Source organism: Streptococcus milleri (assembly GCF_900636525.1).
Classification (GTDB): domain Bacteria; phylum Bacillota; class Bacilli; order Lactobacillales; family Streptococcaceae; genus Streptococcus; species Streptococcus hominis.
The window spans coordinates 22,501-80,015 of sequence record NZ_LR134288.1; the positions used below are offsets into that span (position 1 = coordinate 22,501).

Below are 57,515 nucleotides of genomic sequence, written 5' to 3' on the forward strand. Positions count from 1 at the left end.
CGTAGTTCAGTGGTAGAACATCACCTTGCCAAGGTGGGGGTCGCGGGTTCGAACCCCGTCGTTCGCTTGAGGAAGCCGGGGTGGCGGAACTGGCAGACGCACAGGACTTAAAATCCTGCGATTGGAAACAATCGTACCGGTTCGATTCCGGTCCTCGGCATAGGAAAGAGCACCCTTAGCTCAACTGGATAGAGTACCTGACTACGAATCAGGCGGTTAGAGGTTCGACTCCTCTAGGGTGCATAAATAGATTTGACTTTTTTTGTATTTGTGATATAATAAATTTATATTCATAGAAAGAGCACCCTTAGCTCAACTGGATAGAGTACCTGACTACGAATCAGGCGGTTAGAGGTTCGACTCCTCTAGGGTGCATAGAAAAGAAGTCTCTTAGACTTCATTTTTTCTATCCATACGGGAAGTAGCTCAGCTTGGTAGAGTACTTGGTTTGGGACCAAGGTGTCGCAGGTTCGAATCCTGTCTTCCCGATGCTATGGCGGTGTAGCTCAGCTGGCTAGAGCGTCCGGTTCATACCCGGGAGGTCGGGGGTTCGATCCCCTTCGCCGCTATAATTGATCTTGTTGGACCTTTAGCTCAGCTGGTTAGAGCTCTCGGCTCATAACCGAGTGGTCGTAGGTTCAAGTCCTACAAGGTCCATTTTGTTATATGTGGAGGATTACCCAAGTCCGGCTGAAGGGAACGGTCTTGAAAACCGTCAGGCGTGTAAAAGCGTGCGTGGGTTCGAATCCCACATCCTCCTTAGTAGGAATAACGCGGGATGGAGCAGCTAGGTAGCTCGTCGGGCTCATAACCCGAAGGTCGTAGGTTCAAATCCTGCTCCCGCAATAGGTAGGCTCGGTAGCTCAGTTGGTAGAGCAATGGATTGAAGCTCCATGTGTCGGCGGTTCGATTCCGTCTCGCGCCATTATTTGATTGATTAAGCGGGTGTAGTTTAGTGGTAAAACTACAGCCTTCCAAGCTGTTGTCGCGAGTTCGATTCTCGTCACCCGCTTTGAACAGAAATGTTCAACCATACCAAGTTTTTAGACTTGGGCGCGTAGCTCAGGTGGTTAGAGCGCACGCCTGATAAGCGTGAGGTCGGTGGTTCGAGTCCACTCGTGCCCATAATAATTTTTGGAGAATTACTCAAGAGGCTGAAGAGGACGGTTTGCTAAATCGTTAGGTCGGGTGACTGGCGCGGGGGTTCGAATCCCCCATTCTCCGTATTTGAGGAGTGTAGCGGTAGCTATCTCCTTTTCTGTTACCTGTTGAATCTGGCGTGTCTATTGTGGGAGTAGAGTGAATCGTATGAAAAAATCCAAATTTATTATTATGACTGCTATTTTGATAATCGTAACTTCTGTACTTTTAGTTACTACTCGTTCTTTAGGTGTAGTGAATGCAACTTCTAATGTTGTTTCTATTTTGGATAATATTGTTTCAAAACCATTTAATTTTTTGGCGGATGTTAAATCGGATTTGACTGATTTATCACGGACATATAAAGAAAACAAGCAATTAAAAAAAGCTTTATTTAAAGCAGAAGAACAATCTGCTGATTCAGCTTCATTAAAAGATGAAAATGCTCAATTAAGACAGCTATTAGAAATGAAAAATCTTTATGAGTCAAAAAAAACGGTTTCATCTGATGTTATTACGCGTATGCCGGTTTCTTGGTTATCTGAATTAACTGTCAACGCTGGTCGTCAAAATGGGATTCAAAATACAATGCTAGCGGTGGCAAATGGTGGCTTGATTGGTAGTGTGAAAGATGTCGCTTCTCATTCTAGCCGAGTAAATCTTTTAACCAATAATAAAAATGTTGATAATATTTCAGTAAAAATTCAAACGGAGACAAGCACAATTTATGGTGTGATTGTTGGCTACAGTAAAGAAAAATCTGCTTTTATTATCAGTCAGTTAAATAGTTCGGATACCATTAAAAAAGGTGAGAAAGTTGTGACCAGTGGTTTAGGAACGTACAACATTCCTAATATTCCGGTTGGAACAGTCCTTTCTGTTACTGAAAAATCGGACTATTTAACAAAAGAAGTCTTCGTAAAACCAAGTGCGGATTTGTCAGATATTCGTGTGGTGACATTAGTAGGAAATTGATATGAAATTTTTTAAAAGCTACATTTTACCCTTTTTGGTTTTATTTGTTGTGATGTTAGTAGATGGTCATCTTTCAAATCTTTTGACTAATTTATTTCCAAATAATATCCACTTACTAAGTCATCTTTTGCTTATCTTTATTTTGTATATTTCGATAAATCTTTCAGAAAATACTAATTTTATCATGTTGCTGTTAATTGGTTTGTTGTATGATGCATATTATTTTCATATTATCGGCATTTCGACACTATTGTTGCCTTTAGCGGGGATTGTTATTAGTAAATATAATTCTGTTTTGATGTCTAATCGAGTTAGTCGTTTTTTAACAGTTGCCATTTTAGTATTTTTCTTTGAGGTGGCTACGTTCGCTTTGGCAAATGTTACCCATCTAATTCAAATGTCTTTTGCAGATTTTATCGTTTATACAATTGCTCCGACAATGGTCTCAAATTTACTATTCTTTTTGTTGCTTCAACCAATTTTGGAGAAGATATATTTATGATAAGATTTTATGATGAATTGGAAATAGAAATGTAATAAAGGCGTAACATACTCAGCGTCTTTTTTTGTTATACTTATAATTGTCTTATTGAATAGGAGTATAATCATTTATGAAGAAAAAATTACTTACATCAATCTTATTAAGTACAATGGTTCTTGCACAGGGAGCGTCTCTTGTAAATGTACATGCAGATTCTACTGATGACAAGATTGCTGCACAAGATAGTAAAATTAATAGTTTGAATGATCAACAAAAATCAGCTCAAGCTCAAGTAGATCAAATTCAAGCTCAAGTTTCATCTATTCAATCTCAACAAGAAAAATTGAAAGCTGAAAACGAAAAACTTCAAGCTGAATCAACAAAATTATCGGCTGAAATCGAAACGTTGTCTAAGAATATTGTAGCGCGTAATGAATCATTGGCTAATCAAGCACGTAGTGCTCAAACGAGCGGTACGGCTACAAGCTATATCAATACAATTGTAAATTCAAAATCAATTACAGAAGCTATTTCACGTGTTTCTGCTATGAGCGAAATCGTTTCAGCAAACAACAAAATGTTGGAACAACAAAAACAAGATAAAAAAGCTATTTCTGAAAAACAAGTAGCCAATAATGAAGCGATAAATACTGTTATCGCAAATCAACAAACACTTGCAAATGATGCAAAAACATTGTCTACTAAGCAAGCTGAACTAAAAGCAGCGCAGTTGAATCTTGCTGCAGAAAAAGCAACTGCTGAAGGTGAAAAGAACTCATTGTTGGCACAAAAAGCAGCAGCACAAAAGGCAGCTGAAGAGGCAGCAGCACAAGAAGCAGCTTATAAAGCACAACAAGCAGCGCAAGAACAAGCTGTAGCTTCTTCTGCTAATACAAGTTTTGCAGCCCAAGTACAAGCTGTAAACAACAATAGTGGTGCAGCAGCTACTCCAACTCAAACAAATGTGACGACTCGTTCTACATCAACTACATCAACTGTTAGTCGTCCTACTTATAGTTCTTCAGCTTCAACTTATCCAGTTGGTCAATGTACATGGGGAGCAAAAACATTAGCTCCGTGGGCTGGTGATTATTGGGGTAATGGAGCTCAATGGGCAGCAAGTGCGGCTGCAGCTGGTTTCCGTACAGGTTCAACACCTCAAGTAGGTGCAATCATTTCATGGAACGATGGTGGTTATGGACACGTTGCTGTTGTAACAGCTGTTCAATCAGCTACAAGTATTCAAGTATCTGAAGCAAACTATGCAGGTAATCAAGCTATTGGAAATTATCGTGGTTGGTTCAATCCAGCTGCTGCAGGACAAGGTTCATTTACTTACATCTATCCAAATTAATGAATAGAAAGATAAAAAGCGCATCTTGCGTTTTTTATTTTTGATTGAAAAATTCACTAAAAAGGGTTACAATATTAAGTGGAGAAATTTGTAACTGATTTACAAAGAAACGAATATATACTGGAGGAAATCATGTCGTTTTCTGATTTAAAGCTCTTTGCTCTTTCGTCTAACCAGGAACTGGCTAAACGTGTTGCTCAAGAGATTGGTATGGAGCTTGGAAAGTCAACCGTGCGTCAATTTTCTGATGGGGAGATTCAGGTAAATATCGAAGAATCTATCCGCGGAAAACATGTTTTTATCTTGCAGTCAACGAGCTCGCCCGTCAATGATAATTTGATGGAAATTTTAATCATGGTGGATGCTTTAAAGCGTGCAAGTGCTGAATCAATCAATGTTGTAATGCCTTATTATGGCTATGCTCGTCAAGACCGAAAGGCACGTGCTCGTGAGCCAATTACTTCAAAATTAGTTGCAAATATGTTGCAAGTGGCTGGTGTTGATCGTTTGCTGACAATTGATTTGCATGCGGCTCAAATTCAAGGATTTTTTGATATTCCAGTAGATCATCTTATGGGGGCTCCTCTCATTGCGGATTATTTTGAACGTCGTGGGATGACAGGTGGCGATTATGTAGTTGTTAGCCCTGACCACGGTGGTGTGACGCGCGCTCGTAAATTAGCTGAATTTTTGAAAACACCGATTGCTATTATTGATAAGCGTCGTAGTGTAGATAAGATGAATACGAGTGAAGTGATGAATATCATCGGTAAAGTAGAAGGCAAAACTTGTATTTTAATTGACGATATGATTGATACAGCTGGGACAATTTGCCATGCTGCTGATGCACTTGCTGATGCAGGTGCGGTAGAAGTTTATGCAAGCTGTACTCATCCAGTACTTTCGGGCCCTGCTATGGATAATATTCAAAAATCAGCGATTAAAAAATTGGTCGTGTTAGATACAATTTATTTGCCGGAAGAACGTTTAATTGATAAAATTGAACAAATTTCAATTGCTCATCTTTTGGCAGAGGCGATTGTACGTATCCATGAAAAACGTCCTCTTTCGCCATTATTTGAAACTTTAACGGCTCTTTAATGTAAGAACATCTAGATAGGAATCACTCTGATAGCTGGAGTGATTCTTTTGCTTCAATCAGATGATAAGTGATGAATTTTCTAAATATTATGATATTTTTGCTATGACTTAGGTTTTATAGTATAATAGTTCTATCAGATTTTGGAGGTAAAATATGGATTTGACGAAACGTTTTAACAAAAATTTAGGTAAAATTGAAGTTTCTTTGATTCGGCAATTTGATCAATCTATTTCGAGCATTCCTGGAGTTCTTCGTTTGACATTGGGAGAGCCCGATTTTACAACTCCAGATCATGTAAAAGAAGCTGCGAAAGCGGCAATTGATGCAAACGAGAGTCATTATACGGGCATGAGTGGGTTGTTAGAATTGCGTCAGGCAGCCAGTCAATTTGTAAACGAAAAATACAATCTTTCTTATGATCCTGAAACAGAAATTTTAGTGACAATTGGGGCAACCGAAGCTTTATCTGCTACGTTGACAGCTATCTTAGAAGAAGGAGACAAGGTACTTTTGCCTGCACCTGCTTATCCAGGATATGAACCAATTGTGAATCTTGTGGGAGCAGAAATTGTCGAGATTGATACCACAGAAAATGACTTTGTTTTAACACCTGATATGTTAGAAAAAGCGATTTTAGAGCAAGGAAATCAGCTTAAAGCAGTGATTTTAAATTATCCAGCTAATCCGACAGGAGTGACTTATTCACGAGAACAAATGACTGCGTTAGCCGATGTATTGAAAAAGTATGATGTCTTTGTTGTTTGTGATGAAGTGTATTCTGAGTTGACTTATACCGATCAGCCACATGTATCTATTGCAGAATTTCTACCAGAGCAAACGATTGTGATTAATGGTTTGTCTAAATCGCATGCGATGACAGGCTGGCGTCTAGGTTTCACCTTTGCCCCAGCTGCTTTTACGGCTCAATTGATTAAAAGCCACCAATATTTGGTGACAGCCGCAAACACAATGACTCAATTTGCAGGAGTGGAGGCATTGACAGCAGGTAAAGATGATGCAGAGCCGATGAAAAGGGAATATATTGAGCGTCGTGATTACATTATCGAAAAGATGACGGAGCTGGGCTTTAAGATTATCAAACCAGATGGTGCGTTTTACATTTTTGCCAAGATTCCAGCTGGCTACAATCAAGATTCTTTTGCTTTTTTGAAGGATTTTGCACAAAAAAAAGCAGTTGCTTTCATTCCTGGTGCTGCTTTTGGTCAGTATGGGGAAGGTTATGTACGTCTTTCTTATGCGGCCGGCATGGATACGATAAAAGAAGCAATGAAGCGGCTTAAGGAATATATGGAGGAGTATGCTGAAATCCATCACAAGTAAAGGTTTGGTTCTCTATAATCGTAATTTCCGAGAAAATGATAAACTGGTCAAAATTTTCACAGAGCAGGCTGGTAAGCGAATGTTTTTCGTGAAACATGCTAGAAATTCTAAGTTGAATCCGGTTGTCCAACCATTGGTAGTGGCCGATTTTTTGATGAAAATAAATGATGACGGTTTGAGTTATATCGATGATTATCAAGAGGTTACGACTTTCCAGCATATCAATCATGATTTGTTTACAATGGCTTATGCGACTTATGTGGTAGCTCTAGCGGACGCTAGTATTCAAGATAATGAAATAGATTTGGCTCTCTTTGCTTTTTTGCAAAAAACGTTAGAATTGATGGAGCAGGGCTTGGATTACGAGGTGCTGACCAATATTTTTGAAATTCAAATTTTGTCACGTTTTGGAATTTCTTTGAATTTCCATGAATGCTGCTTTTGCCACCGAGTAGGGCTACCGTTTGATTTTTCCTTTACTTATAACGGTGTTTTATGTCCGGAGCATTATGGCAAAGATGAGCGACGGAGTCATTTGGATCCCAACATTCCTTACTTATTAGACCAATTTCAAGCGGTTCAATTTAGTGAACTGGAGACCATTTCTTTGAAGCCTGAATTGAAAAGACAATTGCGAAAAGTGATTGATCAAATTTATGAAGAATATGTTGGGATTCATCTAAAGCCCAAAAAATTTATTGATTCTCTGGGAGACTGGGGAGAAATATTAAAGAACAAGGAGTCGAAATGAAAAAAATAGCAATTGATGCCATGGGTGGCGATTATGCTCCACAATCTATCGTAGAGGGAGTCAATCAAGCACTGAACGATTTTTCGGATATTGAAGTCATTCTTTATGGAGATGAAGCAAAAATCAAGCAGTATTTAAAGGCAACTGAGCGGGTTCGTATTGTTCATACAGATGAAAAAATCAATTCAGATGATGAGCCAACTAAAGCAATTCGCAAGAAGAAAAATGCCAGCATGGTGCTAGCGGCAAAAGCAGTAAAGGATGGAGAAGCTGATGCCGTTCTTTCTGCCGGAAATACGGGAGCGCTTCTGGCTGCGGGATTTTTCATTGTTGGTCGTATCAAGAATATTGACCGTCCGGGTTTGATGTCCACATTACCAACGACAGATGGCAAAGGCTTTGATATGTTGGATTTGGGGGCTAATGCGGAAAATACAGCTCATCATTTGCATCAGTATGCTATTTTAGGGTCATTTTATGCTGAAAATGTCCGTGGAATCAACCAACCACGTGTAGGGCTTTTAAACAATGGGACAGAAGCAAGTAAGGGGGATCCCTTGCGGAAAGAAGTGTATGATTTGTTAGCAGCGGACGCCTCGCTAAATTTTATTGGAAATGTGGAAGCGCGTGATTTAATGGATCATGTGGCAGACGTTGTGGTAGCGGATGGCTTTACAGGTAATGCTGTGTTGAAAGCCATGGAGGGAACAGCCATGGGAATTATGAGCCAGCTTAAAAAATCCATTTTGGACGGTGGTTGGAAAGCAAAACTAGGTGCAGTGTTGCTGAAAGATAGTCTAAAGTCTTTGAAGAGTAGTTTAAATTATTCTGATGTAGGCGGTGCTGTTTTATTTGGAGTAAAAGCACCTGTTGTTAAAACACATGGAGCGAGCGATGCAAAAGCAGTTTATAGCACGATTCGCCAAATTCGTACGATGTTGGAAACAGATGTTGTCGGAAAAGCAGTAAACGAATTTTCGGGAGAGGCAAAATGACAGAACAAAAAATTTATGAAAAAATTGTAGAAATTATTCAGGAAAGTCGTGGTGAGGAATTTCAAGTTTCTCAAACCCTCAGTTTGAAAGATGACCTGCAAGCAGATTCTGTTGATTTGATGGAATTTATTCTAACTGTGGAGGATGAATTTGGCATTGAAATTTCAGACGAAGATATAGATGAGTTGAAGAATGTGAGTGATGTTGTCGCTTGTGTGCAGAAAAACTTGAACAGAGCATAAAAACGAACATTTTATTGACTAAATAAAGTAAAATATGAGAAAACAGCTGAAACCCCAGCTGTTTTTTGGTGTTTGCGAATATTGTACGGTATTTTCTTGAAAATCCTTTTTGAATATGATAGACTTAAGTCAGAAAAATGTGAAAGGCGAATATTAAAATGACAGGTGATTTGTTATATTCGGGAAAAGCTAAAGATTTATTTTTGACAGATGATGAAAATCTTATTATTGCACATTACAAAGATCAAGCGACCATGCTTAATGGTGCTCGTAAAGAGACGATTAAAGGTAAAGGCGTTCTTAATAATCAAATCTCATCTTTCATTTTTACGAAATTGAATGAAGCAGGTGTGGCAACTCACTTTGTTAAACAATTGTCAGAAACCGAACAATTGAACAAAAAAGTGGATATCATTCCGCTTGAAGTTGTTTTGCGTAATGTTACTGCAGGTTCATTCTCAAAACGCTTTGGTGTTGAAGAAGGAATTAAATTAGATACTCCAATCGTTGAATTTTACTACAAAAATGATGATTTGGATGACCCATTTATCAATGATGAACACGTAAAATTCCTTGGTATTGCAAGTGATGAAGATATTGCTTATATCAAAGCAGAAACACGTCGTATTAATGACCTTTTGAAAGATTGGTTCAGCCAAATTGGTCTGAATTTGATTGATTTTAAATTGGAATTTGGTAAAGACAAAGATGGCAACATTATTCTTGCGGATGAATTTTCACCAGATAACTGCCGCCTTTGGGATGCTGAAGGTCACCACATGGATAAAGATGTTTTCCGTCGTGATTTAGGTAGTTTGACAGATGTTTACGCAGTTGTCCTTGAAAAACTCAAAGGACTTAACTAAAAGGCTGTGATTTCTTACTAGTAAAAAAATCTAAAAAGGATAAAAAATGAATAAACGAATTTTCGTTGAGAAAAAATCAAATTTTAACATTAAGGCTCAGGCGCTTGTTAAAGAACTCAAACACAATCTTCAATTAACGAGTTTAACCGATTTGCGTATTATTCAAGTGTATGATGTGTTTGGCTTGGCAGATTCGCTTTTTGAGCGTGCTGAAAAGCACATCTTCTCTGAACAGGTAACTGATACTATTTTGGCTGAAAGTGATGTGGTTGCTGAACTTGCTAACTATGCTTTCTTTGCCATCGAATCACTTCCAGGTCAATTTGATCAACGTGCTGCCAGCTCTCAAGAGGCCCTGCTTCTTCTTGGCAGCAGTAATGATGTAACGGTTAATACGGCTCAACTTTATCTTGCTAACAAAGATATTGATACTGCTGAACTTGATGCGGTTAAGAATTATCTTCTTAATCCAGTAGATTCTCGTTTTAAAGATATTACGACAGGAATTGCACCGCAAGTATTTTCAGAGTCGGACAAAACGATTCCAAATCTTGATTTCTTCAAGACTTATACAGCAGCTGAATTTGCTGATTATAAAACTGAGCAAGGTTTGGCAATGGAAGTGGATGACCTTGTCTTCATCCAAGATTATTTCAAATCCATCGGGCGCGTGCCAACGGAAACAGAATTGAAAGTGTTGGATACTTACTGGTCAGACCATTGCCGCCACACAACTTTTGAAACTGAGCTGAAGCATATTGATTTCTCATCGTCTAAATTCCAAAAACAATTGCAAGCAACTTATGATAAATATATTGCTATGCGTGCTGAACTTGGACGTTCTGAAAAGCCACAAACATTGATGGACATGGCGACAATCTTTGGTCGTTATGAGCGTGCGAATGGTCGTTTGGACGATATGGAAGTGTCAGACGAAATTAACGCATGTTCTGTTGAAATTGAAGTGGATGTGAACGGTGTAAAAGAACCTTGGCTTTTGATGTTCAAGAATGAAACACACAATCACCCAACGGAAATTGAACCATTTGGTGGTGCGGCGACCTGTATCGGTGGTGCAATCCGCGACCCATTGTCAGGACGTTCTTATGTTTATCAAGCAATGCGTATTTCAGGTGCTGGTGATATTACAACACCAATTTCAGAAACACGTCTTGGTAAATTGCCACAAAAGGTGATTTCTAAAACAGCTGCGCATGGTTATTCTTCTTATGGTAATCAGATCGGTCTTGCAACAACTTATGTTAAAGAATATTTCCACCCAGGATTCGTCGCTAAACATATGGAACTTGGTGCCGTTGTCGGTGCAGCTCCGAAAAGTAATGTTGTCCGTGAAAAACCAGAAGCAGGCGATGTGGTAATCCTTCTTGGCGGTAAAACAGGTCGTGACGGTGTTGGTGGTGCAACTGGTTCATCTAAAGTTCAAACGGTTGAATCTGTTGAAACAGCTGGTGCAGAAGTACAAAAAGGGAATGCCATTGAAGAACGTAAAATTCAACGTCTTTTCCGTAATGGTAATGTGACTCGCCTCATTAAAAAATCAAACGACTTTGGTGCTGGTGGTGTCTGTGTGGCAATTGGTGAATTAGCTGACGGTCTTGAAATCGACCTTAACAAAGTGCCTTTGAAATACCAAGGACTTAATGGAACTGAAATTGCCATTTCTGAATCACAAGAACGGATGGCTGTTGTGGTTCGTCCGAAAGATATTGAGGCTTTCGTGGCAGAATGTCATAAAGAAAATATTAACGCGGTAGTGGTTGCCACAGTTACTGAAAAACCAAATCTTGTTATGACTTGGAATGGTCAAACAATCGTTGATATTGAACGTCGTTTCCTTGATACAAACGGTGTGCGCGTGGTGGTTGCTGCAAACGTTGTGGATAAGGATGTTGCCCTTCCTGAGGTGCGTACAACATCAGCAGCAACACTTGAAGCAGACACAGTGAAAGTTCTGTCTGATCTTAACCACGCTAGTCAAAAAGGGTTGCAAACTATCTTTGACAGCTCGGTTGGGCGTTCAACAGTTAATCATCCAATCGGCGGTCGTTATCAAATCACACCAACAGAAAGTTCAGTTCAAAAACTTCCTGTTCAAAACGGTGTAACAACAACAGCATCAGTTATGGCACAAGGGTTCAACCCTTATATTGCGGAGTGGTCACCTTATCATGGTGCAGCTTATGCTGTTATCGAAGCAACAGCGCGTTTGGTGGCAACAGGTGCGAATTGGTCTAAAGCACGTTTCTCTTATCAAGAGTATTTCCAACGTATGGACAAACAAGCTGAACGCTTTGGACAACCAGTTTCAGCTCTTCTTGGTTCAATCGAAGCGCAATTGCAACTTGGTTTGCCATCAATCGGTGGTAAAGACTCCATGTCAGGGACTTTTGAAGAATTGACAGTACCGCCAACATTGGTTGCCTTTGGTGTGACAACAGCAGATAGTCGTAATGTTCTTTCGCCAGAATTTAAAGCAGCTGGTGAATACATTTACTACATTCCAGGGCAAGCTATTTCACAAGAGATTGATTTTGATTTGATTAAAGCTAATTTTGCTAAATTTGAAGCGATTCAAAAAGCACACCATGTCACATCAGCTTCAGCTGTTAAATATGGTGGTGTGATTGAAAGCTTGGCACTTGCAGATTTTGGTAACCATATCGGTGCAAAAGTAGAGCTGGTAGAGCTTGCGACTAGCTTGACAGCACAACTTGGCGGTTTTATCTTTACATCTGCTGAAGAAATTGCTGATGTTGTGAAAATCGGTGAAACAAGATCTGACTTTACACTTGCTGTCAACGGTGTCAACCTTGCAGGAGATAAACTTCTTTCAGCCTTTGAAGGCAAACTCGAAGACGTTTACCCAACTGAATTTGAACAAAGTACAAAACTTGAAGATGTTCCGGCAATTGCTTCAGATGCAGTGATTAAAGCAAGTGAAAAAGTTGCTGAACCATTGGTTTACATCCCAGTATTTCCTGGTACAAATTCAGAATATGATTCAGCAAAAGCTTTTGAACAAGCTGGAGCAAAAGTGAATCTGGTACCATTTGTGACACTTGATGAAGCAGCAATTGAAGCATCTGTTGACACAATGGTTGACAACATCTGTAAAGCAAATATTATTTTCTTTGCAGGAGGTTTCTCAGCCGCTGATGAACCAGACGGTTCTGCTAAATTCATTGTCAACATCTTGTTAAACCAAAAAGTCCGCGCAGCGATTGATAGCTTTATTGAAAAAGGCGGGCTGATTATCGGTATCTGTAATGGATTCCAAGCGCTTGTGAAATCAGGCCTGCTTCCATACGGTAACTTTGAAGAAGCGACCGAAACAAGTCCGACACTCTTCTATAATGATGCCAACCAACATGTGGCGAAAATGGTTGAAACACGTATTTCCAATACGAACTCACCTTGGCTTTCCGGTGTCAAAGTTGGTGATATTCATGCAATCCCAGTATCACATGGTGAAGGGAAATTTGTCGTAACAGATGAAGAATTTGCAGAACTCCGCGACAACGGACAAATCTTCAGCCAATACGTGGATTTTGATGGCAAACCAAGCATGGATTCTAAATACAATCCAAACGGCTCTATTAATGCGATTGAAGGGATTACCAGCAAGAACGGTCAAATCATTGGTAAAATGGGACATTCAGAACGTTACGAAGACGGTCTTTTCCAAAATATTCCAGGAAATAAAGACCAACATCTCTTTGCAAGTGCTGTGCGTTACTTTACAGGGGAATAATACTCGTCAAATATCAAAAGAAACTATGATTTCGGATTCTTTTGATAATGATTGAGCATAAAAATGACAGAAAAATAAGAGGAAATGTCAGTGACATACGAAGTTAAATCTCTAAATGAAGAATGTGGTGTTTTTGGGATTTGGGGGCATCCTCAAGCAGCTCAAGTGACTTATTTTGGACTTCACAGTCTTCAACACCGCGGTCAAGAAGGTGCTGGTATCGTCACAAACGATAAGGGCAAACTTCTTCAGCACCGTAATACGGGTCTTCTTTCAGAAGTATTTAAAAATCCTGCTGATTTGGAAAAATTAACAGGAACTGCTGCTATTGGTCACGTTCGCTATGCGACTGCTGGCTCTGCGTCTATTAATAATATTCAACCATTTCTTTACAACTTTACAGACGAGCAATTTGGGCTTTGCCACAATGGTAATTTGACAAATGCAGTATCATTGAAAAAAGAATTGGAAGACCAAGGGGCGATTTTTAATGCCTCATCTGATACTGAAATTCTAATGCATTTGATTCGCCGTAGCCATAATCCTGAATTTATCGGTAAAGTCAAAGAAGCGTTGAACACTGTCAAAGGTGGCTTTGCTTATCTTTTGATGACAGAAGATAAATTGATTGCTGCGCTTGACCCAAATGGTTTTCGTCCCTTGTCAATTGGGCAAATGGCAAATGGTGCTTGGGTAGTATCAAGTGAAACGTGTGCCTTTGAAGTGGTTGGTGCCAAGTGGATTCGAGATGTGAAACCTGGTGAAATGGTTATTATTGATGACAATGGCATTCGGTACGATACCTACACGACGGATACTCAGCTTGCTATCTGTTCAATGGAATACATCTATTTTGCACGACCTGACAGTGATATTTATGGTGTCAATGTTCACACGGCTCGTAAAAATATGGGGAAACGTTTGGCACAGGAATTTCAACATGAAGCTGATATTGTCGTTGGTGTACCGAATTCATCACTTTCAGCAGCGATGGGATTTGCTGAAGAATCAGGTCTCCCAAATGAAATGGGCTTGGTGAAAAATCAGTACACACAACGTACTTTCATTCAACCGACACAAGAGTTGCGTGAGCAAGGTGTTCGCATGAAGCTCTCAGCCGTATCTGGTGTTGTTAAAGGTAAGCGCGTGGTCATGGTTGATGATTCTATCGTGCGTGGAACTACATCACGCCGTATCGTTCGTTTGCTTCGTGAAGCTGGTGCGACAGAAGTTCATGTGGCAATCGGTAGTCCAGAATTGAAATACCCATGTTTCTACGGTATCGATATTCAAAATCGTCGTGAATTGATTTCAGCTAATCATACCAAAGATGAAGTTTGTGAGATTATCGGTGCTGATAGCTTGACTTACTTGTCAATTGACGGTTTGATTGAATCAATCGGTCTTGATACAGATGCGCCTAATGGTGGTTTGTGTGTGGCTTACTTTGACGGTAAGTATCCAACACCACTTTACGATTACGAAGAACCTTACCTCAAAAGCTTAGAAGAAAAAACAAGCTTCTATATTCATGAAGTTAATGAAAATAAATAGAACAGTTTAATAGCTCTGCTATTTCCAAAAAGGAGAAAAATATTATGACAAAAAATGCTTATGCTTCACGTCTTACCACTGACTAAAGGCTAAGGCATTTGTCAGTGGACGCTTTGTCCTATGGGACCAAAGCTAAAGACCTGACTAGTTTTTTTAGTCAAAAAGATGGTTTGACTGAAAAAACGTCGCAATCTCCAAAATGGTTTTTTGACAAAAAAAGAGAAGGAAAATTATTATGACAAAAAATGCTTATGCTCAATCTGGTGTTGATGTTGAAGCGGGTTATGAAGTTGTTGCACGTATCAAAAAACACGTTGCGCGTACTGAACGTGTAGGTGTTATGGGAGCTCTTGGTGGCTTTGGTGGGATGTTCGACCTTACAAAAACTGGCGTGAAAGAACCTGTTTTAATTTCAGGAACTGATGGTGTCGGAACCAAGCTCATGCTGGCTATCAAGTACGATAAACACGATACAATTGGCCAAGACTGTGTAGCCATGTGTGTCAATGACATCATTGCAGCTGGTGCTGAGCCACTTTACTTCCTAGATTACATTGCTACTGGTAAAAATGAACCTGCAAAACTTGAACAAGTCGTTGCAGGTGTTGCGGAAGGTTGTGTTCAATCTGGCGCAGCTCTTATCGGTGGTGAAACTGCTGAAATGCCTGGTATGTATGGTGAAGATGATTATGATTTGGCTGGTTTTGCAGTAGGTGTGGCTGAAAAAAAACAAATCATTGACGGGTCAAAAGTTTCTGATGGTGATGTTCTTCTAGGGCTTGCTTCCAGTGGGATTCACTCAAATGGTTATTCACTTGTCCGTCGTGTCTTTGCTGATTATACAGGCGAAGAGGTTCTTCCAGAGCTTGAAGGCAAAAAATTAAAAGAAGCGCTGCTTGAACCAACACGTATCTATGTCAAAGCGGTGCTTCCACTTATCAAGGAAGAATTGGTCAATGGTATTGCTCACATCACTGGTGGTGGTTTCATCGAAAATGTCCCACGGATGTTTGCAGATGATTTAGCTGCTGAAATCGAAGAAGATAAAGTTCCTGTTCTTCCAATTTTCAAAGCTCTTGAAAAACACGGTAACATCAAACACGAAGAAATGTTTGAAATCTTTAACATGGGTATTGGTTTGATGTTGGCAGTTAGCCCTGATAAGGTTGAGCGTGTGAAAGAATTGCTTGACGAACCAGTTTACGAACTTGGTCGTATCGTTAAAAAAGCTGATGCAAGTGTGGTGATTAAATAATGAAAAAAATCGCAGTTTTTGCGAGTGGTAATGGGTCAAATTTTCAAGTCATTGCAGAGCAATTTCCTGTTGAGTTTGTCTTTTCAGATCATCGAGATGCCTATGTATTAGAACGTGCTGAAAAACTTGGTGTGACAGCTCACACTTTTGAACTCAAAGAGTTTGATAATAAAGCAGCTTACGAAGAGGCTATTGTTGCTTTGCTTAAAAAATATGACATTGATTTGGTTTGCTTAGCTGGTTATATGAAGATTGTTGGTCCGACTTTGCTAGCAGCTTACGAAGGTCGTATCATCAATATTCACCCAGCTTATCTGCCGGAATTTCCAGGCGCTCATGGTATTGATGATGCTTGGGAAGCAGGTGTTGACCAGTCTGGTGTTACCATTCACTGGGTTGACAGTGGCGTTGACACCGGAAAAGTGATTAAACAAGTTCGTGTGCCTCGTCTAGCTGACGATACCATTGATAGTTTTGAAGCTCGCATTCATGAAAATGAGTATAAACTCTATCCAGATGTTTTGGAGAGCTTAGGAGTTAAGAAAAAGTAGTCCGTGTATTTGATAGCGTAGTTAGCTATTAGTATGCTGCCTTATAAGGAGATTATGATGATAAAAAAGATTTTGGTGTTTGTATTAACTTTTATTGTCGTTGCCTTTATAGTAAATGTACTATTTGGTAATCTTGAAAATCCGTTACGCCTTTGCTTGGCTTATTCTATCGGGCTTATTGCCAGTATTGCTATTGAGTGGTTTATATTTTACAAAAAGAAGTAGAAAGTAGGACTGAAATGACAAAACGTGCACTAATCAGTGTTTCAGACAAAGCGGGCATTGTTGAATTTGCTCAAGAATTAAAAAAACTTGGTTGGGATATTATCTCAACTGGCGGAACAAAAGTTACGCTTGATAAAGCAGGCGTTGATACTATCGCCATTGATGATGTAACGGGCTTCCCAGAAATGATGGACGGTCGTGTGAAAACACTTCATCCAAATATTCACGGCGGCCTTTTGGCTCGTCGCGACCTTGACAGCCACCTTCAAGCTGCAAAAGATAATCACATTGAATTGATTGACCTTGTTGTGGTTAATCTGTATCCGTTTAAAGAAACAATCTTGAAACCAGATGTGACTTATGCCGATGCAGTTGAAAACATTGATATCGGTGGTCCATCCATGCTTCGCTCTGCTGCTAAAAACCATGCTAGTGTTACAGTTGTCGTTGACCCAGCTGACTACGATGTTGTTTTAGATGAATTGACAGCTAATGGTGAAACAAACTTTGAAACGCGTCAACGCTTGGCAGCCAAAGTTTTCCGTCACACAGCAGCTTACGACGCTTTAATTGCGGAATATTTCACAAAACAAGCCGGAGAAACAAAACCTGAAAAACTCACCATCACTTACGATTTGAAACAACCCATGCGTTATGGTGAAAACCCTCAACAAGACGCTGATTTCTACCAAAAAGCTTTGCCAACAGATTACTCAATTGCTTCTGCAAAACAATTAAACGGTAAAGAATTGTCATTTAACAATATCCGTGACGCTGACGCTGCAATCCGTATTATCCGTGATTTCAAAGACCGCCCGACTGTTGTTGCTCTTAAACACATGAATCCATGTGGTATCGGACAAGCTGACGAAATTGAAACAGCTTGGGATTACGCTTATGAAGCTGACCCAGTTTCAATCTTTGGTGGAATTGTTGTGTTGAATCGCCAAGTTGACGCAGCAACTGCTAAGAAAATGCACGCTATTTTCCTTGAAATCATCATTGCACCAAGTTATTCAGAAAAAGCCCTTGAAATCTTGACAACGAAGAAGAAAAACTTGCGGATTCTTCAATTGCCATTTGAAGCTCAAGAAGCTAGCCAAATTGAAAAAGAATACACGGGTGTTGTCGGTGGGCTTTTGGTTCAAAACCAAGATGTTATTGAAGAAAATCCAGCGGATTGGAAGGTTGTAACCAAACGACAACCAAACGACCAAGAAAAAACAGCGCTTGAATTTGCTTGGAAAGCGATCAAATATGTGAAATCGAATGGTATCATCGTGACAAATGACCACATGACACTGGGTGTCGGTCCTGGTCAAACCAATCGTGTGGCTTCTGTTCGTATCGCTCTTGACCAAGCGAAAGACCGTCTTGATGGTGCGGTCCTTGCTAGTGATGCTTTCTTCCCATTTGCGGACAATGTTGAAGAAATTGCTGCTGCAGGTGTGAAAGCAATCATCCAGCCAGGTGGCTCCGTCCGTGACCAAGAGTCTATCGACATGGCTGATAAATACGGCATTGCCATGGTGTTTACAGGCGTACGGCATTTTAGACATTGAAAATAGTATAAAAACCTTGGATTTGTTTTCCAAGGTTTTTAAAGTTATTCAGAGGAACTTATTTTGGATAAATGTAACTAACTGCTCCTTGTCCAGCTGCATGAGGATTGAACCAGCCACGGAAGTTGCCAATATACTGTTTCCCAGCGTAGTTGGCCTCTTGAATCTGAATGCGTGTGTTTGAGGCTACGTGAGTAACAACTCCAACATGACCGTAACCACCGTCTGTCCAACAAATAATAGCCCCTACTTGTGGAGTTGTACCGGTTTTAAAACCAGCTCGTCTGGCGCTAGCAGCCCAATCACCACCATTGCCCCAGTAATTGCCAGCCCAAGGCGCAAGAGCTTTGGCGCCCCAAGTGCATTGCCCTTTTGGATAAGTCGTTGCTGCGGCATAATTTGGTTGGAAAGAAACAGCAGGTTTCTCTACTTGATAGCTCGTACCAGTTAGTCCAATCATTTGACCGTTGAGATTGCGGTAGACATGTGTATGGAAAAGCCCGCTGCCAGTGTGTTTTTGCGTATCAATTGTGAATTTGTAAATTCCATTTCCAGCTTTAGTAGCAATGTACCATTGAATATCGTCTTGTCCATTGACTTCAGACCAAGTCGGTAGGGTAATTGTTCCGTCACCGTAGGCATCTGTCACCGTCACCTCATAAAGATAAGTTGAGCGCTTATTGACAGATACTTTGGTTTTAATTTTTTCTGCGGACATAGCAATCGAATCCGTTGCGTAACTATGCTCGCTACCGTCTTTATATTTTACATAAATATGATTGGTGTATGTTCCAGACAAAACTTGATGATTGCGAATATCAAATGCTGCCGTAAATGTTCCGTCACCGTGATTAGTGGCTGCATACCACTTGATATTGCTTTGATTGCTTGTGCTCCAAATAGGGACTTGAACGGATTGAATCGGTTTGGACTTTGAAGTTTCACTAACTTTGACGGTATAAGTCCCTTGTTCTTGATTGATATTTTCAACAGAGAAGAAAGGTTTTTGCTCTTCTTCAGAAGGCAATTTATCAGCATCAACTTGGGCAGTGATTCCAGCTAAGCCAGTAAACTCTGGTTTGACATAGCTTTCTCCGTAAAGATGAATGTGATAAGTTCCTGTGTCATAGTTGTGTTTTTTTAGCTCAACTCTAACATTGTAGCTTCCATCAGGATTTTTAGTAGCTGCATACCATTGAAGATCATCTTGTCCGTTTTTATCAGACCAAGTTGGAACAGTAAGTTTATAGATTGTTTCAGGGACATTTTTTATCCGAATATCCATGATGCCAGGCTCAGGAAAGCTAGTCTGAATAGTAGGATTTGGTTTTTCAAGGTTAAAAGTGGTACCATTTAATCCAATCATCTTTCCGTTTTTACTTTCATAAGTATGAACATGGTAAACACCGTATCCTTTATGATTGGATAAGTCAATTTCTGTTGTGTCTTGCCCTGCCGTATACCACTTGATGTCATCTTGTCCTTTTTCGTCAGACCAAACAGCGTGTAAAATATTGGCATTTGTTTGATCTTTGTTTCGAGTAAAGGATATTTGAGCAGTCTTTCCTAAAACGGTTGTAGAAACCGTGCCGCTAGCTGGTTTTTCTACTTTGAAAGTCGTTCCGTTTAAACCGACCATTTTTCCATTGATATTGATATAGGTGTGGACGTGAAAGGTTCCATAACCAGTGTGCTGACGCAAATCAATAGCTGTAGTTGGTGTCTGGGGCGCGGAATACCACTTAATGTCATCTTGCCCATTTTCATCAGACCAAACAGCATGGTAAATGGTGTAAGGAACTTGTGTCTGTGAGCGTGTGTAGTTAATAGAAGCTGTATTTCCAGAAACATTGACGGTAATGTTGCTAGCAAGAGTTGCTGGATTTGAGCTTTTTTGAGCATTATCTGCTTCCGAGGCTTGAGCAGTTAGTTGAGCAGAAAAAACGCCCAAAATAGTGCTAGATAGTAAAAATAATTGACTGTATTTCTTCATAAATCTCCTTTGAATAAATAATTTGGATAGTTCCATTTAGATTATTCGGGAAAAGATGAAAAAATTGAAAACTGAATTGAAAAATTAGAAAATGATAGCGAAATTTCATTGTTATCAAAATATTTTACGATAAATAAAGGTATAAACGAACATTTATGGTATAATTGATATAAATAATTCGCAAAGAGGGCAATCATGAAACTTTTAGTTGTTGGTTCAGGTGGTCGCGAGCATGCGATTGCTAAGAAGTTGTTGGAGTCACCGCAGGTGGAGCAGGTCTTTGTGGCTCCGGGAAATGACGGGATGACCTTCGACGGTCTTAAGTTGGTTTCGATTGGGATTTCTGAGCATGCAGCGCTGATTGACTTTGCTAAAGCAAATGATGTTGCTTGGACTTTCATTGGTCCTGATGATGCGCTAGCGGCAGGTATCGTTGATGATTTTAATCAGGCTGGACTTAAGGCTTTTGGTCCGACTCGGCTAGCTGCGGAGCTGGAGTGGTCCAAGGATTTTGCTAAGTCAATCATGAAAAAATACGGTGTGCCGACAGCACGCTACGAAACTTTTTCAGACTTTGAAAAAGCTAAAACCTATATCGAAAAAGAGGGCGCTCCAATCGTGGTGAAAGCGGACGGCTTGGCCTTGGGGAAAGGTGTGGTAGTCGCTGAAACGGTGGAAGAAGCGGTCGAAGCAGCGCATGAAATGCTTTTAGACAATAAATTCGGCGATTCTGGTGCGCGTGTGGTGATTGAGGAATTTTTGACTGGAGAGGAATTTTCTCTTTTTGCCTTTGTTAATGGTGACAAGTTTTACATCATGCCAACGGCTCAGGACCACAAACGTGCTTATGACGGTGACAAGGGTCCTAATACAGGCGGTATGGGTGCTTATGCGCCCGTGCCACATCTGTCAGCAAGCGTGGTTGAAACTGCGGTTGACACCATTGTCAAGCCAGTGCTGGAGGGGATGATTAAAGAAGGGCGACCTTATGTCGGTGTCCTCTATGCAGGCCTGATCCTGACCGAGGAAGGCCCTAAGGTCATTGAGTTTAATGCTCGCTTTGGTGATCCTGAGACGCAGGTTATTCTGCCACGCCTGACTTCGGACTTGGTGCAGAACATCACGGACATTTTGGAGGGCAAGGAGCCAGATATGACCTGGACGGACAGCGGTGTGACCTTGGGCGTTGTCGTGGCTTCTGAAGGTTATCCACTTGCCTACGAAAAAGGTGTAATCTTGCCAGAAAAGACTGACGGTGATATCATCACCTACTATGCGGGCGCCAAGTTTGATGAAAATGGCAAAGCGCTGCTGTCCAATGGCGGTCGTGTCTACATGCTGGTCACCACAGCCGACAGTGTTCAGGCTGCGCAGGAAAAAATTTATGCCCAATTCGATAAACAAGACACGACTGGACTTTTCTACAGAACTGACATCGGGAGTAAGGCTCTTGAAAAATAAAAGGTGTATACTAGTTAGTGCTTGTTTACTTGGAGAAAATTGCAAGTACAATGGAGGCAATAATTATAATCAAGCTGTTATTGACTTTGTTGCGGATAAAGATGTCTTAGCAGTGTGCCCGGAAGTTGCGGGCGGCTTACCAGTTCCAAGAGAGCCAGTAGAGATTTTAAAAGGACGGCCATGCGATGTTAATGGGAATTTTTATGATAAAGAATTTCAAGTAGGAATTGATCACACATTGTCGAGTTTAGCTGAAAAAAACATTGACTTGGCTATTCTTCAGTCCCGAAGTCCCTCTTGTGGTGTCAACCAGATTTACGATGGTCATTTTTCTGGTCGAAAAATAGAGGGCAGTGGTCTTTTTGCGCAAGCATTAAAGAAACGAGGCTACAGAGTTGTTGATGCTGAAGATATAATTAAATAAAGTATAGCGCTAGCTCAAGCGACCAAAGGCCGCTATGAAACCATGCCTGCCATCGCTGTGGCATTTTGGGAAAGTTTGTAGCTCAAAGGTCTACAAACCTAGTTAAGAAGATTTTTTTAGATGGGATGTTAGCTTTTCCTCGGCTTTTAAGAAAAGATGAGAAGAAAAGCGTAGCATCACACGCAAGAAAGTTCACGACGCCTCTACAGCCTAAGGCAGGCTTGAAAAAGGAGAAATTATGCAACCAATTATTTCTATTATCATGGGTTCTAAATCCGACTGGGAAACGATGAAAAAAGCAGCCCAAGTTCTTGAGGACTTCGGTGTTGTTTATGAAAAAAAGGTGGTCTCTGCCCACCGAACACCAGACCTTATGTTTCGATATGCTGAGGAAGTACGCGCACGTGGGATCAAGGTTATTATTGCAGGTGCTGGCGGTGCAGCGCACTTGCCGGGAATGGTGGCAGCTAAAACAACGTTGCCTGTTATCGGTGTGCCTGTCAAATCTCGTGCTTTGAGCGGAGTGGACTCGCTCTATTCTATCGTGCAGATGCCTGGCGGTGTTCCTGTGGCAACGATGGCTATCGGCGAAGCGGGTGCGACCAATGCAGCGCTCTTTGCTTTGCGCTTGCTGTCTGTTGAAGATGCCAAAATTGCCCAAGCACTAGCTGATTTTGTAGAAAAACAAGGAAAGATTGCTGAGGAGTCTAGCAATGAACTCAACTAAAACGATTGGAATTATCGGTGGCGGTCAATTAGGACAAATGATGGCGATTGCTGCAATTTATCGAGGTCACAAGGTCATTACGCTAGATCCAGCTGCTAATTGTCCAGCTGCTCGTGTCAGTGAGGTTATTGTTGCTCCTTATGATGACGTGTCGGCTCTTCGTCAATTGGCTGAGCGCTGTGATGTCCTGACTTATGAATTTGAAAATGTGGACGCAGACAGCTTAGATGCGGTGGCTGATTTGGCAGATTTGCCACAAGGAACGAGGCTGCTACGTATTTCGCAAAACCGAGTACACGAGAAAGAATTTCTCTCAAGCACTGGCGTAGATTTGGCTCCTTATCGCGTTATTCGCTCGTCTGCAGACTTGGAAAATTATGATTTCTCTGTCAAGCGTGTACTAAAGACAGCAACGGGCGGCTACGATGGTCACGGTCAAGTCGTCATTAGAGATGAGGAGAGCTTAGCGACTGCGCATGATTTGGCAGACGAGACTCTTTGTGTGCTGGAGGATTTTGTCCCCTTCACCATGGAAATATCAGTCATTGTGTCTGGTAATGGTAAGGATGTGACGGTTTTCCCAGTTCAGGAAAATATCCACCGTAACAACATTCTTTCAAAAACCATTGTGCCTGCTCGCATTTCTGATAGTTTAGCAGCAAAAGCAAAAACCATGGCAGTGCGAATCGCAGAACAACTTAACCTGTCTGGAACTCTTTGCGTGGAAATGTTTGCGACGGCTGATGACATCATCGTCAATGAGATTGCGCCACGCCCACACAACTCTGGGCATTATTCAATTGAAGCCTGCGACTTCTCGCAGTTTGACACGCATATTCTGGGTGTTCTCGGAGCACCATTGCCAGCTATTAAACTGCATGGACCAGCCGTCATGCTCAACGTACTCGGTCAGCATGTCGAGGCTGCGGAAAAATATGTCACAGAAAATCCAAGCGCCCACCTCCACATGTATGGTAAAATAGAAGCGAAGCACAACCGCAAGATGGGACATGTGACTCTGTTTAGTGAAGAGCCAGATGAGGTTAAGGAATTTGGGGAGTAGTGATATATGGATAAGTTTTTTGAAGGTATGAGTAATGAAACCAAGATTACACTGGTGACACTAATCTTAACAAATATGGTTACAATCGGTATAGCTATAATCGGTTTTTTCCAAAAGAAAAATGAGCAAGAAAATCAACAAAAATTGATTCAAGAAGAAAAACAACAGTCGCGTATCAATTCAGATAGAGATATGTATATAAAAACGATCCAAGATTTTGCATATGTGGCTGGAAACATAGTAACTATCGTCGAATCTAAAATTGGACATTCAACGAAGAAGAAACAAGACTTGAATCCACTTTTAAACTTTGATGAGGTTTACTATAAATTTTACATATTATTGACGGATGAAGCTGATAGAAAAATACTTCAAAAGTTTCAATATCAAGTGCGTTCATTGGCTGGTTTGCCTAATCCTGCAGGGGTTGCTGTCTGGGATGAAGCTGAAGAATTTGATAAATATCTACAATCTCAAGCAGATGGTTATATTGAACCTCCCAGAGAAATATATAATCAATTGGAAGAATGTTTGTCAATTTGCAGAAAGTTAATTAAAGAAAAAATGTCTCTAGCATTAAGTGATTAGTATATTGTTGTTAAACGATTTTGTGAAGCGTTCAAAATTTTGAATGATTAGCAGTAGAATTGAAGGTTTATGAAAGTGAACATAGGAAGGAAATTGTGCTCATACAATCGACTTCGGACGAAACTCTTGGAAGAATGCTACTGCTTCTCCTTGAGATGTAAGTGAACCTAAACTTTTAAATTTATAGAAAGGAACAAGGGTTCCGTATCCTCTAAACTGAAGACGGGCTACGGACTTGATCAATTTTTATGATTCAAATAATAGTCAATGCTTTTGTTGAGAAAGAGAAGGCTGGAGCAGTCGTCGAAGTCTTGTTTGCTAGTGCTGACCATGATAAGGTGCAAGCTAAATATGATGAAATAGTTGCCCGGTATCCAGACAACTATTTAGTCATCTATGATCTACCACTGGATATGGATTTGAATACACTAGATCACTATCCGTCTGTATGGATTGGGAAAGAAGAATTTGAATAAGATTTCCCTCGGTTGCTTAGCTGATGTGAAACATCAAAAGAAAGGAAAAACAAACAATGATCAACCGTTATTCACGCCCTGAGATGGCGAACATTTGGAGTGAGGAAAATAAGTACCGTGCTTGGCTTGAAGTAGAAATTTTAGCTGATGAGGCTTGGGCTGAGTTGGGTGAGATTCCTAAGGAAGATGTGGTCAAGATTCGCGAGAAGGCGGATTTTGATATTGATCGCATTCTGGAGATTGAGCAGCAAACACGTCACGATGTGGTGGCCTTTACTCGTGCGGTTTCTGAGACGTTGGGTGAGGAGCGCAAGTGGGTTCACTATGGCTTGACGTCTACTGATGTGGTGGACACAGCCTATGGTTATCTCTACAAGCAAGCAAACGACATCATTCGCAAAGATTTAGATCATTTCCTCAATATTGTAGCGGACAAGGCGCGTGAGCACAAGTTTACCATCATGATGGGGCGTACCCACGGTGTGCACGCTGAGCCTACAACCTTTGGTCTTAAATTGGCAACTTGGTACAGCGAAATGAAACGGAACATCGAGCGTTTCGAGCATGCGGCTGCTGGTGTGGAAGCTGGTAAGATTTCTGGTGCGGTTGGAAACTTTGCCAACATTCCGCCATTTGTGGAAAAATATGTCTGTGAGAAATTAGGTATTCGTGCTCAAGAAATTTCAACTCAAGTCTTACCGCGTGACCTGCATGCTGAGTATTTTGCGGTACTTGCTAGCATTGCTACGTCTATCGAGCGCATGGCGACTGAAATTCGCGGTCTGCAAAAATCTGAACAGCGTGAAGTGGAAGAGTTCTTTGCCAAGGGGCAAAAAGGCAGCTCTGCTATGCCCCATAAACGCAATCCAATTGGTTCTGAAAATATGACAGGGCTTGCCCGTGTGATTCGCGGTCACATGGTGACGGCTTATGAAAACGTGTCGCTCTGGCATGAACGTGATATTTCGCATTCTTCAGCGGAGCGTATTATCACACCCGATACGACCATTCTGATTGACTACATGCTTAATCGCTTTGGCAATATCGTTAAGAATCTGACTGTTTTCCCTGAAAATATGCGCCGCAATATGAACTCAACTTTTGGTCTTATTTACAGCCAGCGCGTCATGCTGAGCTTGATTGAAAAAGGCATGACACGTGAAGAGGCTTATGATTTAGTACAGCCAAAGACGGCTTATTCTTGGGACAATCAAACAGATTTTCGTCCGCTACTAGAAGCTGATGAAGCTGTGACTTCTCGTTTAACACCAGAGGAAATTGACGACATTTTTAATCCAGTTTACTACACTAAGCGTGTGGACGATATTTTCCACCGTATAGGTTTGGATTAAAACAAACTAAAAAATCCAGTGAAATCAAGCCTGATTTTACTGGATTTTTGCTCTCTCACCAAGCAAAAGCATTGGTTGGGGTTTCTAAGGCTCTCAGCCAGAAACTGTCGGAAACACGACAGAGGGTAACAGAAAGTCCTGCCATATCGAGGCTCGTGATGAGGTGACCTGTTTTGACAAAGGGCAGTTTCAAGCCTTCTATATCCAACAGTTGAAGAATGTCATCTGTGAAAACAAGTTCTTCCAATTTTGAAGTGCCGCCTAAGTTATTGATGAGGAGAATAAATTCTTGTCCTTCTTGCCACTTGAATTTCATTTTGATTTTGTTGATGAGCTCAACAGCGAGCAACTCGGAAGATTCAAACGGAACCATCCGATAACCGGGCTCACCATGGATTCCTATTCCGTAGGAAATTTGACCTTGGGGCAAATCAAAGATAGGTAGCTGCTTGCTTGGTAAGGTGGCAGATTTTGTTGCGACTCCCAGTGTTGCAATGGAGGTGGACAGAGAAAGAGCGAGCTTTTCCAACTCATCCAAGTTTGCTCCTTCTTTGGCAGCCTGCCCGAGAATTTTATGTAAGAGAATTGTTCCTGCAACCCCGCGGTGGCGGATTTGGAAATTGCTTTTTTCCACAGAAATATCATCATGAGAAATGATGTATTTGACTGGAATTCCTTCTTTGCGTGCTTGATAAATGGCTTGGGAAAATTCTTTAATATCGGCGTCGAAGTTTTTAATAATGACAAAAACGCCCTTGCCTTGATGCAGAAAACGAATGGTTTCTAAAATATGCTCCGCACATGGGGGCACAAAAATGGGGCCGCTAATAGCAGCGGCTAACATACCATCGCCCACATAGCCAAAATGAGCTGGTTCATGACCGCTTCCACCACCCGAAATAATGGGCACGACAGAAGAATCGTGCTGATTATGATAAATAACGGGAAGTTGTTTCAGCTGTGAAAGGTGAGGATACATGCGGGTGATTGCATTGATGTTTTGCTGAATGCTTGAATGAATTGAATTGATAATGTGAACCATATACTTGCCTTAATTTTCTATAGCTGTTTTGATTAGTTGTGTTAAGAGCTGCGCCTGTTGCTGGTAATCTTGCTCAGATAAATCCAGCAGATGTTTGATAGCATTTGCAAGCGCTTGACTGTGATAATGAATGAAAAAATGATACTCCATTTCAGAATGGAAAGGACGGGAATGATATTCTCTGACGAGTTTGGCTACAAGCTGTTGACAGTAGGTTTGAAAATAAGAAGAAAAGTCATTTTGGTCAACGATGTCAAATAATTGTGCATAAAAACTCTTATTGACGCTAAAATAGTGCAGCAATTCTTGCAGCAGCTGATAGCCAGAGATATATTCCAGATTATCTGTGACTTGCTCTCGTAACTCCGTCTGAAAAATCCATTCTAATAATTCGTACTTATCCAGAAAATGATTGTAAAAAGTTTGCCTGCGAATACCGGCGCCTTCCATAATTTGCCGAACAGAGATTTTTTCAAAAGCTTGTTCGGTCAGTAATTTTTTAAAGGATTTGGCAATCCTTTTTTTCGTGATTAAGGATGTTGCCATCTTCCCTCCTCAGTCTTTTTAGTTCTATTCTTAGTTTATCATGAATGATGCAATAGGAAAACTAAAAAGAGGGACATATTCCTAATTTTGTCCATTCCAAAATGGAGCAAAGAATTTTACAATAAAAATAAGAAAAATAAAGCAAAGGAGAAACTCATGAAAAAAATTATCAATCAACCAACGGCTGTTGTGGACGAAATGCTAGACGGTTTGGCTTATATCCACAGTGATTTAGTGCATCGTGTAGAAGGCTTTGACATCATTGCTCGAAATAGCGAAAAATCTGGCAAGGTAGCGATTATCTCAGGTGGCGGGAGCGGTCATGAGCCTGCTCATGCTGGCTTTGTGGGCGATGGTATGTTGTCGGCTGCTATTTGCGGAGCGGTCTTTACTTCCCCAACTCCTGACCAAGTCTTGCAGGCAATCAAAGAAGCAGACGAGGGAGCTGGGGTCTTCATGGTGATCAAGAATTACTCCGGTGACATCATGAACTTTGAAATGGCGCAGGATATGGCAGAAATGGAAGGCATCGAGGTGGCAAGTGTTGTTGTAGATGACGATATTGCTGTTGAAGATAGCCTTTATACGCAAGGTCGCCGTGGAGTTGCTGGTACCATTTTTGTTCATAAGATTTTGGGAAATGCTGCGCGTGCTGGAAAATCACTGAGTGAAATCAAGGCCTTGGCTGATGAATTGGTTCCTCAGATTCATACGGTTGGGCTGGCTCTCAGTGGAGCAACCGTTCCTGAAGTTGGGAAACCTGGCTTTGTGCTTGCTGATGATGAAATTGAATTTGGAATCGGCATTCATGGAGAACCCGGCTATCGCAAAGAAAAAATGCAGCCGTCTAAAGACTTGGCACAAGAATTAGTGGCAAAATTGAAAGGCTCTTTTGAACTCAAAGCAGGAGATAAAATCGGAATCCTTATCAATGGCATGGGTGCAACACCGCTCATGGAACAATACGTCTTTGCCAACGATGTGGCTGGAATTCTCACAGCAGCAGGTTTGGAAGTTGTTTACAAGAAATTAGGAAACTACATGACATCTATTGACATGGCAGGCATTTCTCTGACCTTTATCAAATTGGAATGTGAAGACTGGCTGGAAGCTTTGAACAGTCCAGTTGCAACGATTGCTTGGTAGGAGGTACGATATGGATGCAGGATTAGCAAAGAAATGGATGCTTCTCTTTAATGAAAAAATTCAAGCCGACAAAGACTATCTGTCAGAGTTAGATACACCTATTGGTGACGGAGACCACGGTGGCAATATGGCGCGTGGCATGGCAGCTGTCGTTGAAAATCTGGAAGGAAAGGATTTTGCCAATTCAGCAGAAGTCTTTCAAGTTGTCTCCATGCAATTGCTTAGCAAGGTTGGCGGGGCTTCTGGCCCCCTTTATGGCTCAGCCTTTATGGGAATAATGAAGGCTGAAAAAGAGGGTACTAGCTTGGCGGATGCTGTTCAAGCAGGGCTTGATATGATTCAAAAGCGAGGAAAAGCTGTTTCGGGTGAAAAAACCATGGTGGATGTCTGGTCTGGTGTGGTGATGGCTCTTCAAAAAGGAGAATTGACCAAAGAAACCATTCATACTTTGGTTGAAGCGACGAAAGATATGAAAGCAACGAAGGGTCGGGCTTCTTATGTCGGAGAGCGTTCTATCGGACATATTGACCCCGGTTCGTATTCGTCAGGCTTGCTTTTTGAATCCTTGCTAGAAGTAGAGGAAAAAGCATGACAGAAGTTGGGATTGTCATCGTTTCTCATTCAAAATGGATTGCTCAAGGCCTTGTAGATTTAATTTCAGAAGTTGCCAAGGATGTCTTGCTGACCTATGTAGGTGGTACAGAAGATGGCGGCATTGGTACAAGTTTTGAACAAGTCCAAACGATTGTAGAAGCCAATGAAGCAGAGAAGATTTTAGCTTTCTTTGATCTTGGATCGGCTCGCATGAATCTGGAGCTGGTGGCAGACTTTTCAGATAAAGACATCATCATTAACAATGTTCCCATTGTTGAAGGAGCTTATACTACGGCTGCTCTCTTGCAAGCTGGTGCAGATTTGGCGACCATACAAGAACAATTGAAAGAGTTAGAAATTAAGAAATAAAGGAGTTTGATTATGATTCAGTATCTCGGTGAATTTTTAGGAACTTTCATCCTAGTATTGCTTGGCGACGGGGTTGTTGCCGGGAATGTTTTGAGTAAGACAAAAGAGGAAGGAACCGGCTGGGTTGCTATCGTTTTAGGCTGGGGGATTGCTTGTACAGTGGCGGTTTATGTATCTGGATTTTTCAGCCCAGCTCACTTGAATCCAGCGGTCACATTCGCAATGGCTTCTATTGGAGCGATTAGTTGGGGACAGGTTTTTCCGTTCATTCTTGCACAAATGCTGGGTGCCATGGCTGCGGCTTTTGTTCTATGGCTTCACTATTACCCTCATTGGGCTGAAACGAAAGATTCAGGCTTGATTTTAGCCAGCTTTTCAACGGGACCAGCCATTCGCCATACAGCTTCTAACTTTTTAGGAGAAGCGCTGGGAACGGCCATTCTTGTCATCACGATTATGGCAATTGGTCCAAATAAAGTTGCCGCTGGTTTGGGTCCAATTATCGTAGGAACAGTTATTTTTGCAGTCGGTTTCTCACTTGGACCAACGACAGGCTATGCGATCAATCCTGCACGGGATTTGGGACCGCGTATCATGCATGCTCTTTTACCAATCGCAAATAAAGGGGATTCTGACTGGTCCTATGCTTGGATTCCAGTCCTGGGTCCAATTGTCGGCGGTGTCGTAGGGGCTTTGCTCTACAATATCATTTTGGGTGTCATTTAAAAATAGTCAAAAGTAGGTTTCGGCCTACTTTTGTTGTCTTTTCTTGTGCTTCTTGTCTGAATTTTTTATAATAGCTGTATAGAATAGCGAGGATAAAGATGGCAAAGAAGCATTGGCTGAAATTACTTGGAGTGTTTTTGATTTTCGGAATAGTTGCCTGCCATTCAGTTTTGCTAGATCCAACTGAACAAATAGATGAACAAAAAGAGTATCAAGCTATTGTAGCAAAGTTTCATCAGATAACCGTGCCTGAACTCAAAGAAAAGCAGGCTCAGAGTGAAAAATTTTATCTCTACATCGGGAGAGGAACTTGTCCACACTGTAGGCGATTTGTGAAACAACTGGAACGAATCAAAACAAAATCTTTTTATTATTTAGATAGTGAGAAAAAGACACCAGAGTTAGTTGCTTTTCGTGAGGCATATAAGATAAAATTTGTTCCTTATTTTGGAAAATTTAGTGGTTTTACAGAAGAAAAAGTGCTACAAATCAAGAAAAATATGACTGCTAAAGAAATTGAGGATTTTATTAAGTAGGAGAAAAACAAGGTGACAGTAAATCTTGTTTTTTTTCTTATAGCAAGAATAGAAAAATTGATAAATAAAAAATAACAAAATACTTTTCAAAATTGGTATAGATAGGTTATAATGATGTCAAGATATAAAAAAAGAACAACTGGCATTCAGGTGTTCTTTACGTAAAAATAATTAATGATTTCCACTGCGTGACACGAACTTGATTTTAAAGAAATCACCACGTTTGTAGGCTTCGCTATACTCTAAAATTTGTCCTGTACTTTCTAACTGTGTTGTTTTTACTTGGAAGACGGTCGGGAAGTTTGTGTCAATGTCCAGTAATGTTGCAACAGCTTCTGGTGTCGGGAAGATAATTTCATTAGTTTCTTCAAAGTGCTCATCATTCATGTGAATATGATAGTCTTGTTTGAAGCGGTTGTAGATAGAGCTGTAATATTCAAGATTTGGATAATTTGCATTGATATATTGCTCTGGGATATAGGATTGATGATAGATGTAAGGGGTATCTTTTGCTTTACGAAGTCGCTCAATTTTATAGTAAAATTGGTGTCCCTTCAAATCTAACTTATCAAGGAATTTCAAGTCGTTTCCGCGCTCGATCGATAAAACGGTCACTTGATCATTTTGGGTAGGAAATATCTCAACGTCAGAAAATTCAACGAGTTTGTGTTTGCGGGCACGTGATACAAATGTTCCTTTTCCTTGCTGGCGAATGATATATCCGTCTTTTGCTAGCTCATTTAAAGCTCTGACAACAGTAATAGAACTCACATCGTACATTGTGATTAGCTCAGCTTCTGTATAAAATTTATCTCCATTCTCAAATTGACCTGAGATAATCTTGCTTTTGAGTTCGTCTTTAATGTATTGGTATTTAGGGATTGCCATGTTATTCACCTCTCTTTCGCTTCCCTCTCATAAAAAATTTTACCATAATTTTTCTTAAAATGGTTAAATTTATTAAATTTTTCAAAAACTATTGACATTTCATACAAAATATATTATATTAACCTATGTAACCGATTACAAAAATATTGTGTGAAAGAAGGAAATGGTTTGGCAAGATTTGAGGTTAGAGAAGAATTTTATTTTGATCAGCAGCCTTTTAAACTATTATCCGGTGCTATTCATTATTTTCGGATTCAGCCAGATGATTGGTATCATTCGCTTTATAATTTGAAAGCTCTGGGCTTTAATACGGTTGAAACCTACATTCCTTGGAATATGCATGAGCCGGAAAAAGGGCAATTTGATTTTGAAGGTATCCTTGATATAGAAAGATTTCTTCAAATCGCTCAAGATTTAGGCTTGTATGCCTTGCTTCGTCCGTCACCTTATATTTGTGCAGAATGGGAATTCGGTGGTTTGCCTGCTTGGCTTTTGAAGGAGGAAATGAGGATTCGCTCTTCTGCTCCTGCTTATCTTGCAGCGGTTGCTAGTTATTACGATGAATTAATGCCGCGCTTAGTCCCGCATCTTTTGGAAAATGGCGGCAACATTCTCATGATGCAGGTCGAAAATGAATACGGCTCGTATGGCGAAGATAAGGAATATTTGAGAGCTGTTCGAGATATGATGCTAGAGCGAGGTGTGATTTGTCCGCTCTTTACATCGGACGGACCCTGGCGTGCGGCGTTAAGGGCAGGGACGTTGATTGAAGATGATGTGCTGGTCACGGGAAATTTCGGCTCTAAAGCTGCTTATAATTTTGCAAATCTGCAAGCTTTCTTTGATGAACATGGCAAGAAGTGGCCACTCATGTGTATGGAATTTTGGGACGGCTGGTTCAATCGTTGGAAGGAGCCAGTTGTCACGCGAGATCCAGAAGAGTTGGCTGAAGCGGTTCACGAAGTCTTACAACAAGGCAGTATCAATCTTTATATGTTTCATGGTGGGACAAATTTTGGTTTTATGAATGGCTGTTCAGCGCGAGGAAGCATTGACCTGCCGCAGGTGACATCTTATGATTATGAAGCTCTCCTTGATGAACAAGGAAATCCAACACCTAAATACTTTGCTATTCAGCGAATGTTAAAAAAATATTATCCAGAGTATCCACAAATGGAGCCTTTGGTAAAAGAATCGTTTGAGTTAAAGGATATTCCGCTCAGTGAGAAAGTTAGTTTATTTGAAACCTTAGAAGATGTAGCGCAGCCAATCGAAAGTCTTTATCCTATGAACATGGAGGAACTGGGGCAAAATGTTGGCTATCTGCTCTATCGTACAGAAGCGGAATGGGATGCGGACGAGGAACGGATTCGTATCATTGATGGGCGTGATCGGATGCAACTTTTTGTCGATGGAAACCGTATCACAACTCAATACCAGACAGAAATTGGCGAAGACATCTTTGTTCCCCGACAGAAGCAATCCACGCATCAGATTGATATTTTGATAGAAAATATGGGGCGCGTCAATTATGGGCACAAACTGTTGGCAGAGACGCAACACAAGGGTATTCGGACTGGAGTTTGCAAGGATTTGCACTTTATGCTCCATTGGAAACAGTATGTATTAGAGTTGAAAAATCCAGAAAAAATTGATTTTACGAAAGAATGGCATGAAAAACAGCCAGCTTTCTATGCCTTTGATGTTGAATTGAAAGCACTTAAAGATACTTATCTGGATTTGACCCACTTTGGCAAGGGAATTGTTTTTGTCAATGGTGTCAATATCGGTCGCTTCTGGGATGTCGGACCGACCTTATCGCTTTATATTCCGCATAGTTTGTTAAAACTAGGACAAAATCGAATTATTATTTTTGAAACCGAAGGGAAATACAGCGAATTTATTCATTTAGTTCACAAACCTACATTTAAAGCGATAAAGGGGGTAAATTTATGACAATCGTAGGTAATCGAATCGATGGACGTTTGATTCATGGGCAGGTAGCTAATCTTTGGACTACTAAGCTCAATATTTCACGGATTATGGTCGTGGATGATGAAGTAGCAGAAAATGCTATTGAAAAAAGCGGCTTGAAGCTGGCAACACCAGCTGGTGTGAAATTGAGTGTTTTGCCAGTCGCAAGAGCAGCTGAAAATATCTTAGCAGGCAAATATGATAGCCAACGTCTGCTCATTGTTGCGAAAAAACCGGACCGCTTTTTGAAATTAGTAGAAGCAGGTGTACCAATTGAAACGCTCAATGTGGGCAATATGTCGCAAACACCTGAAACGCGTTCTATCACACGCTCAATTAACGTGGTAGATGAAGATGTGGCAGTATTTAACAAACTGCATGATAAAGGTGTGACAATAACAGCTCAAATGGTTCCAAATGATCCAGTTGAAGACTTTATGAAATTATTGAAATAAATTTAGGAGGTCATTGTTATGATACAATGGTGGCAAATTCTCTTATTGACGCTGTATTCAGCGTATCAAATTCTGGATGAGTTGACGATTAACTCATCAGCTGGCTCCCCTGTTTTTGCAGGTTTTATCACTGGTCTGGTCATGGGAAATTTGAAGACTGGTTTGTTTATTGGTGGTAGTCTCCAACTCGTTGTGCTTGGGGTTGGTACATTCGGTGGTGCCTCTCGGATTGACGCAACTTCTGGTGCGGTTCTTGCAACAGCATTCTCTGTGGCAACAGGTATGAAATCAGAACTCGCTATTTCAGCTATTGCTGTTCCGGTAGCAGCCTTGCTGGTTTATACAGACGTTCTTGGACGTTTCTCTACGACTTACTTTGCACATCGTATTGATGCAGCGGTTGAAAAATTTGACTACAAAGGCATTGAACGCAATTACTTACTAGGTGCCATTCCGTGGGGACTTTCACGTGCACTTCCAGTATTTCTGGCTTTGTGGCTCGGTGGAGACGCTGTAAAAGCCTTCTCAGACTGGCTTGCCAATAATGCACAATGGATTGCAGATGGATTGATTCTTGCAGGTAAAATGCTTCCTGGTGTCGGTTTTGCAATTTTGCTTCGTTACCTTCCAGTCAAGAAAAATCTTCATTATCTTGGTTTAGGTTTTGCTATTACAGCTATGTTGAAAGTTGTTTTTGACTATATTTCAACATTGGCAGCTGCTTCAGGAGCTGTCAAACAAATCGCCACAGCTCTTGGTGGTGCAAAATTTGAAGGCCTACCAATGATTGGAATTGCGATTATTGGCTTTGCCTTGGCAACAATCAACTATAAAAATGCAACTAATAAACAAGTCGTGACTGTTGCTGCAGAACAATCAGAAAGTGGGGAAATTGAGGATGACGAACTCTAATTATAAATTAACAAAGGAAGATTTTAACCAAATCAACCGTCGTAGTCTCTTTACTTTCCAATGGGGTTGGAACTACGAGCGTATGCAAGCGTCAGGCTATCTTTATATGATTTTGCCGCAATTGCGCAAGATATATGGAGACGGTACGCCAGAATTAAAGGAAATGATGCGGACACATACGCAATTCTTCAACACATCTAACTTTTTCCATACTTTAGTAACAGGGATTGACCTAGCACTTGAAGAAAATGAAGGAGTTGTGGCTAAAGATACCGTTACAGGGATTAAAACTGGTTTAATGGGGCCATTTGCAGCGATTGGCGATGCGATTTTTGGTTCTACTATTCCTGCTATTATGGGTGGTCTGGCTGCTGGACTTGCTGTTGAAGGCAATCCTCTTGGAATTTTCCTTTGGATAGCTGTGACAATCGCAATCAATGTCTTCCGTTGGAAACAACTGGAGTTTGCCCATAAAGAAGGGGTGAAATTAGTTACAACCATGCAGGACAAATTGTCTGCCATCACAGATGCTGCAACAGTTCTTGGTGTTTTCATGGTGGCTGCTTTGATTGCTACGATGATTAACTTTAAGTTTACCTATACACAAAGCTTCGGTGGTGTCACCTTCAATCTTCAAGAAACATTGGATAAAATCTTCCCACGTTTGGTTCCAGCACTGTTTACAGGTTTTGTTTATTGGCTGCTTGGTAAGAAAGGCATGAATTCAACAAAAGCAATCTTTATCGTGATTATTATTGCAATTGGTGTTTCTGCATTTTCACACTTTACTCATACACCAATCTTAGGTGTTTAAAAGGAGCTTCTCTATAAATGACAAAACAACTTGTATTGGTCAGTCACGGTCGCTTTTGCGAAGAATTGAAGAAAAGCACCGAAATGATTATGGGGCCACTGGACTTCATTCATACAGTTCCCCTGCTTCCAGAAGAAGGAATAGACGATTTTACTGCTAAATTTTCAGCAACTGTAAAAGATTTAGATGATTACATCGTCTTTGCCGACCTGCTTGGTGGAACGCCTTGCAATGTCGTTAGCCGTCTGATTTTGGAAGGACTCCAAATTGAACTTTATGCAGGGATGAATATGCCAATGGTGATTGAATTTATCAATTCTGCCCTGGCTGGCGTTGAAGCAAAATATATCGAAAAAGCGAACAAATACATCGTGAAAGTCAATGATGTATTAGCAGAAATGAACGATGACGAAGATGAATAAAGGAGTGTCTAGCTAATAGTCGCTGAAAAACACGTCCTTGCTTGAATTGCTTCAATGAGCAATCTATATAACTAAGGGGGCTGGGGCAAGAAAATGGATTTCTTTGAAATCATCATTTTCCCACTCCCTTTCTTTTAGTTAGCATTGTAAAGCAGAAAGGAGAACCATGCTAGATTATACAAAGGAAGACTTGCTTGAATTAGGTGCGGAAATCACCACACGGGAAATCTATCAACAGCCGCAAGTTTGGCAGACAGCTTTTGAAAATTATAAAGCGCAAGCTGATGAGATTGTAGCGTTTCTAAATGGCATTGATGAAAAGCATGACTATATCAAGGTTATTTTGACAGGGGCTGGAACATCAGCCTATGTCGGAGATACGCTTGTACCTTATTTTAGAAAGCTGTATGATGAACGCAAGTGGAATTTCAACGCTATTGCAACAACGGATATTGTAGCCAATCCTTTGGCGTATTTACACAAGGAAGTACCGACTGTTTTGGTTTCTTTTGCCCGTAGTGGCAATTCACCAGAGAGTGTTGCGGTAGTTGACTTGGCAAAAGACATAGTTGAGGAACTTTACCAAATCACGATTACATGTGCAGCAGAAGGCAAATTAGCCCAGCAAGCACATGGTGATGAACGCAATTTGCTATTGCTCCAACCTGCGCCGTCAAATGATGCTGGCTTTGCCATGACATCGAGCTTTACGTCTATGATGTTGACAGCCTTGCTCGTTTTTGACAAAACAGACTTAGTTACAAAAGAAGAGAAAATTTCTGCTTTGATAGCCTTGAGCCAAGAGATGTTAGACTCAGCAGCAGCCATTCAAAAAATGGTTTCCTTAGATTATAATCGTGTCATTTATCTGGGAGTAGGTCCTTTCTTTGGCTTGGCGCATGAAGCCCAGCTGAAAATTTTGGAATTGACCGCAGGACAGGTGGCAACGATGTATGAAAGTCCCATCGGTTTTCGCCACGGTCCAAAATCGTTAGTGAATGAAGAAACGGTCGTTGTGGTATTTAGCTCGACAGATACTTATACTAAATTATACGATCTTGACTTAGTACGAGAAGTAGCTGGAGATGAGATTGCCCGCAAGGTAATTTTATTGACAGATCAAAAAGAAAATTTGGAAAATGTTGAACAAGTCATTCTTTCTAGTCAATATCTTGTGGATGATGTTTATCGCGTATTCCCTTATATTGTTTATGGTCAATTATTTGCCTTGTTGACAGCTCTCAAAGTGAAAAATCGTCCAGACACACCGTCTCCGACAGGCACCGTCAACCGTGTTGTGCAGGGTGTTATCATTCACCCATTTGACAAAGAATAGGAAGGAATCCATGGAAAAATTAAGGATTAGTCACGAAAAATTAGCGCACTTAAAAAATCTTTCAGATGAAAATGGTATTATTGGAGCTCTTGCCATTGACCAGAGAGGATCGCTGAAAAAAATGTTAGCAAGTGGAGCACAAGCTGTGTCAGGAGATGAAGCGCTCATTGAATTTAAACAATTGATTTCCAGTCAGTTGACTCCGTATGCAACTTCTATCCTTTTGGATCCAGAATTCGGTGTACCTGCTACCCAAATACGTGCGCCAGAATGCGGTCTTATCGTTGCCTATGAAAAAACAGGTTATGATGCGACAACAGAAGGTCGCTTGCCAGACTTGCTACTAAATTGGTCAGTCAAACGCATTAAAGAACTAGGCGGTGATGCAGTCAAGGTTTTGATTTACTATGATGTAGATGACAAACCTGAAATCAATGACATCAAGCAAGCCTGGGTAGAGCGCGTGGGAAGTGAATGTGTGGCAGAAAACATTCCTTATTTCCTTGAAATCTTGACGTATGATGCAAAGCGTGATAATGTAGTAGATGCAGATTATGCGAAAGTAAAACCGCACAAGGTCAATGAAGCCATGAAGCTCTTTTCAAATCCGCGCTACAATGTTGATGTCTTGAAAGTGGAAGTACCGGTCAATATGAATTTTGTCGAAAGGTTTACGAAAGGTGGGGTTGAACCTGTCTACAGCCTCGCGGAAGCCAAGACATTTTTCAAAGAGCAGTCTGATGCAACTCACCTGCCCTTTATTTTCCTGAGTGCTGGAGTTAGCGCAGAGCTTTTCCAGGAAACGCTCAAAGTGGCGCATGAAGCAGGTTCTCAATTCAATGGAGTCCTTTGCGGTCGTGCGACTTGGAAAGAAGCTGTTACCGTCTTTGCTAATCAAGGAGCAGAAGCAGCCAAAGCTTGGCTTGATGAAACGGGGCGTCAAAATATTGAAGACTTGAATCATGTTTTACGTGAAACAGCCGTTTCGTGGACGGAAAAGCTAGAGATTTAAAAGAGGAAAACATAAATTTGTAATAAAAACAAGGAAAGTTGTATGAAATCTTATCAAGAAGCTATTTTTGGAACATTTCAAGGAAAAGATATTGTTGCTTACACATTTGAAAATGACTTGGGCTATCGTTTGAAAGTCATGACTTATGGTGCGACTGTCTTAGAGTATGTCACTCCGGACAAAAATCTTGAATTTGCAAATATCGTGGTGGGGTTTGATCATTTTGATGCCTATGTAGGCAACAGCCCTAAATATGGTGCAAGCGTCGGACCAGTTGCAGGACGGATTGCAAAAGCACAGTTTGAGCTGAATGGCGAAACCTATCAGTTAGAAGTCAATAATGCAGAAAATTGCAATCATAGTGGCTCTACTGGCTGGGATAGTGCTATTTTTCAAGTTGAAGAAGTCACGAATGAAGGCATTACTTTTTACACCGAGCGTGTAGATGGCACTGGTGGTTTTCCGGGAAATCTGAAAGTCTGGGTTTCCTATGCTTTAACGGAGATAGGCGAATTAGAAGTTTCTTACCAAGTCCAGACGGACAAGGATACCTTGGTCAATCCAACCAATCACAGTTATTTCAATTTATCGGGCGATTTCAGTCAACCGATTGACAATTGTGTATTGCAGCTAAATACCTTAGGGGTATTTCCAATCGCACCGGATGGTGTGCCTGCTAAAACGCCAGATTCAGAGCGAGATTTTGTCAAAGATTTAACGGAAGGTGTGGCTTTTAAAGATATTTTTGCCAATCAAGATGAGCAGATTCAGATTGTTTCCGGTTTGGATCATCCATTTGCATTGAAAAAAGGAGAGAAGGAAGCTGGCTCCTTGTACGATCCTGAATCCGGTCGCTTTTTAACGTTTAAAACCAGTGCACCATGCCTAGTGACGTACTCAGCAAACTTTGTAGATGATACGGTCATTTTAAATGGGCATCCCATGATCCAGCACAACGGCTTAGCTCTGGAAACTCAGGCACTTCCTGATGCGATTCATAGCGACTTGAAAGCAGATGTTATCTTAAAAGCGAGTGAGATTTTTACCAGCACAACGATTTATCATGCAACAACTAAATAACACGATATATTGAAACGATAGATTATTTGTCTGTCGTTTTTTATTTGAGATATCCAGCATTATCAAATAAAGACTTTCTAGTCTTTTTCATAATAACACTCCCTTCAATTTCTATTTGTAAAACCTAAGTTCAAACTAACTTACTAACCTGATTTTTTGTTATAATAGTAGTTATGAGTAGAATTTTGGATAATGAATTGATGGGAGACGAGGAGCTCGTAGAGCGCACATTGCGTCCCCAGTATTTACGAGAATACATCGGTCAAGACAAGGTCAAAAATCAACTGAAAATTTTCATTGAGGCAGCTAAACTGCGAGATGAAGCGCTAGATCACACCTTGCTTTTTGGACCTCCAGGGTTGGGAAAGACCACTATGGCTTTCGTCATTGCCAATGAACTGGGAGTTAATCTCAAGCAAACTTCGGGTCCAGTTATTGAGAAAGCGGGCGATTTGGTAGCAATCTTGAACGATTTGGAGCCGGGAGATGTTCTCTTTATTGATGAGATTCATCGCTTGCCTATGTCTGTTGAAGAGGTGCTCTATAGCGCTATGGAAGATTTTTACATTGATATTATGATTGGAACGGGTGAGGCGAGCCGTAGTGTTCACTTGGACTTGCCACCGTTTACTTTGATTGGAGCAACAACGCGGGCAGGTATGCTGTCAAATCCTCTACGCGCACGTTTCGGGATTACTGGTCACATGGAATATTATGCAGAAGCAGACTTGACCGAGATTGTGGAGCGGACGGCAGACATCTTTGAAATGGAGATTACGCATGAAGCAGCTGAGGAATTGGCACTGCGCAGTCGGGGTACGCCTCGGATCGCCAATCGGCTTCTCAAGCGCGTACGAGATTTTGCTCAGATCATGGGAGATGGCTTGATTGATGCTCATATCACTGATCAGGCTTTATCAATGCTGGACGTGGATCAAGAAGGGCTGGATTATGTAGATCAGAAGATTCTCAAGACCATGATTGAAGTGTATGGCGGCGGGCCAGTTGGTCTGGGAACATTGTCTGTTAATATAGCAGAAGAGCAGGAAACGGTCGAAGACATGTATGAGCCTTATTTGATCCAGAAAGGATTTGTTATGCGAACTCGAACAGGGCGCGTGGCAACCCGTAAGGCTTACGAGCATTTGGGTTATGAATATTTGGAGAAATAACATGCTGTCCGAAAAAGAGATTTTACATGCGTTTTCATCAGACCAAGATATAATGACTATCTTGCAGATTATCTATGACTTGCAGTTAAAAGACAGTTGGCTTTGTGCTGGTAGTGTGCGTAATTTTATTTGGAATCGTTTATCAAATCAACCAGGATTTGATAAAGATACGGATGTGGATGTGATTTTCTTTGACCCAGATATTTCTTACGAGAAAACGCTCAATATTGAAAATCGACTCAAGCGAGAATTTCCACATTACCATTTGGAAGTCAAGAATCAAGTCTATATGCATATCCACAGTCCAAATGCCCAACCCTATACTAGCTCACAAGATGCCATGAGTAAATATCCAGAGCGTTGTACAGCTGTAGGCTTACGTTTGTTGGATAATAGACAGCTGGAACTCTTTGCGCCTTATGGCTTAGACGACATCCTCCATTTTCGTGTTCAGCCGACTCCGCATTTCTTAACAGCTCCAGCGAGAAAAGCTCTTTATGAACAACGACTGAGCAAAAAGAATTGGCAGAAGAAGTGGAACAATCTTCAAATTGAATTTCTTTAAAATTTTTTAGAAAAAAGAAAAATCTTTAAGAAAAATTTAAGTCAGCATCGGTATACTATAATTACAAGTTGAGAGAAGCTTAACTTGAACTCCTAAAAACTTTTCTTTTTCATAATAATCTCCCTATAAGAGTCGCCCAATCGGCGGCTTTTTTGAGATTTATAAAGAATTGAAAAAATCTCAAGGGTTTAAATTCCTATTTTTTTAGATTTTGTTATAATAGTAAAGAGGTCTATGCTATGAAGAAAATTGTGTTTGTTTGCTTGGGAAATATCTGTCGCAGTCCGATGGCAGAGTTTGTGATGAAAGATTTGACAGATGATGTTTATGTTGAAAGTCGAGCGACTTCAGACTGGGAGCATGGCAATCCAATCCACTCTGGAACGCAGGCGATTTTTAAAAAATATGCCATTCCTTATGACAAAAGCAAAACTTCTCAACAAATTTCACAGCAGGATTTTGTAGACTTTGATTATATTATCGGAATGGATAAATCCAATTTTCAAGATTTGAGGAAAATTGCACCGGGAAAATATCTGGAGAAAGTATTTCAATTTGAAGAGAGAAGTGTGCCAGATCCTTGGTACACAGGTGATTTTGACGAGACTTATCGGCTTATTTTGGCAGGTTGTCAGAAATGGATTGAGCGCGTGAAGAGCGAAGATTAGTGGAGAGAATGGATACATTAAAAGAATTTTACGAAAAGTACAAAATTTATCTCACAAGGCATAACTTGGAATTGCTAGCAGTAACGGTTATTGTCCTATCAGCGATGGTGGCTTTTACATCAGGTATTCCCAGTCAAGGGGCATTGACCTTGGATAAAGGAGCACTCAAATATAATGGCAGCCTTGTTCGTGGTAAAATGAATGGTCAAGGAACCTTAACCTTTAAAAATGGGGATACTTATAAAGGCAATTTTAAGAACGGTACTTTTAATGGGAAAGGAACCTTTACAGCTAAAGCTGGTTGGAAGTATGAAGGCAACTTTGTGAATGGACAGCCTGAAGGGCAAGGCAAATTAACAACAGAAAATAATGTTGTCTACAAGGGAAAGTTTAAACAGGGGATTTATCAAAATGCGCATTAAATGGTTTTCATTAGTGAGGATTACAGGATTACTCCTAGTTCTGCTCTATCATTTCTTCCAGAAAGCTTTTCCTGGTGGGTTTATTGGTGTGGATATTTTCTTCACTTTCTCAGGCTTTTTGATTACGTCTCTTTTAATTGATGAATTTTCCAGAAACAAGGAAATTGATGTTAAAGGATTCTTAAGACGTCGCTTTTATCGGATTGTGCCACCGCTTGTCTTTATGATTTTGATTATCATGCCCTTTACTTTGCTGATTCGGAAGGATTTTGTGGCTGGTATTGGGACGCAAATCGCTGCTGTGCTCGGCTTTGTGACAAATTTTTATGAAATTTTGTCTGGTGGAAATTACGAGAGTCAATTTATCCAACATCTCTTTGTGCACACATGGAGCTTGGCGTTGGAAATGCACTACTATATCTTGTGGGGCTTGGCGACATGGTATTTAGCTAAGAAAAGTAAAACAGTCGGGCAATTTCGAGGGATTATCTTTCTCGTTTCGTTCGCTTTCTTCTTGATTAGTTTTCTTTCTATGTTTGTCAGAAGCTTCTTCGTTTCAAACTTTTCTGTGATTTACTTTTCAAGTTTCACGCATATCTTCCCGTTTTTTGCAGGAAGTATCTTAGCGACACTTTCGGGTGTGAGTGATTTGGGAGCACCTTTTCGTAAAATGGAGCAAGCGCTTGATTTGAAAAAGACCTTTTATCTACTTGGTGGTAGTTTTGTAGCTTTGCTATTATTAACGTTCCTCCTAAGATTTGATAATTTATTGACTTATCTGTTTGGTTTCCTTTTGGCAACGGTATTTTCAGTCGTGATGATTTTGGCAACACGTGTGCTTCATGATAAAACGTCGCATGTTGATGAGCCGCCTCTTATCACATTTATTGCAGATACGAGTTACGGCGTGTATTTGTTCCATTGGCCGTTTTACATCATCTTTTCCCAATTGATGGGCAATGGATGGGCAGTTCTATTGACAACCGTGTTTTCCTTTGCCTTGGCGGCTTTCTCTTTCTATCTGTTAGAGCCGACATTAGCAGGTAGAGAGCCAAAAGTATTTGGCTTGAAGATGGACATCAAGCAAATCACAACGCCTGTATTTTATAGTTTGATTCCATTAACACTGGTCGCTTTGGTCATGATCGTGACTGCTCCGAAAATTGGTGCTTTTGAAGAAAATTTGCTCGTCAATGGGTTAAATCAAGCTGACAGTAAAATGCAGATCACTCGTACCCAAGCTGATAATGTGAGTGCCAGTCAATACAATGTAGCAAAGGGTACGACCGTTATTGGAGATTCGGTAGCTTTGCGAGCAAGTGAATGGCTCAAGCAGGCTATGCCGGAAATTCAAGTGGATGCAGCAGTCAGTCGAAACTTAGAATCGGGCTTGCAAGTCTATCAAACTGATATTTCAAACAAGGTGCTTCTGGAAACAGTGGTCTTAGCCTTGGGAACCAATACGGTTGATAACTACGAAAGTTTGCTCAATCAATTTATTGAGAAACTACCGAAAGGACATCGTTTGGTTTTAGTGACGCCGTATGATGGTCGCACAGCACATAATGCTTCTAGCCTGGCAGTCAAAACCCGTCAGTATGAATTGGAATTGGCGAAAAAATACGATTATGTATTTGTAGCGGATTGGTATCAAACTGCTATCCAACACCCAGAAATTTGGTACGGAACTGACTATGTGCACTTTGGCTCGGAGACAACAACGATCACCAAGGGCGGTGAACTCTATGCACAAACCGTCAAACAAGCCATTGATGAAGCTGTGAAAAAAGGAACAGTGAAGAAATAATAGTAATAATTAGAAGTCATGGATTGCCTTGCGATTCATGACTTTTGTGTGCTTTAAAAAGATAGTAGGGTAGAACGAGGGTGTAGGAATACACAGCAAAAATGCTCTTTTTTACATAACTTTTGTTTTTGGAAATCTTGAAAAAGTATGTGAAATATATAATTTTAAGTTTTAAACTTCACAAACAATGTTTTAAAATATAGTAGAAAACTATATTTTGAAACAAATTCACAATATAAAAGAAAAAGTTTGTGAAGTTTACTTGAAAGTGTTTACAAGAGAAAGAAAATAAGGTATAATAATCTTGTGAAAAAATTAACAAAGGATTTGTAAAAGTCCTGAGAACCATTGGAGGAACACATGGCTGATAAAAAAACATTAACTCCCGAAGAAAAAAAGTTAGCTGCTGAAAAGCATGTTGACGAACTTGTTCAAAAAGGGTTAGTTGCTCTAGAAGAAATGAGAAAATTAAATCAAGAACAAGTGGACTACATTGTTGCAAAAGCTTCAGTTGCTGCTCTTGATGCGCACGGTATCTTAGCTGAGCATGCTGTTAAAGAAACAGGTCGCGGTGTCTTTGAAGACAAAGCAACAAAAAACCTTTTTGCCTGCGAACACGTTGTTAACAATATGCGTGGTGTTAAAACTGTTGGTGTGATTGAAGATGATCCTATTACAGGTTTAACGAAAATTGCTGAACCGGTCGGAGTAATCTGCGGAATCACTCCAACGACTAACCCAACTTCAACAGCGATTTTTAAATCATTGATTTCATTGAAAACGCGTAATCCAATTATCTTTGCTTTCCACCCATCTGCTCAAGAATCTTCTGCTCATGCGGCACAAATCGTACGTGATGCAGCGATTGCAGCAGGTGCACCTGAAAACTGTGTTCAATGGATTACACAGCCATCTATGGAAGCAACAACAGCTTTGATGAACCACGAAGGTATCGCAACAATCCTTGCGACTGGTGGGAACGCCATGGTAAAAGCTGCTTATTCATGCGGTAAACCTGCTCTTGGAGTTGGTGCTGGTAACGTTCCAGCTTACGTTGAAAAATCAGCAAATATTCGCCAAGCAGCACATGATATCGTGATGTCCAAATCGTTTGATAATGGTATGGTCTGTGCATCTGAGCAAGCTGTGATCATTGATAAAGAAATCTATGATGAATTTGTAACAGAATTCAAATCTTACCATACTTACTTTGTCAACAAGAAAGAAAAAGCGCTTTTGGAAGAATTCTGTTTTGGTGCAAAAGCCAACAGCAAGAACTGCGCTGGTGCAAAATTGAACCCAAATATTGTTGGTAAACCAGCTACATGGATTGCTGAGCAAGCAGGATTTAAAGTACCAGAAGGTACAAATATCTTGGCTGCTGAATGTGCAGAAGTTGGAATTAAAGAACCATTGACTCGTGAAAAATTATCACCTGTTATTGCGGTTTTGAAAGCTGAAGATACTGAAGATGGACTTAAAAAAGCTCGTCAAATGGTTGAATTTAATGGTCTAGGACACTCAGCTGCTATTCATACAAAAGACGAAGCTCTTGCAAAACGTTTCGGTACGGAAATAAAGGCAATGCGTATTATCTGGAACTCTCCATCTACCTTTGGTGGTATCGGTGATGTATACAACGCCTTCATTCCATCATTAACACTTGGATGTGGTTCATACGGACACAACTCAGTTGGTGATAACGTATCAGCTATCAACCTTCTTAACATCAAGAAAGTAGGGAAACGTAGAAATAATATGCAATGGTTTAAAGTTCCTTCAAAAATCTACTTCGAACGTAACTCAATTCAATATCTTCAAACTTGCGAAGGTATCGAACGTGTCATGATTGTTACCGATAAATCAATTGAAAAACTCGGTTTTGTACAACGTGTGATTGACCAATTGAATCTTCGTAAAAACAAAGTCACGATTCAAGTCTTCTCAGATGTTGAACCAGATCCAGATATCACAACAGTTCGTCGTGGTGTTGAAGTAATGCGCTCGTTTGAACCAGACACTATCATTGCCCTTGGTGGTGGTTCACCAATGGATGCGGCTAAAGGTATGTGGATGTTCTATGAACAGCCAGACGTTGACTTCGGTGACCTCGTTCAAAAATTCATGGATATCCGTAAACGCGCCTTCAAATTCCCATCACTTGGTAAGAAAGCACAATATATCGGTATTCCAACAACATCTGGTACAGGTTCAGAAGTAACACCGTTTGCAGTTATTTCTGATAAGGCAAATAATCGTAAATACCCTATCACTGACTACGCATTGACACCAACTATTGCAATTGTTGACCCTGCTTTGGTAGAATCTGTTCCAGCATTTATTGCTGCCGACACAGGTATGGATGTCTTGACACACGCAACTGAAGCTTATACTTCTAACTTTGCCAATGACTATACAGATGGTATTGCTCTTCAAACCATCAAGTTAGTCTTCAAATACTTGGAAAAATCTGTAAAAACGGCTGACCCAGAAGCCCGTGAAAAGATGCACAATGCCTCTACAATGGCTGGTATGGCCTTTGCAAATGCTTTTCTTGGGATGAGTCACTCAATGGCGCATAAGATTGGTGCTGTTCACCACACCATTCACGGACGTACAAATGCTATTTTACTTCCTTATGTTATCCGTTACAATGGAACTCGTCCATCTAAAACTACAACATGGCCTAAGTACAACTACTGGAAAGCTGATGAAAAATTCCAAGATATTGCTCGTATGCTAGGTCTTCCTTGCTCAACACCAGAAGAAGCGGTTGAAGCGTATGCTAAAGCTGTTTATGACCTTGGTGTAGCGGTTGGTATCAAGATGAACTTTAAAGATCAAGGTATTGATGAAAAAACTTGGAAAGATAGCTTACATGATATTGCCGTTCTTGCTTATGAAGACCAATGTTCACCAGCAAATCCACGCTTGCCAATAGTTACTGACATGGAAGAAATCATGGCTGACGCCTACTATGGCTATGCAGAACGTCCAGGACGTCGTAAATAGACAGTAAAGTTTGTTCTGATTTGAATCGTTCGTCATTGTACAGACAATGTATTCAGATTTTTAGACCTAAATAAGTTTATCAGTCACATCTCCCTGCTTTTGTAGGGAGATTTTTCTATTTGGAGAGAGTGTTCTTTCTCTTGCTTGGTATTGTATGTGTTTTCCTGTAAACTAGTTGTGAAAAAAGGAGGACGGTCATGTTTCAATTGTTAGTGTTTGATATGGACGATGTCATTGTGGATACAGAAAATCTTATACTTCTCTTTGCCCTAAAATATCATAATAGACTGATAAGTTTTGAATCTGTAAATTTGATACTAAAATAATGAAAAGTTGATGTTGCAAAAAGCATTATGAGTGTTATAATATAGTTATGTAAGCGGTTTCTAAAATAGATGATATTTATAAAAAATAAGGAGGAAATATAATGTCAGTATTTTATGTTCCATCAGTTAATCTTATTGGTTGTGGTGTGATTAATGAAATAGGTGGTCATATCAAAGAGTTGGGGTATAAGAAAGCTCTCTTGGTGACAGACCATTATATTGCAAGCAGTGACATTTTACCTAAGGTAACTGCACCACTTGATAAGGAAGGCATTGAGTATGTCGTTTTTAGTGATGTTGAGCCGAATCCAACTGTTAAAAATGTTGAAGATGGTTTAGCTGTTTTGCGAGATAATAATTGTGATTTTATTATTTCACTTGGTGGTGGTTCGCCACAAGATGCTGCAAGTAGTATTTCAATTCTTGCAACGAATGGCGGGCGTCCGCAAGATTACGAAGGCGTTCACAAATCAAAGGAAAAAGGCTTGCCGGTTGTAGCAATCAATACGACAGCAGGAACATCAGCTGAAATCACGATTAACTATGTTATTACTGACGAAGAGCGTAAAGTGAAAATGGTTATGGTTGATAAGAATAGCCTTGCACTCCTGTCAGTAAATGATCCAGAATTGATGATTTCAAAACCAAAAGCTTTGACAGCTGCAACAGGTATGGATGCTCTTACACATGCGGTTGAGGCTTTGGTAACACCAGGTGCGTATAATGTGACGAAAAAATTGTCTATTGGTGCAATTGAGTTAATTAAAGAATTTTTACCTCGTGCTGTTGAAAATGGCCATGACATTGAAGCACGCGAAGCTATGGTTAATGCGATTTTCCTAGGTGGGATGGCCTTTAATAATGCTGGGCTAGGTTATGTACACTCTATGGCTCATCAACTTGGAGCAGTTTACAATCTTCCTCACGGTGTTTGCTGTGCCATGCTTTTACCAGTTGTAGAGCGTGAAAATGCGAAACGTGTGCCAGAAGCATTCCGAAATGTTGCGAAAGCTCTTGGTCTCCATACGGAAGGTAAAAGTGATAAAGAATGCGCTGATTATGCCATTTCTGAAATTGAAAAATTATCAGCAACTGTGGGCATTCCGAAAAAATTGACAGAACTGGACATTAAAGAAGAGGAATTTGACTTTGAATACCTTTCTAAAAATGCACTCATTGATGCTTGTGCACCAGGAAATCCATTTATGCCAACCTTAGAAGAAACGATTGCTCTTTACAAAGAGTTGTTTTAAGCGCTGATTTGTCGTAAAAATAAAAAAGCGAGATAGAACTAATATTTGAAAATTTTTAGTCAGTAGTTTCAACTTCGCAAAGTTGTTCAATAGCCTCTCGGGCTGTCAAAGTGGTGAATGAAGAGAAACGCAGTTTTCGTCAAAAATACTCATCTAAGCTTGAAAAATGACTAAGGAGTGGTTTGCTTTGCTGTAACTTTAAAGAAGTATTTAGATATTAGCTACTACGTCAAAAGCGTTTTGCTATTATAAAATAAGGCAGGGATAATATTGTCTCTGCCTTTTATTTGCGTTCGTCTTTTGGGGAATGTCCCAAATAGGTACGATATTTGTCATAAAAGTAAGTTTTATTTGAAAATCCAACACTTTGTGCTACCTCGTAAATTGGCATACGTGTAGATAGGAGAAGATGTTTAGACGGACGCCAGGACAATACCGAAAAGAACACCAGCACTGAGAAAATTTTAAACTTTTATTCAAAAGCGACTCTGGATGATACTCCTGAAAAAAGCATTCCCCCTTGCTAATTCTATTATAGGGTCTCCATTCTAGACAATTCTTGGGGGAGATAGCATTCGCAGAGATGCAGTCTTTGTATGCCTCAGAGGCAATCCGCAATGATTATAGCGTCATGTTAACAGAGCTATCGTTCTGGTTGAAACTACTTTCAAGATTTAAGAGAAAAGTAATTGTTATTAGAAATTAGAACCAAAATCTCAGATATTGTTGAAAGCGCTTCAAAAAATAGTTATAATAACATCGTGAGATTGAAAGCGCTTTAAAAATCGATCTACAATAGCAAAGGAGAAGGCTGTCTATGGCACAAATGACAAAAGACGAGCTGATTGCCAAAATAAAAAATGGCATCATTGTTTCCTGTCAAGCCTTGCCACACGAACCGCTATATACTGAAGCAGGTGGGATTATTCCCCTTTTGGTGAAAGCGGCTGAACAAGGAGGAGCTGTTGGCATTCGAGCTAATAGTGTTCGGGATATTAAGGAAATTAAAGAGGTTACTTCGTTGCCGATCATCGGCATTATCAAGCGGGATTATCCACCACAAGAGCCATTTATTACCGCAACGATGCGAGAAATTGATGAACTAGCAGCTCTGGATATTGAAGTAATTGCTTTTGATTGTACAAAGAGGGAACGTTTTGATGGTTTAAAGATTGCGGATTTCATCAAGCGAGTGAAGGAAAAATATCCTCATCAATTGCTCATGGCAGATGTGAGCACCTTTGAAGAGGGTGTGGCTGCAGCAGAAGCAGGTGTGGACTTTGTAGGGACAACTTTGTCAGGTTACACCTCTTATAGTCTGCAATGCGAGGGACCAGATTTTGATTTGGTAAAAAAATTGTGTGATGCAGGTTTGGATGTTATCGCGGAAGGAAAAATTCACTACCCAAGTGAAGCGAAAACCATTCATGACCTAGGTGTTAGAGGAATTGTAGTAGGTGGTGCCATTACGCGTCCAAAAGAAATTACAGAGCGTTTTGTTGCAGCAGTAAGTGAAAAGTAGGAACAATTTTATCTTAAAAAGGATGACAATAAAAGGAGAAAAAATATGAGAATGAAGAAAATACTTTGTTCGTTGTTTGCAGGAGCTGCTATTTTATCGTTGGCAGCATGTGGAAATTCAGGTGGTTCAAACAAATCAGCTGATTCAGGAAGTTCTTCTGGCAAGACAGAGATTACTTGGTGGGCTTTCCCAGTTTTCACGCAAAAAAAGGCCAGCGATGGTGTTGGTACGTATGAAAAAGAAATTATCAAAGCCTTTGAAAAAGCCAATCCAGATATTAAAGTGAAATTAGAAACTATTGACTTCAAATCTGGTCCAGAAAAAATTACAACAGCTATTGAAGCAGGAACAGCACCAGATGTGTTGTTTGACGCACCAGGACGGATTATTCAATATGGTAAAAATGGTAAATTGGCAGAATTGAACGATCTCTTTACTGATGACTTCGTCAAAGATGTCAACAACGATCAAATCATTCAAGCAAGTAAGGCTGGTGATAAAGCTTACATGTATCCAATTAGTTCTGCTCCGTTTTATATGGCATTTAATAAGAAAATGCTGAAAGAAGCTGGTGTAGAAAACCTTGTAAAAGAAGGTTGGACAACAGCTGATTTTGAAAAAGTGTTGAAAGCCTTAAAGGCTAAAGGGTATACTCCTGGCTCGCTCTTCAGTAATGGTCAAGGTGGTGACCAAGGAACACGTGCCTTTATTGCTAATTTGTATAGTGGTTCTGTTACAGATGATAAAGTGACAAAATATACAACAGACAGTCCAAACTTTGTTAAAGGGCTAAATAAAGCAGTTAGTTGGATTAAAGATGGTTTGATGACAAACGGCTCTCAATTCGATGGTGGAGCAGATATTCAAAACTTTGCAAATGGGCAAACTTCTTATACTGTTCTTTGGGCACCTGCGCAAAAAGGCATCCAAGCTAAACTCTTGAAAGCCAGTGGCGTCGAAGTTGTGGAAGTGCCATTCCCATCAGATAACGGAAAACCAGCTTTGGAATACCTTGTAAATGGTTTTGGTATCTTTAACAATAAAGATAAAAAGAAAGTGGAAGCTGCTAAGAAATTGGTCAAATTTATCGCTGATGATAAAAAGTGGGGACCACAAAATGTTGTTCGTACAGGCGCCTTCCCAGTCCGTTCCTCATTTGGAAAATTGTATAATGACAAACGGATGGAAACAATCAGTACTTGGACAAAATATTATTCACCATACTACAACACTATTGACGGATTTGCTGAAATGAGAACGCTCTGGTTCCCAATGTTGCAATCTGTTTCAAATGGTGACGAAAAAGTTGAATCTGCTTTGAAGACCTTTACAGAAAAAGCAAATGAAACCATTAAAAAAGCTCAAAAATAAGTAATTGAATTCTCCCCTTTTTCTGTCGTCAGTTATGTATAAATAGGAAAAGGGGAATTTCTATAAAAGGATAAAAGCGGGAAAGAACTCAAAAAGCTTTAAAAGAGTTGGTTTCCCTCTAATCTAAACGAGGTGCTTGATGTGAAAGTAAATAAAATAAGAATGAGAGAAACCTTGGTATCCTATGCCTTTTTAGCACCAGTTCTATTATTCTTTATTGTCTTTGTATTAGCGCCGATGGTGATGGGATTTGTAACGAGTTTCTTTAATTATTCTATGACATCCTTTTCATTCGTTGGATTGGACAATTACTCACGAATGTTTAAAGATCCAGTCTTTATCAAATCTCTCATCAATACGGTGATTATTGTGATTGGCTCAGTGCCAATTGTTGTGCTGTTTTCTTTGTTTGTAGCGTCACAGACCTATAGTCAAAATGCGATTGCACGCTCTTTCTACCGTTTTGTCTTCTTCCTGCCGGTGGTAACAGGGAGTGTAGCGGTAACCGTTGTATGGAAATGGATTTACGACCCGCTGTCAGGGATTTTAAACTTTGTACTAAAGTCAGGGCATGTCATCAATCAAAACATTTCCTGGCTAGGAGATAAGCATTGGGCTTTAATGGCGATTATTGTGATTTTGCTGACAACTTCTGTCGGACAACCCATTATTCTCTATATTGCTGCTATGGGAAATATTGACAATTCATTGGTGGAAGCTGCGCGTGTTGACGGAGCGACAGAACTGCAAGTTTTCTGGAAGATTAAATGGCCGAGCTTACTTCCGACAACGCTTTATATTGCGATTATTACTACGATTAACTCTTTCCAATGTTTTGCCTTGATTCAGCTATTGACATCTGGAGGTCCGAATTATTCAACCAGTACCTTGATGTATTACCTTTATGAAAAAGCTTTCAAGTTATCTGAATATGGTTATGCCAATACCATGGGGGTATTTTTAGCTGTCATGATTGCTTTGATTAGCTTTGCCCAATTCAAGATTCTTGGAAATGACGTCGAATATTAAAGAAAGGAGAGACAAGATGAAACAGAAAAAAATAAGTGCCTTTACGGTTATTTCAACGATTATTCTATTGGTATTGACCGTTCTCTTTGTTTTCCCTTTCTATTGGATTTTGACGGGAGCCTTTAAGTCTCAACCAGATACGATTGTCATTCCGCCTCAATGGTGGCCTAAAATGCCAACACTGGAAAATTTTGAGCAGTTAATGGTGCAAAACCCAGCCTTGCAATGGATGTGGAATAGTGTCTTTATCTCACTAGCAACCATGTTTTTGGTCTGCATTACCTCTTCTTTAGCAGGTTATGTTCTAGCCAAAAAGCGTTTTTATGGTCAACGTATTCTTTTTGCGACCTTTATCGCTGCCATGGCTTTGCCTAAGCAAGTTGTGTTGGTTCCTCTGGTTCGTATTGTCAATTTTATGGGAATTCACGATACATTGGCTGCGGTTATTTTGCCACTTGTCGGCTGGCCTTTTGGTGTCTTTCTCATGAAGCAATTTAGCGAAAATATCCCAACAGAATTGTTGGAATCTGCTAAGATGGACGGTTGTGGTGAGATTCGTACTTTTTGGAATGTAGCTTTTCCGATTGTGAAACCAGGTTTTGCTGCCCTTGCCATTTTTACCTTTATCAACACATGGAATGACTACTTTATGCAATTGGTCATGCTGACATCGCGGCAGAATCTAACTATTTCACTAGGGGTAGCAACAATGCAAGCTGAAATGGCGACCAACTATGGTTTGATTATGGCTGGTGCTGCTATGGCAGCGGTTCCGATTGTAGCTGTCTTCTTGGTATTCCAAAAATCCTTCACGCAAGGTATTACCATGGGAGCTGTGAAAGGCTAAGGAGGATGACCAAATGATTTTCGATGAATTGGAAAATCTCGCCCACTACAAAGGTATCCATGAGAATTTAGATTGCGCCATTGATTATCTCCTGACGCACGATTTAAACGATTGTGAATTAGGGCGGTACGAGATCGATGGAGAAAAAGCCTTTCTGTTTGTACAGGAAAATGAATTGTGTTCTGACACGACAGATGAATGTGAATTTCATCAAGATTATCTGGATTTGCATTTGCTTTTAGCAGGGCATGAAATCATTCGATATGGCAACAGGGTAAAAGAAGTGAGAAAACCGTATGATAAAAAGAAGGACATTGGCTTTGTGACTTGTGAGCAATCTCTTCCATTTTATTTGGATAAACAGAATTTTGTTCTATTTTTACCTAATGAGTCTCATCAGCCCAATAGGTTTGCTGGTAAAGGTGATACGGTCAAAAAATGTGTCGTCAAAGTTTTGCTCAACGATTGAAATAATTGATTAGGAGGTAGAACCATGGAAAAGAGAGGTTCTCAGTTAATACGAAGTCTATTTGATACAGATAATTTCTTTATGAGAATATGTGAGAAAATATTAGATTTGGTGACTGTGAACTTGCTCTTTTTGCTGTCCTGCTTGCCAATTGTTACGATTGGTATTGCAAAGATGAGCTTGTATCAGACTTTGTTTGTTATCAAAGATTCGCGACGCGTAAAAGTCACAGCAACCTATGTGCAGGCTTTTAGAAAAAACTGGAAAATTGGTTTCAAACTCGGTTTGCTAGAGTTGCTGATTGTAGGTATCAGTCTATTTGACCTCATGCTCTTTTGGCGACAAGAGACGCTACCATTTCAAATGTTAAAAGCTACTTGTATTGGTCTCATCATTTTTGCTAGTTTGCTGTTTTTATGTGTCTATCCTTTGGCAGCTAAGTTTGAAATGACCATAAAAGATCTGCTGCAAACGAGTCTTATCATGGTGAGTTTGCATTTCCCGTGGTTCTTTTTGATGATAGCCTTATTAGCCGCAATCATCTTTTTCCTCTCTAGTTCAGGATTTGTGTTGCTACTAGGCTTTACTCTTTTTGTATTAGTCGGTTTTGCAGCCTTAGGATTTTTGCAATTGCCAATCATGGAAACTATTTTTAATAAGTACAAACGATAAAATCAATCAAATTGGAGAATAAAATATGAGAGATTTAAAAAAATACGAAGGGGTCATTCCGGCCTTTTATGCCTGCTATGATGACCAAGGTGAGATTAGTCCGGAGCGCGTGCGGGCTTTGGTAGAATATTTCCTCAAAAAAGGAGTTCAGGGCTTGTATGTCAATGGCTCGTCGGGGGAGTGTATCTATCAAAGCGTTGCCGATAGGAAATTGATTTTGGAAGAGGTCATGGCGGTGGCAAAAGGGAAACTAACGATTATTGCCCACGTCGCTTGCAACAACACTAAGGATAGTGTGGAATTGGCACGCCATGCAAAAAGTTTGGGAGTAGATGCTATTGCGGCTATTCCGCCGATTTACTTCCGCTTGCCAGAATACTCGGTTGCCCAATATTGGAACGATATTAGCGCAGCTGCGCCACAAATAGACTTCGTGATTTACAATATTCCGCAGTTGGCAGGTGTAGCTCTGACGCCGAGTCTCTATACAGAAATGCTCAAAAATGAATGCGTGATTGGTGTGAAGAACTCTTCCATGCCTGTCCAAGACATTCAAACCTTTGCAGCACTTGGTGGAGAAGACCACCTCGTCTTTAATGGTCCAGATGAACAGTTCTTAGGTGGTCGCCTGATGGGAGCAAGAGCAGGTATCGGCGGAACGTATGGAGCAATGCCAGAGCTTTTCTTGAAGCTCAATCAATTGATTGCCGACAAAGAACTGGAAAAAGCAAAAGAACTGCAATTTACCATTAACGCTATTATCGGGAAATTAACTGCTGCTCATGGAAATATGTATTCTGTCATCAAGGAAGTCTTGAAAATCAATGAAAATCTGAATATCGGTTCTGTCCGTTCTCCATTAACACCAGTGACAGACGCGGATCGTCCGATTGTAGAAGAAGCGGCGCGTTTGATTCGGGAAGCAAAAGAAGCATTCCTATAATAGAAAAAGAGGTGGATTATGGGGAAATATATTGCCATTGATATTGGTGGAACAAATATCAAATATGGTCTGATTGATGATACCGACACCTTGCTGGAAGCGCATGAAATCCCAACAGAGGCTCATAAGGGCGGTCCAGAAATTTTACACAAGGTAAAGGGAATTGTAGCACGTTATTTAGAACAAATTCCAGTTGCTGGGGTTTGTATCTCCTCAGCCGGAATGGTCGATCCAGATAAAGGAGAAATCTTTTATGCTGGCCCTCAGATTCCAAATTATGCTGGTACTCAGTTCAAGAAAGTGGTAGAAGAAACATTTGCCGTTCCTTGTGAGATTGAAAATGATGTCAATTGTGCTGGCTTGGCGGAAGTTATGTCAGGCAGCGGCAAGGGAGCGAGCATTGCGATTTGTTTGACGATTGGAACGGGTATCGGTGGTTGCTTGCTGGTGGACGGTCAGGTTTTCCACGGTTTTAGTAATTCGGCCTGTGAAGTCGGTTATGTGTATCTGCCAGACGGTGCTTTCCAAGATGTGGCTTCAACGACTGCCATGGTCAACTATGTAGCAGAGCTTCACGGAGAAGATCCTACTATGTGGAATGGACGCCGCATTTTCAAAGAAGCGACCGAAGGAAATGCACGTTGTATCCAAGGAATCGACCGCATGGTCAACTATTTGGGGCAAGGGATTGCGAATATTTGCTATGTGGCCAATCCAGAAGTGGTGATCTTAGGTGGCGGCATTATGGGTCAAGAGGCCATTCTTCGTCCTCGAATTGAGACTGCTATGAAAGCTTGTCTGGTACCAAGTATTGCTGAAAAAACCAAGCTCGCTTTTGCTCATCATCAAAATGCTGCAGGGATGTTTGGAGCTTATTATCACTTTAAAAATAAACATCATTAACGAAAAGCCTTCTATAATGAAAATGAGCAAATCCTTTGGTGAGGAGATGCTCATTTTTATTTGGTCCCTTATTTGTGTCGCCTGTAATAGCCGTTTAATTTTTGATTTTCCCAAAAGCTGTTGAAGATTTTTTCCTTCTTTTCCCGGTCAATTTCTAGGAAAAAGGCATAAAGGAGGTCAATCATAAGTAGCATAGGAAACTGTGCTGAGATGCGTAAGATATACTCTGGTTTGCTTTGAATGGCAACAGTGATGATTTCAGTAAAGGTTTCTTTGACTTTGTTGGGGTGTCCTGTTACTAACACCGTTTTCGCACCCATTGCTTGAGCGTCGATGAGGCTGTTGATGATAGATTGCGTTCCTCCGGACAAAGAAAATCCAATAACCAAGCAATTTTCATCTAGGATACTGGTTGTCCAAGCAAAACCGTCT

Annotated in this window: 56 protein-coding genes and 13 tRNA genes (2 of these 69 only partly in view); 63 read left to right on the forward strand and 6 right to left on the reverse strand. The window is 40.4% G+C overall.

What is annotated here, in order from left to right; genetic code table 11:
• The 28 genes from EL087_RS00130 to purH form a co-directional block, all read left to right on the forward strand.
• Window positions 1-67 (forward strand) — tRNA-Gly (locus EL087_RS00130) (it extends 5 nt beyond the left edge of the window).
• Window positions 68-74: 7 nt separating this feature from the next.
• Window positions 75-160: transfer RNA gene (locus EL087_RS00135), tRNA-Leu, on the forward strand.
• A gap of 9 nt (window positions 161-169) precedes the next feature.
• Window positions 170-243: transfer RNA gene (locus EL087_RS00140), tRNA-Arg, on the forward strand.
• A gap of 58 nt (window positions 244-301) precedes the next feature.
• Window positions 302-375, forward strand: a tRNA-Arg gene (locus tag EL087_RS00145).
• A gap of 40 nt (window positions 376-415) precedes the next feature.
• Window positions 416-489 (forward strand) — tRNA-Pro (locus tag EL087_RS00150).
• 6 nt (window positions 490-495) lie between these two features.
• A tRNA-Met gene (locus tag EL087_RS00155) sits at window positions 496-569 on the forward strand.
• A gap of 14 nt (window positions 570-583) precedes the next feature.
• Window positions 584-657 (forward strand) — tRNA-Ile (locus EL087_RS00160).
• A gap of 13 nt (window positions 658-670) precedes the next feature.
• Window positions 671-760 (forward strand) — tRNA-Ser (locus tag EL087_RS00165).
• A gap of 12 nt (window positions 761-772) precedes the next feature.
• A tRNA-Met gene (locus tag EL087_RS00170) sits at window positions 773-846 on the forward strand.
• A 6-nt stretch (window positions 847-852) separates the two neighbouring features.
• A tRNA-Phe gene (locus tag EL087_RS00175) sits at window positions 853-925 on the forward strand.
• 16 nt (window positions 926-941) lie between these two features.
• Window positions 942-1,012 (forward strand) — tRNA-Gly (locus EL087_RS00180).
• Window positions 1,013-1,051: 39 nt separating this feature from the next.
• A tRNA-Ile gene (locus EL087_RS00185) sits at window positions 1,052-1,125 on the forward strand.
• Between the two features lie 11 nt (window positions 1,126-1,136).
• Window positions 1,137-1,224 (forward strand) — tRNA-Ser (locus tag EL087_RS00190).
• An 84-nt stretch (window positions 1,225-1,308) separates the two neighbouring features.
• Window positions 1,309-2,115 (forward strand): rod shape-determining protein MreC, encoded by an 807-nt coding sequence (mreC, locus tag EL087_RS00195; RefSeq protein WP_003032040.1) that lies wholly within the window; start codon window positions 1,309-1,311, stop codon window positions 2,113-2,115.
• 1 nt (window position 2,116) lies between these two features.
• Window positions 2,117-2,617 (forward strand): rod shape-determining protein MreD, encoded by a 501-nt coding sequence (gene mreD / locus EL087_RS00200; RefSeq protein WP_003028742.1) that lies wholly within the window; start codon window positions 2,117-2,119, stop codon window positions 2,615-2,617.
• A 109-nt stretch (window positions 2,618-2,726) separates the two neighbouring features.
• Entirely contained in the window at window positions 2,727-3,950 is a 1,224-nt protein-coding gene (pcsB, locus tag EL087_RS00205; protein ID WP_126405997.1) for a peptidoglycan hydrolase PcsB, read from the forward strand.
• Window positions 3,951-4,082: 132 nt separating this feature from the next.
• Window positions 4,083-5,051, forward strand: coding sequence for a ribose-phosphate diphosphokinase (locus tag EL087_RS00210; protein ID WP_003037009.1), 969 nt, complete (start codon window positions 4,083-4,085; stop codon window positions 5,049-5,051).
• A 154-nt stretch (window positions 5,052-5,205) separates the two neighbouring features.
• Entirely contained in the window at window positions 5,206-6,393 is a 1,188-nt protein-coding gene (locus EL087_RS00215) for a pyridoxal phosphate-dependent aminotransferase (protein WP_126406000.1), read from the forward strand.
• On the forward strand, window positions 6,371-7,144 hold the full coding sequence (recO, locus tag EL087_RS00220) for a DNA repair protein RecO (RefSeq protein WP_106083311.1): 774 nt from the start codon (window positions 6,371-6,373) through the stop codon (window positions 7,142-7,144). The genes EL087_RS00215 and recO overlap by 23 nt, the downstream gene beginning before the upstream one ends.
• On the forward strand, window positions 7,141-8,139 hold the full coding sequence (gene plsX, locus EL087_RS00225) for a phosphate acyltransferase PlsX (RefSeq protein WP_003040914.1): 999 nt from the start codon (window positions 7,141-7,143) through the stop codon (window positions 8,137-8,139). Before recO ends, plsX begins: the two co-directional genes overlap by 4 nt.
• The gene (locus tag EL087_RS00230; protein WP_049533229.1) at window positions 8,136-8,381 is read left to right on the forward strand and encodes an acyl carrier protein; all 246 of its coding nucleotides are present in this window, start codon (window positions 8,136-8,138) and stop codon (window positions 8,379-8,381) included. Before plsX ends, EL087_RS00230 begins: the two co-directional genes overlap by 4 nt.
• A 158-nt stretch (window positions 8,382-8,539) precedes the next feature.
• Window positions 8,540-9,247, forward strand: coding sequence for a phosphoribosylaminoimidazolesuccinocarboxamide synthase (gene purC / locus EL087_RS00235; protein ID WP_126406003.1), 708 nt, complete (start codon window positions 8,540-8,542; stop codon window positions 9,245-9,247).
• Window positions 9,248-9,293: 46 nt separating this feature from the next.
• Window positions 9,294-13,019, forward strand: a complete 3,726-nt coding sequence (locus EL087_RS00240; protein WP_126406007.1) for a phosphoribosylformylglycinamidine synthase — start codon at window positions 9,294-9,296, stop codon at window positions 13,017-13,019.
• A gap of 90 nt (window positions 13,020-13,109) precedes the next feature.
• Complete coding sequence (purF, locus tag EL087_RS00245) at window positions 13,110-14,573, forward strand: amidophosphoribosyltransferase (RefSeq protein WP_070670717.1); 1,464 nt, start codon at window positions 13,110-13,112, stop codon at window positions 14,571-14,573.
• A gap of 235 nt (window positions 14,574-14,808) precedes the next feature.
• The gene (purM, locus tag EL087_RS00250) at window positions 14,809-15,828 is read left to right on the forward strand and encodes a phosphoribosylformylglycinamidine cyclo-ligase (protein WP_126406010.1); all 1,020 of its coding nucleotides are present in this window, start codon (window positions 14,809-14,811) and stop codon (window positions 15,826-15,828) included.
• A complete protein-coding gene (purN, locus tag EL087_RS00255) occupies window positions 15,828-16,379 on the forward strand; it encodes a phosphoribosylglycinamide formyltransferase (protein ID WP_003040835.1) in 552 nt (183 codons plus the stop codon). The genes purM and purN overlap by 1 nt, the downstream gene beginning before the upstream one ends.
• Before the next feature lie 57 nt (window positions 16,380-16,436).
• Window positions 16,437-16,604 carry a hypothetical protein gene (locus tag EL087_RS00260; RefSeq protein ID WP_003036929.1) on the forward strand — a complete coding sequence of 56 codons (168 nt, stop codon included), beginning with the start codon at window positions 16,437-16,439 and terminating at the stop codon, window positions 16,602-16,604.
• Between the two features lie 14 nt (window positions 16,605-16,618).
• Entirely contained in the window at window positions 16,619-18,166 is a 1,548-nt protein-coding gene (purH, locus tag EL087_RS00265) for a bifunctional phosphoribosylaminoimidazolecarboxamide formyltransferase/IMP cyclohydrolase (RefSeq protein ID WP_126406013.1), read from the forward strand.
• Between the two features lie 58 nt (window positions 18,167-18,224).
• Here the strand turns inward: purH and EL087_RS00270 are convergent, their stop codons facing one another.
• Complete coding sequence (locus EL087_RS00270) at window positions 18,225-20,159, reverse strand: GBS Bsp-like repeat-containing protein (RefSeq protein ID WP_126406016.1); 1,935 nt, start codon at window positions 20,157-20,159, stop codon at window positions 18,225-18,227.
• A 195-nt stretch (window positions 20,160-20,354) separates the two neighbouring features.
• Between EL087_RS00270 and purD the strand changes: the two genes are divergently transcribed.
• From purD to purB, 7 genes are all read left to right on the forward strand, one after another.
• Window positions 20,355-21,620 (forward strand): phosphoribosylamine--glycine ligase, encoded by a 1,266-nt coding sequence (gene purD, locus EL087_RS00275; protein ID WP_126406018.1) that lies wholly within the window; start codon window positions 20,355-20,357, stop codon window positions 21,618-21,620.
• On the forward strand, window positions 21,610-22,044 hold the full coding sequence (locus tag EL087_RS00280) for a DUF523 domain-containing protein (protein WP_126406021.1): 435 nt from the start codon (window positions 21,610-21,612) through the stop codon (window positions 22,042-22,044). Before purD ends, EL087_RS00280 begins: the two co-directional genes overlap by 11 nt.
• A gap of 238 nt (window positions 22,045-22,282) precedes the next feature.
• Window positions 22,283-22,771, forward strand: coding sequence for a 5-(carboxyamino)imidazole ribonucleotide mutase (gene purE, locus EL087_RS00285; RefSeq protein WP_126406024.1), 489 nt, complete (start codon window positions 22,283-22,285; stop codon window positions 22,769-22,771).
• Window positions 22,758-23,834, forward strand: coding sequence for a 5-(carboxyamino)imidazole ribonucleotide synthase (purK, locus tag EL087_RS00290; RefSeq protein ID WP_126406027.1), 1,077 nt, complete (start codon window positions 22,758-22,760; stop codon window positions 23,832-23,834). Before purE ends, purK begins: the two co-directional genes overlap by 14 nt.
• Before the next feature lie 6 nt (window positions 23,835-23,840).
• Window positions 23,841-24,422 (forward strand): hypothetical protein, encoded by a 582-nt coding sequence (locus EL087_RS00295; protein WP_126406030.1) that lies wholly within the window; start codon window positions 23,841-23,843, stop codon window positions 24,420-24,422.
• A 248-nt stretch (window positions 24,423-24,670) separates the two neighbouring features.
• A complete protein-coding gene (locus EL087_RS00300) occupies window positions 24,671-24,898 on the forward strand; it encodes a phosphoribosylaminoimidazole carboxylase (RefSeq protein WP_126406033.1) in 228 nt (75 codons plus the stop codon).
• Between the two features lie 56 nt (window positions 24,899-24,954).
• Window positions 24,955-26,250, forward strand: a complete 1,296-nt coding sequence (purB, locus tag EL087_RS00305) for an adenylosuccinate lyase (RefSeq protein WP_126406036.1) — start codon at window positions 24,955-24,957, stop codon at window positions 26,248-26,250.
• 55 nt (window positions 26,251-26,305) lie between these two features.
• On the opposite strand, the gene dhaQ is transcribed toward purB, so the two are convergent.
• Together dhaQ and dhaS are read right to left on the reverse strand one after the other, a co-directional pair.
• On the reverse strand, window positions 26,306-27,292 hold the full coding sequence (gene dhaQ, locus EL087_RS00310) for a DhaKLM operon coactivator DhaQ (RefSeq protein WP_126406039.1): 987 nt from the start codon (window positions 27,290-27,292) through the stop codon (window positions 26,306-26,308).
• A gap of 9 nt (window positions 27,293-27,301) precedes the next feature.
• A complete protein-coding gene (dhaS, locus tag EL087_RS00315) occupies window positions 27,302-27,838 on the reverse strand; it encodes a dihydroxyacetone kinase transcriptional activator DhaS (RefSeq protein ID WP_126406042.1) in 537 nt (178 codons plus the stop codon).
• A gap of 156 nt (window positions 27,839-27,994) precedes the next feature.
• On the opposite strand from dhaS, the gene dhaK reads away from it, so the two are divergent.
• From dhaK to EL087_RS00340, 5 genes are all read left to right on the forward strand, one after another.
• Window positions 27,995-28,984 carry a dihydroxyacetone kinase subunit DhaK gene (gene dhaK, locus EL087_RS00320; RefSeq protein ID WP_126406047.1) on the forward strand — a complete coding sequence of 330 codons (990 nt, stop codon included), beginning with the start codon at window positions 27,995-27,997 and terminating at the stop codon, window positions 28,982-28,984.
• A gap of 10 nt (window positions 28,985-28,994) precedes the next feature.
• A complete protein-coding gene (gene dhaL, locus EL087_RS00325; protein ID WP_126406050.1) occupies window positions 28,995-29,576 on the forward strand; it encodes a dihydroxyacetone kinase subunit DhaL in 582 nt (193 codons plus the stop codon).
• Window positions 29,573-29,947 (forward strand): dihydroxyacetone kinase phosphoryl donor subunit DhaM, encoded by a 375-nt coding sequence (gene dhaM / locus EL087_RS00330; protein WP_003027196.1) that lies wholly within the window; start codon window positions 29,573-29,575, stop codon window positions 29,945-29,947. Before dhaL ends, dhaM begins: the two co-directional genes overlap by 4 nt.
• Before the next feature lie 12 nt (window positions 29,948-29,959).
• Window positions 29,960-30,673: an MIP/aquaporin family protein gene (locus EL087_RS00335; protein ID WP_003027198.1), complete on the forward strand. Its 714-nt coding sequence runs from the start codon at window positions 29,960-29,962 to the stop codon at window positions 30,671-30,673.
• A gap of 98 nt (window positions 30,674-30,771) precedes the next feature.
• The gene (locus tag EL087_RS00340; RefSeq protein ID WP_126406053.1) at window positions 30,772-31,209 is read left to right on the forward strand and encodes a bacteriocin transporter; all 438 of its coding nucleotides are present in this window, start codon (window positions 30,772-30,774) and stop codon (window positions 31,207-31,209) included.
• A 171-nt stretch (window positions 31,210-31,380) separates the two neighbouring features.
• Here EL087_RS00340 and EL087_RS00345 read toward each other — a convergent pair whose 3' ends face one another.
• Window positions 31,381-32,097, reverse strand: coding sequence for a GntR family transcriptional regulator (locus tag EL087_RS00345; RefSeq protein ID WP_003032072.1), 717 nt, complete (start codon window positions 32,095-32,097; stop codon window positions 31,381-31,383).
• A gap of 150 nt (window positions 32,098-32,247) precedes the next feature.
• Here EL087_RS00345 and EL087_RS00350 point away from each other — a divergent pair, with 150 nt between their 5' ends.
• The 15 genes from EL087_RS00350 (at window position 32,248) to EL087_RS00420 (ending at window position 49,327) form a co-directional block, all read left to right on the forward strand.
• Window positions 32,248-34,053 (forward strand): glycoside hydrolase family 35 protein, encoded by a 1,806-nt coding sequence (locus EL087_RS00350; RefSeq protein WP_390614108.1) that lies wholly within the window; start codon window positions 32,248-32,250, stop codon window positions 34,051-34,053.
• The gene (locus tag EL087_RS00355) at window positions 34,050-34,526 is read left to right on the forward strand and encodes a PTS system mannose/fructose/N-acetylgalactosamine-transporter subunit IIB (RefSeq protein ID WP_003027948.1); all 477 of its coding nucleotides are present in this window, start codon (window positions 34,050-34,052) and stop codon (window positions 34,524-34,526) included. The genes EL087_RS00350 and EL087_RS00355 overlap by 4 nt, the downstream gene beginning before the upstream one ends.
• 18 nt (window positions 34,527-34,544) lie before the next feature.
• On the forward strand, window positions 34,545-35,438 hold the full coding sequence (locus EL087_RS00360) for a PTS mannose/fructose/sorbose/N-acetylgalactosamine transporter subunit IIC (RefSeq protein ID WP_126406056.1): 894 nt from the start codon (window positions 34,545-34,547) through the stop codon (window positions 35,436-35,438).
• Entirely contained in the window at window positions 35,425-36,252 is an 828-nt protein-coding gene (locus EL087_RS00365; protein WP_106383794.1) for a PTS system mannose/fructose/sorbose family transporter subunit IID, read from the forward strand. The genes EL087_RS00360 and EL087_RS00365 overlap by 14 nt, the downstream gene beginning before the upstream one ends.
• Before the next feature lie 17 nt (window positions 36,253-36,269).
• Window positions 36,270-36,674: a PTS sugar transporter subunit IIA gene (locus EL087_RS00370; RefSeq protein WP_126406059.1), complete on the forward strand. Its 405-nt coding sequence runs from the start codon at window positions 36,270-36,272 to the stop codon at window positions 36,672-36,674.
• Window positions 36,675-36,840: 166 nt separating this feature from the next.
• Window positions 36,841-38,010 (forward strand): SIS domain-containing protein, encoded by a 1,170-nt coding sequence (locus tag EL087_RS00375; RefSeq protein ID WP_126406062.1) that lies wholly within the window; start codon window positions 36,841-36,843, stop codon window positions 38,008-38,010.
• A gap of 10 nt (window positions 38,011-38,020) precedes the next feature.
• Window positions 38,021-39,022, forward strand: coding sequence for a tagatose-bisphosphate aldolase (lacD, locus tag EL087_RS00380; protein WP_126406065.1), 1,002 nt, complete (start codon window positions 38,021-38,023; stop codon window positions 39,020-39,022).
• 42 nt (window positions 39,023-39,064) lie between these two features.
• On the forward strand, window positions 39,065-40,102 hold the full coding sequence (locus tag EL087_RS00385; RefSeq protein ID WP_003040879.1) for an aldose epimerase family protein: 1,038 nt from the start codon (window positions 39,065-39,067) through the stop codon (window positions 40,100-40,102).
• A gap of 173 nt (window positions 40,103-40,275) precedes the next feature.
• Entirely contained in the window at window positions 40,276-41,274 is a 999-nt protein-coding gene (gene ruvB / locus EL087_RS00390; protein ID WP_126406070.1) for a Holliday junction branch migration DNA helicase RuvB, read from the forward strand.
• A gap of 1 nt (window position 41,275) precedes the next feature.
• Window positions 41,276-41,839, forward strand: coding sequence for a nucleotidyltransferase family protein (locus EL087_RS00395; RefSeq protein WP_126406073.1), 564 nt, complete (start codon window positions 41,276-41,278; stop codon window positions 41,837-41,839).
• A gap of 239 nt (window positions 41,840-42,078) precedes the next feature.
• Entirely contained in the window at window positions 42,079-42,507 is a 429-nt protein-coding gene (locus EL087_RS00400; RefSeq protein WP_003040862.1) for a low molecular weight protein-tyrosine-phosphatase, read from the forward strand.
• 8 nt (window positions 42,508-42,515) lie between these two features.
• Window positions 42,516-42,929 (forward strand): MORN repeat-containing protein, encoded by a 414-nt coding sequence (locus EL087_RS00405; protein WP_003040952.1) that lies wholly within the window; start codon window positions 42,516-42,518, stop codon window positions 42,927-42,929.
• Window positions 42,919-44,736 (forward strand): acyltransferase family protein, encoded by a 1,818-nt coding sequence (locus tag EL087_RS00410; RefSeq protein WP_126406078.1) that lies wholly within the window; start codon window positions 42,919-42,921, stop codon window positions 44,734-44,736. Before EL087_RS00405 ends, EL087_RS00410 begins: the two co-directional genes overlap by 11 nt.
• 360 nt (window positions 44,737-45,096) lie before the next feature.
• Window positions 45,097-47,748 carry a bifunctional acetaldehyde-CoA/alcohol dehydrogenase gene (adhE, locus tag EL087_RS00415; RefSeq protein ID WP_049511844.1) on the forward strand — a complete coding sequence of 884 codons (2,652 nt, stop codon included), beginning with the start codon at window positions 45,097-45,099 and terminating at the stop codon, window positions 47,746-47,748.
• A 427-nt stretch (window positions 47,749-48,175) separates the two neighbouring features.
• A complete protein-coding gene (locus tag EL087_RS00420) occupies window positions 48,176-49,327 on the forward strand; it encodes an iron-containing alcohol dehydrogenase (RefSeq protein ID WP_070670672.1) in 1,152 nt (383 codons plus the stop codon).
• A gap of 283 nt (window positions 49,328-49,610) precedes the next feature.
• On the opposite strand, the gene EL087_RS00425 is transcribed toward EL087_RS00420, so the two are convergent.
• Complete coding sequence (locus EL087_RS00425; protein ID WP_313769823.1) at window positions 49,611-49,781, reverse strand: helix-turn-helix domain-containing protein; 171 nt, start codon at window positions 49,779-49,781, stop codon at window positions 49,611-49,613.
• Between the two features lie 363 nt (window positions 49,782-50,144).
• Here EL087_RS00425 and EL087_RS00430 point away from each other — a divergent pair, with 363 nt between their 5' ends.
• From EL087_RS00430 to EL087_RS00465, 8 genes are all read left to right on the forward strand, one after another.
• Window positions 50,145-50,849 (forward strand): N-acetylmannosamine-6-phosphate 2-epimerase, encoded by a 705-nt coding sequence (locus EL087_RS00430; RefSeq protein ID WP_126406084.1) that lies wholly within the window; start codon window positions 50,145-50,147, stop codon window positions 50,847-50,849.
• A gap of 45 nt (window positions 50,850-50,894) precedes the next feature.
• Window positions 50,895-52,220 (forward strand): ABC transporter substrate-binding protein, encoded by a 1,326-nt coding sequence (locus tag EL087_RS00435; RefSeq protein WP_126406087.1) that lies wholly within the window; start codon window positions 50,895-50,897, stop codon window positions 52,218-52,220.
• 141 nt (window positions 52,221-52,361) lie between these two features.
• Window positions 52,362-53,249, forward strand: coding sequence for a carbohydrate ABC transporter permease (locus EL087_RS00440; protein WP_021001175.1), 888 nt, complete (start codon window positions 52,362-52,364; stop codon window positions 53,247-53,249).
• Window positions 53,250-53,265: 16 nt separating this feature from the next.
• Window positions 53,266-54,096 carry a carbohydrate ABC transporter permease gene (locus EL087_RS00445; protein ID WP_126406090.1) on the forward strand — a complete coding sequence of 277 codons (831 nt, stop codon included), beginning with the start codon at window positions 53,266-53,268 and terminating at the stop codon, window positions 54,094-54,096.
• 13 nt (window positions 54,097-54,109) lie between these two features.
• The gene (locus EL087_RS00450; protein WP_126406093.1) at window positions 54,110-54,565 is read left to right on the forward strand and encodes a YhcH/YjgK/YiaL family protein; all 456 of its coding nucleotides are present in this window, start codon (window positions 54,110-54,112) and stop codon (window positions 54,563-54,565) included.
• A gap of 24 nt (window positions 54,566-54,589) precedes the next feature.
• Window positions 54,590-55,237 (forward strand): YesL family protein, encoded by a 648-nt coding sequence (locus EL087_RS00455; protein ID WP_126406096.1) that lies wholly within the window; start codon window positions 54,590-54,592, stop codon window positions 55,235-55,237.
• Between the two features lie 25 nt (window positions 55,238-55,262).
• Window positions 55,263-56,180 carry a dihydrodipicolinate synthase family protein gene (locus tag EL087_RS00460; RefSeq protein ID WP_126406099.1) on the forward strand — a complete coding sequence of 306 codons (918 nt, stop codon included), beginning with the start codon at window positions 55,263-55,265 and terminating at the stop codon, window positions 56,178-56,180.
• A gap of 18 nt (window positions 56,181-56,198) precedes the next feature.
• A complete protein-coding gene (locus EL087_RS00465; protein ID WP_003040949.1) occupies window positions 56,199-57,083 on the forward strand; it encodes an ROK family protein in 885 nt (294 codons plus the stop codon).
• 68 nt (window positions 57,084-57,151) lie between these two features.
• Here the strand turns inward: EL087_RS00465 and EL087_RS00470 are convergent, their stop codons facing one another.
• Window positions 57,152-57,515 carry the end of a MurR/RpiR family transcriptional regulator gene (locus tag EL087_RS00470; RefSeq protein WP_003028566.1) on the reverse strand. It continues 482 nt past the right edge of the window, so the window shows 364 of its 846 coding nt (coding positions 483-846); the start codon falls outside the window, past its right edge; it ends in the stop codon at window positions 57,152-57,154.

Bases quoted from the DNA above. Each gene is read 5' to 3' on its own strand.
- EL087_RS00240 (WP_126406007.1), top strand. From the start codon at position 9,294: ATGAATAAACGAATTTTCGTTGAGAAAAAATCAAATTTTAACATTAAG.
- ruvB (WP_126406070.1), top strand. From the start codon at position 40,276: ATGAGTAGAATTTTGGATAATGAATTGATGGGAGACGAGGAGCTCGTA.
- EL087_RS00215 (WP_126406000.1), top strand. From the start codon at position 5,206: ATGGATTTGACGAAACGTTTTAACAAAAATTTAGGTAAAATTGAAGTT.
- EL087_RS00435 (WP_126406087.1), top strand. From the start codon at position 50,895: ATGAGAATGAAGAAAATACTTTGTTCGTTGTTTGCAGGAGCTGCTATT.
- EL087_RS00405 (WP_003040952.1), top strand. From the start codon at position 42,516: ATGGATACATTAAAAGAATTTTACGAAAAGTACAAAATTTATCTCACA.
- dhaL (WP_126406050.1), top strand. From the start codon at position 28,995: ATGGATGCAGGATTAGCAAAGAAATGGATGCTTCTCTTTAATGAAAAA.
- EL087_RS00365 (WP_106383794.1), top strand. From the start codon at position 35,425: ATGACGAACTCTAATTATAAATTAACAAAGGAAGATTTTAACCAAATC.
- EL087_RS00345 (WP_003032072.1), bottom strand. From the start codon at position 32,097: ATGGCAATCCCTAAATACCAATACATTAAAGACGAACTCAAAAGCAAG.
- lacD (WP_126406065.1), top strand. From the start codon at position 38,021: ATGGAAAAATTAAGGATTAGTCACGAAAAATTAGCGCACTTAAAAAAT.
- EL087_RS00410 (WP_126406078.1), top strand. From the start codon at position 42,919: ATGCGCATTAAATGGTTTTCATTAGTGAGGATTACAGGATTACTCCTA.
- EL087_RS00430 (WP_126406084.1), top strand. From the start codon at position 50,145: ATGGCACAAATGACAAAAGACGAGCTGATTGCCAAAATAAAAAATGGC.
- EL087_RS00400 (WP_003040862.1), top strand. From the start codon at position 42,079: ATGAAGAAAATTGTGTTTGTTTGCTTGGGAAATATCTGTCGCAGTCCG.
- EL087_RS00375 (WP_126406062.1), top strand. From the start codon at position 36,841: ATGCTAGATTATACAAAGGAAGACTTGCTTGAATTAGGTGCGGAAATC.
- purM (WP_126406010.1), top strand. From the start codon at position 14,809: ATGACAAAAAATGCTTATGCTCAATCTGGTGTTGATGTTGAAGCGGGT.
- EL087_RS00335 (WP_003027198.1), top strand. From the start codon at position 29,960: ATGATTCAGTATCTCGGTGAATTTTTAGGAACTTTCATCCTAGTATTG.
- EL087_RS00230 (WP_049533229.1), top strand. From the start codon at position 8,136: ATGACAGAACAAAAAATTTATGAAAAAATTGTAGAAATTATTCAGGAA.
- purD (WP_126406018.1), top strand. From the start codon at position 20,355: ATGAAACTTTTAGTTGTTGGTTCAGGTGGTCGCGAGCATGCGATTGCT.
- EL087_RS00295 (WP_126406030.1), top strand. From the start codon at position 23,841: ATGGATAAGTTTTTTGAAGGTATGAGTAATGAAACCAAGATTACACTG.
- EL087_RS00455 (WP_126406096.1), top strand. From the start codon at position 54,590: ATGGAAAAGAGAGGTTCTCAGTTAATACGAAGTCTATTTGATACAGAT.
- dhaS (WP_126406042.1), bottom strand. From the start codon at position 27,838: ATGGCAACATCCTTAATCACGAAAAAAAGGATTGCCAAATCCTTTAAA.
- plsX (WP_003040914.1), top strand. From the start codon at position 7,141: ATGAAAAAAATAGCAATTGATGCCATGGGTGGCGATTATGCTCCACAA.
- EL087_RS00465 (WP_003040949.1), top strand. From the start codon at position 56,199: ATGGGGAAATATATTGCCATTGATATTGGTGGAACAAATATCAAATAT.
- purK (WP_126406027.1), top strand. From the start codon at position 22,758: ATGAACTCAACTAAAACGATTGGAATTATCGGTGGCGGTCAATTAGGA.
- mreC (WP_003032040.1), top strand. From the start codon at position 1,309: ATGAAAAAATCCAAATTTATTATTATGACTGCTATTTTGATAATCGTA.
- EL087_RS00420 (WP_070670672.1), top strand. From the start codon at position 48,176: ATGTCAGTATTTTATGTTCCATCAGTTAATCTTATTGGTTGTGGTGTG.
- EL087_RS00445 (WP_126406090.1), top strand. From the start codon at position 53,266: ATGAAACAGAAAAAAATAAGTGCCTTTACGGTTATTTCAACGATTATT.
- adhE (WP_049511844.1), top strand. From the start codon at position 45,097: ATGGCTGATAAAAAAACATTAACTCCCGAAGAAAAAAAGTTAGCTGCT.
- EL087_RS00355 (WP_003027948.1), top strand. From the start codon at position 34,050: ATGACAATCGTAGGTAATCGAATCGATGGACGTTTGATTCATGGGCAG.
- dhaQ (WP_126406039.1), bottom strand. From the start codon at position 27,292: ATGGTTCACATTATCAATTCAATTCATTCAAGCATTCAGCAAAACATC.
- EL087_RS00340 (WP_126406053.1), top strand. From the start codon at position 30,772: ATGGCAAAGAAGCATTGGCTGAAATTACTTGGAGTGTTTTTGATTTTC.
- dhaK (WP_126406047.1), top strand. From the start codon at position 27,995: ATGAAAAAAATTATCAATCAACCAACGGCTGTTGTGGACGAAATGCTA.
- mreD (WP_003028742.1), top strand. From the start codon at position 2,117: ATGAAATTTTTTAAAAGCTACATTTTACCCTTTTTGGTTTTATTTGTT.
- EL087_RS00460 (WP_126406099.1), top strand. From the start codon at position 55,263: ATGAGAGATTTAAAAAAATACGAAGGGGTCATTCCGGCCTTTTATGCC.
- purN (WP_003040835.1), top strand. From the start codon at position 15,828: ATGAAAAAAATCGCAGTTTTTGCGAGTGGTAATGGGTCAAATTTTCAA.
- EL087_RS00210 (WP_003037009.1), top strand. From the start codon at position 4,083: ATGTCGTTTTCTGATTTAAAGCTCTTTGCTCTTTCGTCTAACCAGGAA.
- pcsB (WP_126405997.1), top strand. From the start codon at position 2,727: ATGAAGAAAAAATTACTTACATCAATCTTATTAAGTACAATGGTTCTT.
- EL087_RS00270 (WP_126406016.1), bottom strand. From the start codon at position 20,159: ATGAAGAAATACAGTCAATTATTTTTACTATCTAGCACTATTTTGGGC.
- EL087_RS00260 (WP_003036929.1), top strand. From the start codon at position 16,437: ATGATAAAAAAGATTTTGGTGTTTGTATTAACTTTTATTGTCGTTGCC.
- EL087_RS00300 (WP_126406033.1), top strand. From the start codon at position 24,671: ATGATTCAAATAATAGTCAATGCTTTTGTTGAGAAAGAGAAGGCTGGA.
- purE (WP_126406024.1), top strand. From the start codon at position 22,283: ATGCAACCAATTATTTCTATTATCATGGGTTCTAAATCCGACTGGGAA.
- EL087_RS00385 (WP_003040879.1), top strand. From the start codon at position 39,065: ATGAAATCTTATCAAGAAGCTATTTTTGGAACATTTCAAGGAAAAGAT.
- EL087_RS00360 (WP_126406056.1), top strand. From the start codon at position 34,545: ATGATACAATGGTGGCAAATTCTCTTATTGACGCTGTATTCAGCGTAT.
- purC (WP_126406003.1), top strand. From the start codon at position 8,540: ATGACAGGTGATTTGTTATATTCGGGAAAAGCTAAAGATTTATTTTTG.
- purH (WP_126406013.1), top strand. From the start codon at position 16,619: ATGACAAAACGTGCACTAATCAGTGTTTCAGACAAAGCGGGCATTGTT.
- EL087_RS00395 (WP_126406073.1), top strand. From the start codon at position 41,276: ATGCTGTCCGAAAAAGAGATTTTACATGCGTTTTCATCAGACCAAGAT.
- dhaM (WP_003027196.1), top strand. From the start codon at position 29,573: ATGACAGAAGTTGGGATTGTCATCGTTTCTCATTCAAAATGGATTGCT.
- EL087_RS00370 (WP_126406059.1), top strand. From the start codon at position 36,270: ATGACAAAACAACTTGTATTGGTCAGTCACGGTCGCTTTTGCGAAGAA.
- EL087_RS00450 (WP_126406093.1), top strand. From the start codon at position 54,110: ATGATTTTCGATGAATTGGAAAATCTCGCCCACTACAAAGGTATCCAT.
- purB (WP_126406036.1), top strand. From the start codon at position 24,955: ATGATCAACCGTTATTCACGCCCTGAGATGGCGAACATTTGGAGTGAG.
- recO (WP_106083311.1), top strand. From the start codon at position 6,371: ATGCTGAAATCCATCACAAGTAAAGGTTTGGTTCTCTATAATCGTAAT.